Annotated in this window: 52 protein-coding genes (1 of these 52 running past the window's edge); 30 read left to right on the plus strand and 22 right to left on the minus strand. The window is 70.8% G+C overall.

What is annotated here, in order from left to right; all coding sequences use genetic code 11:
- Positions 1-131: 131 nt before the first annotated feature.
- The 7 genes from ACIRRY_RS43955 to ACIRRY_RS43985 form a co-directional block, all read right to left on the minus strand.
- Positions 132-1,718 carry an alpha/beta hydrolase gene (locus ACIRRY_RS43955; RefSeq protein ID WP_403984602.1) on the minus strand — a complete coding sequence of 529 codons (1,587 nt, stop codon included), beginning with the start codon at positions 1,716-1,718 and terminating at the stop codon, positions 132-134.
- Positions 1,719-1,875: 157 nt separating this feature from the next.
- Complete coding sequence (locus tag ACIRRY_RS43960) at positions 1,876-2,667, minus strand: TIGR04222 domain-containing membrane protein (protein ID WP_403984604.1); 792 nt, start codon at positions 2,665-2,667, stop codon at positions 1,876-1,878.
- A 139-nt stretch (positions 2,668-2,806) separates the two neighbouring features.
- On the minus strand, positions 2,807-3,583 hold the full coding sequence (locus tag ACIRRY_RS43965; RefSeq protein ID WP_403984606.1) for a DUF4142 domain-containing protein: 777 nt from the start codon (positions 3,581-3,583) through the stop codon (positions 2,807-2,809).
- Positions 3,584-3,720: 137 nt separating this feature from the next.
- Positions 3,721-5,151 (minus strand): DUF692 domain-containing protein, encoded by a 1,431-nt coding sequence (locus ACIRRY_RS43970; RefSeq protein ID WP_403984608.1) that lies wholly within the window; start codon positions 5,149-5,151, stop codon positions 3,721-3,723.
- Positions 5,152-5,318: 167 nt separating this feature from the next.
- The gene (locus ACIRRY_RS43975; protein WP_403984610.1) at positions 5,319-6,107 is read right to left on the minus strand and encodes a DUF4142 domain-containing protein; all 789 of its coding nucleotides are present in this window, start codon (positions 6,105-6,107) and stop codon (positions 5,319-5,321) included.
- A 133-nt stretch (positions 6,108-6,240) separates the two neighbouring features.
- Positions 6,241-6,852: a TIGR03086 family metal-binding protein gene (locus tag ACIRRY_RS43980; protein ID WP_403984612.1), complete on the minus strand. Its 612-nt coding sequence runs from the start codon at positions 6,850-6,852 to the stop codon at positions 6,241-6,243.
- A gap of 103 nt (positions 6,853-6,955) precedes the next feature.
- Positions 6,956-7,639: a TetR/AcrR family transcriptional regulator gene (locus tag ACIRRY_RS43985; RefSeq protein ID WP_403984614.1), complete on the minus strand. Its 684-nt coding sequence runs from the start codon at positions 7,637-7,639 to the stop codon at positions 6,956-6,958.
- Between the two features lie 54 nt (positions 7,640-7,693).
- Here ACIRRY_RS43985 and ACIRRY_RS43990 point away from each other — a divergent pair, with 54 nt between their 5' ends.
- The 10 genes from ACIRRY_RS43990 to ACIRRY_RS44035 all read left to right on the plus strand — a co-directional run bounded on the left by ACIRRY_RS43990 (position 7,694) and on the right by ACIRRY_RS44035 (position 16,990).
- Positions 7,694-8,140, plus strand: a complete 447-nt coding sequence (locus tag ACIRRY_RS43990) for a hypothetical protein (protein WP_403984616.1) — start codon at positions 7,694-7,696, stop codon at positions 8,138-8,140.
- A 150-nt stretch (positions 8,141-8,290) separates the two neighbouring features.
- Positions 8,291-9,115, plus strand: coding sequence for an ABC transporter ATP-binding protein (locus ACIRRY_RS43995; RefSeq protein ID WP_403984618.1), 825 nt, complete (start codon positions 8,291-8,293; stop codon positions 9,113-9,115).
- A complete protein-coding gene (locus ACIRRY_RS44000; RefSeq protein WP_403984620.1) occupies positions 9,116-9,988 on the plus strand; it encodes an ABC transporter permease in 873 nt (290 codons plus the stop codon).
- Positions 9,989-10,099: 111 nt separating this feature from the next.
- Entirely contained in the window at positions 10,100-11,209 is a 1,110-nt protein-coding gene (locus ACIRRY_RS44005) for an ABC transporter substrate-binding protein (RefSeq protein ID WP_403984622.1), read from the plus strand.
- A gap of 60 nt (positions 11,210-11,269) precedes the next feature.
- On the plus strand, positions 11,270-12,331 hold the full coding sequence (locus tag ACIRRY_RS44010) for an LLM class flavin-dependent oxidoreductase (protein WP_403984624.1): 1,062 nt from the start codon (positions 11,270-11,272) through the stop codon (positions 12,329-12,331).
- Positions 12,331-12,990, plus strand: a complete 660-nt coding sequence (locus tag ACIRRY_RS44015) for a cysteine hydrolase family protein (RefSeq protein ID WP_403984626.1) — start codon at positions 12,331-12,333, stop codon at positions 12,988-12,990. Before ACIRRY_RS44010 ends, ACIRRY_RS44015 begins: the two co-directional genes overlap by 1 nt.
- A complete protein-coding gene (locus tag ACIRRY_RS44020) occupies positions 12,987-14,321 on the plus strand; it encodes an NtaA/DmoA family FMN-dependent monooxygenase (protein ID WP_403984628.1) in 1,335 nt (444 codons plus the stop codon). Before ACIRRY_RS44015 ends, ACIRRY_RS44020 begins: the two co-directional genes overlap by 4 nt.
- 1 nt (position 14,322) lies before the next feature.
- Positions 14,323-15,732, plus strand: coding sequence for an MFS transporter (locus tag ACIRRY_RS44025; RefSeq protein WP_403984630.1), 1,410 nt, complete (start codon positions 14,323-14,325; stop codon positions 15,730-15,732).
- Positions 15,729-16,247, plus strand: coding sequence for a flavin reductase family protein (locus ACIRRY_RS44030; RefSeq protein WP_403984632.1), 519 nt, complete (start codon positions 15,729-15,731; stop codon positions 16,245-16,247). Before ACIRRY_RS44025 ends, ACIRRY_RS44030 begins: the two co-directional genes overlap by 4 nt.
- Before the next feature lie 104 nt (positions 16,248-16,351).
- On the plus strand, positions 16,352-16,990 hold the full coding sequence (locus ACIRRY_RS44035; protein WP_403984634.1) for a methyltransferase family protein: 639 nt from the start codon (positions 16,352-16,354) through the stop codon (positions 16,988-16,990).
- Positions 16,991-17,165: 175 nt separating this feature from the next.
- On the opposite strand, the gene ACIRRY_RS44040 is transcribed toward ACIRRY_RS44035, so the two are convergent.
- The 9 genes from ACIRRY_RS44040 to zapE form a co-directional block, all read right to left on the minus strand.
- Positions 17,166-17,882, minus strand: coding sequence for a peptidyl-tRNA hydrolase (locus ACIRRY_RS44040; protein WP_403984636.1), 717 nt, complete (start codon positions 17,880-17,882; stop codon positions 17,166-17,168).
- A gap of 187 nt (positions 17,883-18,069) precedes the next feature.
- Entirely contained in the window at positions 18,070-18,213 is a 144-nt protein-coding gene (locus ACIRRY_RS44045; protein WP_403984638.1) for a hypothetical protein, read from the minus strand.
- Positions 18,214-18,242: 29 nt separating this feature from the next.
- Positions 18,243-19,085, minus strand: a complete 843-nt coding sequence (locus ACIRRY_RS44050) for a polysaccharide deacetylase family protein (protein ID WP_403984640.1) — start codon at positions 19,083-19,085, stop codon at positions 18,243-18,245.
- Between the two features lie 60 nt (positions 19,086-19,145).
- Entirely contained in the window at positions 19,146-20,051 is a 906-nt protein-coding gene (locus ACIRRY_RS44055; RefSeq protein ID WP_403984642.1) for a PPK2 family polyphosphate kinase, read from the minus strand.
- A 242-nt stretch (positions 20,052-20,293) separates the two neighbouring features.
- Positions 20,294-21,100: a slipin family protein gene (locus tag ACIRRY_RS44060; protein WP_403984644.1), complete on the minus strand. Its 807-nt coding sequence runs from the start codon at positions 21,098-21,100 to the stop codon at positions 20,294-20,296.
- Positions 21,101-21,200: 100 nt separating this feature from the next.
- Positions 21,201-22,676 (minus strand): SulP family inorganic anion transporter, encoded by a 1,476-nt coding sequence (locus tag ACIRRY_RS44065; RefSeq protein WP_403984646.1) that lies wholly within the window; start codon positions 22,674-22,676, stop codon positions 21,201-21,203.
- An 8-nt stretch (positions 22,677-22,684) separates the two neighbouring features.
- Positions 22,685-23,263 (minus strand): carbonic anhydrase, encoded by a 579-nt coding sequence (locus tag ACIRRY_RS44070; RefSeq protein WP_403984648.1) that lies wholly within the window; start codon positions 23,261-23,263, stop codon positions 22,685-22,687.
- 86 nt (positions 23,264-23,349) lie between these two features.
- Positions 23,350-23,748, minus strand: a complete 399-nt coding sequence (locus ACIRRY_RS44075) for a hypothetical protein (RefSeq protein WP_403984650.1) — start codon at positions 23,746-23,748, stop codon at positions 23,350-23,352.
- 154 nt (positions 23,749-23,902) lie between these two features.
- Complete coding sequence (zapE, locus tag ACIRRY_RS44080) at positions 23,903-25,006, minus strand: cell division protein ZapE (RefSeq protein WP_403984652.1); 1,104 nt, start codon at positions 25,004-25,006, stop codon at positions 23,903-23,905.
- A gap of 37 nt (positions 25,007-25,043) precedes the next feature.
- Between zapE and ACIRRY_RS44085 the strand changes: the two genes are divergently transcribed.
- From ACIRRY_RS44085 to ACIRRY_RS44110, 6 genes are all read left to right on the plus strand, one after another.
- Positions 25,044-25,838, plus strand: coding sequence for a pyrimidine reductase family protein (locus ACIRRY_RS44085; RefSeq protein WP_403984654.1), 795 nt, complete (start codon positions 25,044-25,046; stop codon positions 25,836-25,838).
- A gap of 154 nt (positions 25,839-25,992) precedes the next feature.
- A complete protein-coding gene (locus tag ACIRRY_RS44090) occupies positions 25,993-26,466 on the plus strand; it encodes an indole-3-glycerol phosphate synthase (RefSeq protein ID WP_403984656.1) in 474 nt (157 codons plus the stop codon).
- Between the two features lie 123 nt (positions 26,467-26,589).
- Positions 26,590-27,978: a UDP-N-acetylmuramate--L-alanine ligase gene (murC, locus tag ACIRRY_RS44095; protein ID WP_403984658.1), complete on the plus strand. Its 1,389-nt coding sequence runs from the start codon at positions 26,590-26,592 to the stop codon at positions 27,976-27,978.
- 13 nt (positions 27,979-27,991) lie between these two features.
- Positions 27,992-28,399 carry a peptide-methionine (R)-S-oxide reductase MsrB gene (msrB, locus tag ACIRRY_RS44100; RefSeq protein WP_403984660.1) on the plus strand — a complete coding sequence of 136 codons (408 nt, stop codon included), beginning with the start codon at positions 27,992-27,994 and terminating at the stop codon, positions 28,397-28,399.
- A gap of 571 nt (positions 28,400-28,970) precedes the next feature.
- Positions 28,971-29,387 carry a hypothetical protein gene (locus tag ACIRRY_RS44105; protein ID WP_403984662.1) on the plus strand — a complete coding sequence of 139 codons (417 nt, stop codon included), beginning with the start codon at positions 28,971-28,973 and terminating at the stop codon, positions 29,385-29,387.
- Positions 29,388-29,405: 18 nt separating this feature from the next.
- Positions 29,406-29,621 (plus strand): hypothetical protein, encoded by a 216-nt coding sequence (locus ACIRRY_RS44110; protein WP_403984664.1) that lies wholly within the window; start codon positions 29,406-29,408, stop codon positions 29,619-29,621.
- 28 nt (positions 29,622-29,649) lie between these two features.
- Here ACIRRY_RS44110 and ACIRRY_RS44115 read toward each other — a convergent pair whose 3' ends face one another.
- Positions 29,650-30,600: a thaumatin family protein gene (locus ACIRRY_RS44115; RefSeq protein WP_403984666.1), complete on the minus strand. Its 951-nt coding sequence runs from the start codon at positions 30,598-30,600 to the stop codon at positions 29,650-29,652.
- Positions 30,601-30,887: 287 nt separating this feature from the next.
- Here ACIRRY_RS44115 and ACIRRY_RS44120 point away from each other — a divergent pair, with 287 nt between their 5' ends.
- Complete coding sequence (locus tag ACIRRY_RS44120; RefSeq protein ID WP_403984668.1) at positions 30,888-32,753, plus strand: sigma-70 family RNA polymerase sigma factor; 1,866 nt, start codon at positions 30,888-30,890, stop codon at positions 32,751-32,753.
- Between the two features lie 22 nt (positions 32,754-32,775).
- Here the strand turns inward: ACIRRY_RS44120 and ACIRRY_RS44125 are convergent, their stop codons facing one another.
- Entirely contained in the window at positions 32,776-33,780 is a 1,005-nt protein-coding gene (locus tag ACIRRY_RS44125; protein WP_403984670.1) for a thaumatin family protein, read from the minus strand.
- A 300-nt stretch (positions 33,781-34,080) separates the two neighbouring features.
- Between ACIRRY_RS44125 and ACIRRY_RS44130 the strand changes: the two genes are divergently transcribed.
- A complete protein-coding gene (locus tag ACIRRY_RS44130) occupies positions 34,081-34,641 on the plus strand; it encodes a DUF3455 domain-containing protein (RefSeq protein ID WP_403984672.1) in 561 nt (186 codons plus the stop codon).
- 114 nt (positions 34,642-34,755) lie between these two features.
- Here the strand turns inward: ACIRRY_RS44130 and ACIRRY_RS44135 are convergent, their stop codons facing one another.
- On the minus strand, positions 34,756-36,837 hold the full coding sequence (locus ACIRRY_RS44135; protein ID WP_403984674.1) for an ATP-binding protein: 2,082 nt from the start codon (positions 36,835-36,837) through the stop codon (positions 34,756-34,758).
- A gap of 276 nt (positions 36,838-37,113) precedes the next feature.
- Between ACIRRY_RS44135 and ACIRRY_RS44140 the strand changes: the two genes are divergently transcribed.
- Positions 37,114-38,382, plus strand: coding sequence for an alpha/beta hydrolase (locus tag ACIRRY_RS44140; RefSeq protein ID WP_403984676.1), 1,269 nt, complete (start codon positions 37,114-37,116; stop codon positions 38,380-38,382).
- 13 nt (positions 38,383-38,395) lie between these two features.
- On the opposite strand, the gene ACIRRY_RS44145 is transcribed toward ACIRRY_RS44140, so the two are convergent.
- Positions 38,396-41,197: a LuxR C-terminal-related transcriptional regulator gene (locus ACIRRY_RS44145; protein ID WP_403984678.1), complete on the minus strand. Its 2,802-nt coding sequence runs from the start codon at positions 41,195-41,197 to the stop codon at positions 38,396-38,398.
- Positions 41,198-41,408: 211 nt separating this feature from the next.
- Here ACIRRY_RS44145 and ACIRRY_RS44150 point away from each other — a divergent pair, with 211 nt between their 5' ends.
- The 3 genes from ACIRRY_RS44150 to ACIRRY_RS44160 all read left to right on the plus strand — a co-directional run bounded on the left by ACIRRY_RS44150 (position 41,409) and on the right by ACIRRY_RS44160 (position 45,076).
- Positions 41,409-42,077 carry a LuxR C-terminal-related transcriptional regulator gene (locus ACIRRY_RS44150; protein ID WP_403984680.1) on the plus strand — a complete coding sequence of 223 codons (669 nt, stop codon included), beginning with the start codon at positions 41,409-41,411 and terminating at the stop codon, positions 42,075-42,077.
- Between the two features lie 177 nt (positions 42,078-42,254).
- Positions 42,255-42,938 (plus strand): DUF4255 domain-containing protein, encoded by a 684-nt coding sequence (locus ACIRRY_RS44155; protein WP_403984682.1) that lies wholly within the window; start codon positions 42,255-42,257, stop codon positions 42,936-42,938.
- 62 nt (positions 42,939-43,000) lie between these two features.
- Positions 43,001-45,076 (plus strand): ATP-binding protein, encoded by a 2,076-nt coding sequence (locus tag ACIRRY_RS44160; RefSeq protein WP_403984839.1) that lies wholly within the window; start codon positions 43,001-43,003, stop codon positions 45,074-45,076.
- Between the two features lie 14 nt (positions 45,077-45,090).
- Here ACIRRY_RS44160 and ACIRRY_RS44165 read toward each other — a convergent pair whose 3' ends face one another.
- Positions 45,091-46,518, minus strand: a complete 1,428-nt coding sequence (locus tag ACIRRY_RS44165; RefSeq protein ID WP_403984684.1) for a hydrolase — start codon at positions 46,516-46,518, stop codon at positions 45,091-45,093.
- 260 nt (positions 46,519-46,778) lie between these two features.
- Here ACIRRY_RS44165 and ACIRRY_RS44170 point away from each other — a divergent pair, with 260 nt between their 5' ends.
- The 4 genes from ACIRRY_RS44170 (at position 46,779) to ACIRRY_RS44185 (ending at position 49,511) form a co-directional block, all read left to right on the plus strand.
- Entirely contained in the window at positions 46,779-48,362 is a 1,584-nt protein-coding gene (locus ACIRRY_RS44170; RefSeq protein ID WP_403984686.1) for a phage tail sheath family protein, read from the plus strand.
- A gap of 65 nt (positions 48,363-48,427) precedes the next feature.
- Positions 48,428-48,871 carry a phage tail protein gene (locus ACIRRY_RS44175; protein WP_019063375.1) on the plus strand — a complete coding sequence of 148 codons (444 nt, stop codon included), beginning with the start codon at positions 48,428-48,430 and terminating at the stop codon, positions 48,869-48,871.
- The gene (locus tag ACIRRY_RS44180) at positions 48,871-49,356 is read left to right on the plus strand and encodes a hypothetical protein (RefSeq protein ID WP_403984688.1); all 486 of its coding nucleotides are present in this window, start codon (positions 48,871-48,873) and stop codon (positions 49,354-49,356) included. The genes ACIRRY_RS44175 and ACIRRY_RS44180 overlap by 1 nt, the downstream gene beginning before the upstream one ends.
- Positions 49,353-49,511: a DUF6760 family protein gene (locus tag ACIRRY_RS44185; RefSeq protein WP_200684736.1), complete on the plus strand. Its 159-nt coding sequence runs from the start codon at positions 49,353-49,355 to the stop codon at positions 49,509-49,511. Before ACIRRY_RS44180 ends, ACIRRY_RS44185 begins: the two co-directional genes overlap by 4 nt.
- Before the next feature lie 147 nt (positions 49,512-49,658).
- Here ACIRRY_RS44185 and ACIRRY_RS44190 read toward each other — a convergent pair whose 3' ends face one another.
- A complete protein-coding gene (locus ACIRRY_RS44190; protein WP_403984690.1) occupies positions 49,659-49,850 on the minus strand; it encodes a hypothetical protein in 192 nt (63 codons plus the stop codon).
- A 3,409-nt stretch (positions 49,851-53,259) separates the two neighbouring features.
- Here ACIRRY_RS44190 and ACIRRY_RS44195 point away from each other — a divergent pair.
- The 4 genes in view from ACIRRY_RS44195 to ACIRRY_RS44210 are tightly spaced (at most 37 nt apart) and all read left to right on the plus strand, a layout consistent with a single transcriptional unit that may run on beyond the window.
- The gene (locus ACIRRY_RS44195) at positions 53,260-53,682 is read left to right on the plus strand and encodes a phage tail protein (protein WP_329259741.1); all 423 of its coding nucleotides are present in this window, start codon (positions 53,260-53,262) and stop codon (positions 53,680-53,682) included.
- A gap of 20 nt (positions 53,683-53,702) precedes the next feature.
- The gene (locus ACIRRY_RS44200; protein WP_403984692.1) at positions 53,703-54,422 is read left to right on the plus strand and encodes a peptidase M23; all 720 of its coding nucleotides are present in this window, start codon (positions 53,703-53,705) and stop codon (positions 54,420-54,422) included.
- Positions 54,422-56,329 (plus strand): VgrG-related protein, encoded by a 1,908-nt coding sequence (locus tag ACIRRY_RS44205; protein ID WP_403984694.1) that lies wholly within the window; start codon positions 54,422-54,424, stop codon positions 56,327-56,329. Before ACIRRY_RS44200 ends, ACIRRY_RS44205 begins: the two co-directional genes overlap by 1 nt.
- A gap of 37 nt (positions 56,330-56,366) precedes the next feature.
- Positions 56,367-56,603, plus strand: the 5' portion of a protein-coding gene (locus ACIRRY_RS44210; RefSeq protein ID WP_200691096.1) for a GPW/gp25 family protein. It continues 207 nt past the right edge of the window; 237 of the gene's 444 nt are visible here — the first part of the coding sequence; its start codon is at positions 56,367-56,369; its stop codon lies off the right edge, out of view.

Raw genomic sequence — 56,603 nt, forward strand, 5'->3', positions numbered from 1 at the left:
ACTCATGTTGCTCTTGCTACTCACTACCTATGACTGCTTCCTCCGGGACCATCCGTCCCAGTATCAAGCTGTCCAGGTCAAAGGGGGAGCTTCACGGGGAACTGCGCGACCAGCCCCCACCGGCCCGCGGACTACTTACCGCCTGACCGCGCAGGACTCGGCTTCGGCTCCTGGTGCGGCGCGCAAGCCGCGCGCCGCTCAGGCAGACGCCCTTCCAACAAGTAGGCGTCCAAGTACCCGTTGACGCACTTGTTGGACCCCCCCGCGACCCCATGAGTCCCGGCGTCCCGCTCAGTCACCAACACCGAGTCCGACAACCGCCGTTGCAACTCAAGCGCCCCGTCATACGGCGTAGCCGCATCCCGCTCGGCCGCCATGATCAGCACCGGCGGAAGTTCGCCCGGTCCCGTGCGCACATCAAGCGGCTGCTGACGCGGCTCGGGCCAATACGCACACGGCAGATTCATCCACACGTTGTCCCACGTCTCGAACGGCGCCTCGCGCGCGAGCCGAGTGTTGTCCCGGTCCCAGTCGCTCCACTCGGTAGGCCAGGGCGCGTCGTTGCACTCGACGGCCGTGTACACCGCGTTGCCGTTCTCCGCCTCGACGGCCGCCCCCGGCGTCGGCCCCGCCTGCTGCACCAGCAGCTTGGGGTTGCCCTTCAGGTAGGCCGACAGCGCCGCAGCGGTGAGCGGCCAGTAGTCGTCGTAGTACCCGGCCGACAGGAACGCGCCCTGCAACTGCGCCGGTCCCACCTTGCCGCCCGCGGGCTTCTCCGCGAGCCGCGCCGAGGCCTTCTCGTAGCTGCGCAGCACCTTCTCCGCGGTGTCACCCAGCCCATACACGTCATCGTGCCTGGCGATCCACTCCCGGAAGTCCGCCCAGCGGCCCTCGAACGCGGCCGACTGGTCGAGGTTGTTGCGGTACCAGATCTGCTCGGGGTCCGGGTTCACCGCCGAGTCGAACACCATCCGCCGTACGTGCGAGGGGAACAGCGTCGCGTACAGCGCGCCGAAGTACGTCCCGTAGGACGCACCCATGAACGTCAACTTGTCCTCGCCGAGGGCGGCGCGCAGGACGTCCAGGTCGCGGGCGTTGTTGAGGGAGTTGTAGAAGCGGAGCTTGCTGCCGGAGCGCTTGGCGCAACCGCGCGCGTAGGCCTTGGCCTGGGCGACGCGCTCCTTCTTGTACGACTCCGAGGGGTAGGTCGGCGACGGCGAGGGCCCCTTGAAGAAGTGCTTGGGGTCGACGCAGGACAGCGGAGCCGCGTTGTCGACACCGCGCGGGGCGTAGCCGACGAGGTCGTAGGCCGAGGCGATGCGCTTCCACTCGGGGAGCATGCCGATCAGCGGGAAGTAGAGGCCGGAGGCGCCGGGGCCGCCCGGGTTGTAGACCAGGGAGCCCTGGCGGGGGACTCTGCGCTTGCTGTTGTGCGGGTCCTTGTGGGTGGCGCGGGCGCGGCCGACGGTCAGTTTGATCTGCTTGCCGTCGGGGTGCGCGTAGTCGAGCGGGACGGAGACCGTGCCGCACTCCATGGTGCCGGGCATGTCCTCCGCGTGGGGGCACTTCCCGAAGTCGATGCCCTTGGCCCGGGCGTGCGCGGCGGCCACCGCGGTGCCGGCCGACTCGACGGCGTCCGGGGCACCGGTGGCCGGGCCGGCGGCGAGGGTGGTCAGGAGCAAGGACCCGGCGGCCGAGTACAGGGCGGCGGCTCGCATGGTGGCGGTATCCCTTCGGAGCACGGCTGCAACAGAAGGGATGTTTCGTTCGCTTGTTGACGAAGGCAAGCACCATCGGGCGGTGTCGGCCCCAATGACCCCCGTGCGCCCCCTGGGAGCGCCTTCACGCTGAGGTCGGCGACACCACTCGGCGAGATCAGCGACGCCACTCGTCGAACTGGCCGCGGTACTGCTCGCGATGCGCGAAGGCCGCCCGCAGATCCGGCTCGCCGACCGCGCGGATGCCGCGTACGGCGACGGACGTCAGATACATGCGGTCGTCCCCGCCACCCGCGTGCCGGGCCAGGGTGCCGAGCAGCCGCTGACCGGCCGGGGAGGCCCAGCGCGAGTACGGGTGCACCTCGACCCGCGCGATGGCCAGACAGCTCAGCGTGAGGGCCAGCGGCAGCGCGAACCAGAGCGCGACCAGCCCGCGCGGCATCTCGGCCCCCGGCGTCAGCAGCGCGGACGCGCCCAGCACGACCACGACGAGCGCGGCGGCCCGCACCTGCCGTACCCCCGTGGCAACGGTCGTACTGCTTCCGTCCGGTACGGCCAGACCCGCGTCGACGAGCCGGTCCGCGACGTCGCGGACCGCGTCCGTGGCCGCCGCGGTGGCCCGCACCGGGCCGATCCTGGACTGTCCCTCGGGCCCGATCGCGCCGATCACCGACCGCTCGATGGCGTCCCGCCCGCGCGGGTCGACGACGGTCGCCCAGCCGGTGTGCGCGAGCAGCAGCCGGTGCTGCCGCGCCATGGAGACGAGCGTCAGATCGGCGACCCGCGCGGGACCGCCGGACAGGAACGCCGCCTCGTAGAGCGTCAGATCGTGTCCCGCGCCCGAGTCGTCCGCGTCGACGGTCGCCGCTCTGACGGCGGCCAGGCACAGCCGCGTGCACGCCGTGCCGGCGACGGCCCAGGCCAGGAGCAGAAGAAGGACCCAGAACATGCCAAGTTTCTATGCCAAAGGCCCAGCGCGACGCCATGCCTTGTTCACAATCCGGACGGAGCGTTGTCGGTATGTGACGTTCCGATTGTCCGGAAACGAACCACGTCCGGAACAGTTCCACGGCAGGTCCACGGCAGTTCTACGGCTGTGTCGGCCCCGCCGGTGGGCTGGAGGCGGCCGGCGGGAGGGCGTAGGTGGGGGAGACCGACGGGGCCAGTGGGACGACCTGACCGGGGTCGGCCACGGTGGAACTGCTGGGCACGGGCGTACTCGACGCCGCCATCTCCCGGGCCAGCGCGGAGAAGTCGACGTACCCGGTGGCCTCCAGGACCTTGATGTGGTCCAGGACGGTGGTGTTCGCGTCATCGGCGAGGGCGCGGACCAGGGAGTTCTGGGTGGTGGCACGGACCTGCGCGACCACCGTGAACACCTTGCCGTGCGCGAGGCGCAGGATGTTGGCGAACTCACGGTCGAAGTTCACGCCCTGCGCCGCGTCGAGCGTGGCCAGCCACTGCTGTTGCTGCGCGTTCGGCTGGTTCGGCAGCGGCAGCCCGAGCTTGGCGGCGACATCGCGCACCCGCTCGTCCAGGAACGTGTGCCCGTCGATGAGATGCTGCCCCGCCGTCCGTACGGCCGCGGTCGTGCCCTTCTCCTCGGCCTGCTGGCCGGCCGGCAGCTCCCACAGCCCGGCGAGCCGGACCCGGGTGACGAAGTCCCGGTCCAAGGCGGACAACGGCCCGTACTGCGTGGTCACCGTCTGGGCGCTGAGCACGTTGGCACTGCTCGGCGTCCCGGACCGGTCGGCGTAGGACCAGACCGGGAACACCAGCGCGGCCAGCGTCGCGGTCAGACCCATGATGATGACGCCGGTGCCACTGAAGATGCCTCGGCCCTTCACGGCGGGTCGCGGTCGCATGAGGTGCCTCCTGTCACGGCACCGCACGTGAGTGTGCTTCTCGTGCGCCTCTCGTGCGGAACCGCAATATTACTGTGGAGTCACTGTCACCTCCCAGGCACCCTGGTCAGCGCGGCCGCACCCCCGTGGCCACCCCCTCAACGGCGTTGCAGCACCCGCCGGGTGGCACGGACGAGCCGGACCGCGGGCCGCTCCGACCGCGGGGCCGGCCCCGAACGCTCCAGCCACCACTCCCGCAACTCCCGCCGCGCCCCCGCGTCCTCGGGCCCGCCCGAGAGCAGCAACTGCCCGACGAAGTCCAGCGCGTCACGCCGGTACCCGCCGCTCATCGCGTGCGAGTGCGCGTACGCGAGAAACGCCGCCCGATACGACTCCCCAAGAATCACCGGCAGTTCAGGAGCCACCTTCGCCACGACATCGCTCCGCTTCACCCCGAGCGCCCGCGCCTGCACCCCGAGCCGCACCCGGTCGAACCCGTCCGGGACGGGAGTCCCGGCGACGAGCGCGGAGAGCAGCGCGGCTTGGGCGAGGGCGAGGCGTTGGCGGGCAGGGTCGGAGGTCTGTGCTGGGGCTGGGGGAGCGGCGGTGGTCCGGGGCGGGTGTACGGCCTTTGACGGCTCTGGGGTGCGCAGAGGCTGTGCCTCCGGCACCCCCACAACCCGCATCGTCTGCGCCTCCGGCACCCCCACAACCCGCAGCGCCGTCGCCTCCCTCGCGGGCACCCCGCTCGCAGCCGACCGTGCCCACCCCTTGGCCAGCGCCCCGCGGATCGCCATCAACTCCCGTTCCAGTTCGGTCGGTTCGGGGAAGTTGTCGTCTCGTTCCAGGAGGACCCCGGGCGGGGAGACGCGGGACGCCAGGTCGGTGAGGATGGCGAGGACCGGGGCGGGGACGGGGTGGGCGTGGGTGTCGTGCCAGACGCCGGCGCGTTCGATGCCGCCCGCGACATGGACGTAGGCGATGGCCTCGACGGGCAGTTCGGCGAGGGCCTCGGCCGGGTCCTCGCCGCGGTTGACGTGGTTGGTGTGCAGGTTGGCGACGTCGATGAGGAGGCGTACGCCGGTGCGGTCGGCCAGGTCGTACAGGAACTGGCCCTCGGTCATCTCCTCGCCCGGCCACGCCAGCAGCGCCGCGATGTTCTCGACGGCGAGCGGGACGGGCAGCGCGTCCTGGGCGATGCGGATGTTCTCGCAGAGCACGTCGAGGGCGTCCCGGGTGCGCGGGACCGGCAACAGGTGGCCGGCTTCGAGGAGGGGGGACGCGGTCAGCGGGCCGCCCGCGCGGACGAACGCGATGTGCTCGGTGACCAGCGGTGAGCCCAGCGCCTCGGCCCGCTCGGCGAGCGCCGTCAGCCTGCCGGCGTCCGGCCGGTCGGCGCCGCCGAGGCCGAGGGAGACGCCGTGCGGGATCACGGTCACGCCGCGTTCGCGCAGCCGTAGCAGAGATTCGGGGAGGTGGCCGGGGCAGACGTTCTCGGCCACGGCCTCGACCCAGTCGATGCCCGGCATGCGCTCTATGGCGTCCGCGATCTCCGGCCGCCAGCCGATGCCCGTCCCCAGTCGCTCCATCGTCCGTCCCCGTCCGCCAGGCGAGCCATGAACCCCATGAACTCCACAAGTCCGCTGTTCGGTGTGACGGGGGTATCGCCCACGGGCAGGGCCCCGAACCTCGGCCGCGTCACTTTCAGAGCAACATTTGAGGTTCGGGGCCAGGACCCGTACGGCCGGGGTGGGCGCTACCCCAGCACGCCGTTCGAGTCGACCGGATCCGGTCGGCCGGTGTTGACCGTGCCCGGTGCGCCCGGGGACGGCCGTGAGGTGGTGCCGATGTTCGGGCTCGCCTCGGCGACCGGTGCCGAGGGCGCCACTTGGCCGGGCAGGGGCGCCGCGGGGCCGGTCGGGCTGGCGGTCGAGGCGTTCGCGACGCCGTTGGCGATGGCGTCGAAGTCGACCCGCCCGGTCTTCTCCAGCACGGTGATGTGGTCGAGCACGGTCTGGTTGGTGTCCGAGGCCAGCTGCCGCACGAGGGTGTTGCGCGTGCTGTTCCGTACGGCGCCGATGGCCGGGAAGATCTTGCCGTGCGCGGCCCGCAGCAGGTTGACGAACTTGTACTCGTACTCCGCGCCGGTCGCCGCGCTCATCTCCCGCAGCCAGCCCTGCTGTTGCTCGTTCGGCACGTTCGGCAGCGCGACATTGAGCTGGGCGGCGACGATCCGCACCCGCTTGTCGAGGTCGGTGTGGCCGACGATGAGATGGTCACCGGCTTCCTTGATCGCCTGGCTGGGCGCCCGCTCGATCGCCTGCTGCCCGGCCGGCAGCTCCCACAGCCCGGCCAGCCGCACCCGCACGATCAGATCCCGGTCGGAGGCCGTCAACGGCCCCCACTCGGTGTTCACGGTGCCCGCCGCCACGTTCGCCTGCCCGGTGCCCGCACGGTCGGCGTACGACCACACGGGAAAGGCGAGCGCGCCGGTGGTGGCGAGGATGGTCGCGATGAACACAGCCGTACCGTTGATACGACGCAAGGGAGCCTCCCGGGGGAACCAACTGGTCGTTGGAGAAGTTGACGCGTGGCCAGTGCCTGGAGGTACGCGCGGGCAGGTCGCCTTGTTCAAAGGGAGGGCAGCTTTGCTCAAAGGGCAGGTAAAGGAAGCGAGTTCAGCGGCTCTTCGTCGGCCAGTGCTCCGGGGTCCGGCCCAGCAGTCGTAGCGCCTCGTCGAGCGGACCGGCGTCCTGCGGTACGTCGAGCGGCGGGGCGAAGGTGAATCCCGGGCCGCGTCCGGCCGGGTCGGTGGGCACCAACTGGGCGACCACCAGCGCGATGTCGAGGACGTCGTCCGACAGGTCCAGCGCGATGCCGAGCGTGGCGGCGACGTCCCAGGCGTGGACGACGTAGTCGATGAAATGGAAGCCGATCGCCGTGCGGCCGGGGAAGCTCGTGCCCAGCTCCGGCAGGGTGAACTCCCGCTCGGTGGCGCCGGGTTCGGCGAACGCGGCGAGGACGGCCGTGGCCGCCGCGCGGTGCGTACGAGCAGGCTCGGCCATGTCCTCCGGCTCCCGCCAGTACGTCCTGTCCTGGCCCGCGCCGCGCGCCGCGGCAGCGAACCCGTGATGCTGCGCGGCCATGTGCGCCACGAGCCGCCGCAGGTTCCATCCCGCGCACGGGGTGTCCCGCTCCCAGTCCTCCTCCTGCGCCAACTCCACTACGCGCAGGGCCTCGTACACGGCGATCCGGTCCAGCTCGACGATGTCCGTTCGGGTGGCAGTCATGGGACTTGACCCTAAAACTGTGCGAACGGTCGTGCTACTGGTTTTCAGCCGAAGTCGGGATGGGGAAATGTGGTGCGCGCGGGGACGTGAAATGCCTTGTAGGTCAGGGGACTTGGGGAGACGTCGAAGGGTCCGTGGCCGCGCACCGCAGCCGTGCCGCTATGCCGACCCGGGCCCGGCGGTACGCGGTCTCCTCGTCGTGCAGTACGGAGATCGCGTTGGCCGTCTCCATCAACGCGACGATCTCGAAGGCGAGTTGGGGTATGTCGGTGTCTTCCCGCAGCTCACCCGCGTCCCGCGCCCCGGCGACCGTCCCCTCCACGAGAGCCGTCCAGTCCCGCTGCGCCCCGACCACCGCGTCGTGCACCGGACCGGACCGGGCGTCAAACTCGGCGATGACCTCGTAGAAGAAGCAGCCCCCCGGGAACACCCGCCCCCGCGAGTACTCCAGCCACAGCTCGCACAACTGCCACAACCGGCCTATGCCTACGGGGAGTTCGGCGGCCGGCCTGATGACCTTCTCGGTGTAGATGCGCGCGGCCTCGCGCACGGTGGCCAGTTGCAGCTCCTGCTTGGAGCCGAACAGCGCGAACACCCCGCTCTTGCTGAGTTGCAGCTCGGTCGCCAACCGGCCCACGGACAGCGCCTCCAAGCCCTCGACGGAGGCGATGTCGACGGTACGGCGCAGCACCAGCCGCCGGGTGCGGTTGCCCCGCTCGACCCGGCCGTCGAGCCGTGTCGTACCCGCGTCCTCGTCCGGTGTCCTGGTCGCTCCGCCTGCTCTCATGGTGGTCCACCCTAAGCAACACGGGGGAAACGGGCACTTCCTAGGATGCGGCGGATGCACCTGATCGTCCTGGACGCCCCCACCGAGTGGAGCCGCTTCGCCGAAGGCTCCGTCGAACGCCGCATGCTGCTCGCGCTCGGCGACCACCTCGGCACGCCCCTGCGCCCGAAGCCGCTCATGCTGCCCGACGGCAGCCGCGTCGAGGTCGAGGGCATCGACGCCGCCTGCCGCGTCCTCGTCCAACTCGTCGGCAACCAAGGTGCGTACAAGCCCGCCTACCGCAACAAGGTCATGGCCGACATGTTCAAACTGCTCTGGCTGCGCGCGTCCGTACCGACCGCCGAGCGGGCGATCCTGCTGGTCACCGAGCTGATCGTGCAGGCCCTGGGCGGCTGGGTGGCGCGGGCCGCGGCGGACCTCGGGATCGAGATCCACGTGTACGACGGCATCACGGTCGCCCCACTGCGCCCCTCGCCGCGGCCAGACGTAAAACGCCCGTAACAGTCAACTGCGCCGTCCCGAAACACAATCTTCCTACGGTCGGGGACACCTAAGCGGATTTCCGCGTGGCAGTCAGTCGCACTCGCTACGCACGCTCTCCGACTTCCAGGATCGGGCACTCGTGCCCGCGACATGGATGGGAGCGTGAAGGTGACTGGTACGCCAGCACTCCAACTGCGGTCGGTACGACGGGTCTACGGCTTCGGGGCCGCCGCGACCACGGCCCTCGACGACGTCCACCTGACCGTGCCGTCGGGCCGTTTCGTCAGTCTCATCGGCCCCAGCGGCTGCGGGAAGTCGACGCTGCTGCGACTCGTCGCCGGGCTCGAACAGCCGGACCTCGGCGAGGTGTCGGTCCACGGGGTGACCCCGGCCCAGGCGTGCGCGGCCAAGATGATCGGACTCGTGCCGCAGAGCCCCGCGCTGCTGCCCTGGCTGTCCGTCCTGCGCAACGTCACGCTGCCGCAGAAGATCAACCGGGGCGCCGGCAGACGCCGGGAACGCATCGCCGACTTCGCCGAACGCCAGACGACCGTTCCCGACATGGAGGAACTCCTCGTCAAGGCCGGTCTCGGCGACGCCCTGCACAAGCTTCCCGCCCAGCTGTCCGGCGGCATGCGCCAACGCGCCGCGATCGTGCGGGCGTTCGGCCTGCAACCCGACGTGCTCGTCATGGACGAACCCTTCTCGGCGCTCGACGAGTTCACCCGCGAAAGCCTCCAGGACCAACTCCTCGACCTGTGGGAGGAGTTGAGGACCACCGTCCTCTTCGTCACCCACTCCGTGTCCGAGGCCGTACGGCTCTCCGACACCGTCGTCGTCATGGCGCCGAACCCCGGCCGCATCGTCGAGAGCATCGACGTCGACCTGCCCCGGCCACGCGGTGAACGGCTCTTCGGGGAACGGCGGTTCCACGAGTACGAGGACCTGGTGAGAGAGCGGCTGCGCCGCGCCTGGCACAGCGAAGCCGCGTGAGTGGGGGGCGAGGACATGACCGTTGCCGATGAACGCGCCACCGCCCCGGCGGCCGAGACAGCGCCGCCGCCCGTCGAACCGTCCCGGTTCAGTCTGAAGCACCCCAGGTCCCGGATCGGCTGGGTCCGGCCGGCCGTGTGGTCGCCCCTCGTGGTGATGCTGGTGCTCCTCGCCGGGCTCTGGCACTGGGGGGCCGAACAACTTCCCTATCTGCTACCGCCGTTGTCCGATGTCGGCAGTTCGCTCTCCGGCAATTTCGGCTACTACGTCCACAACGCCCTTGTCACGCTCGGTGAGGCCACGGCCGGGCTGGGGATGGGGTTCGTCGGAGCGTTCGTCCTCGCGGTGCTGACGAGTGAACTTCCGTTGGTGCGGCGGGCGGTGATGCCCATCGCCGTCGTCCTCAACGTGACCCCGTTGGTGGCGGTGGCACCGGCCCTGGTGGTCGCCTTCGGGTTCGGGCCCATGCCCAAGCTGATCATCACCGGGCTGATCTGTTTCTTTCCGATTCTCATCAACACGGCTACGGGGTTGAGGTCTGTTCCTCAACAGGTGTTGCAGGTCTATCGGACGATGGACGCGAGTCGGGTCGAGCTGTTGTGGCATGTGCGGGTTCCGAATGCGCTGCCGTATCTCTTTGCCGCGTTGCGGATCGTGTTTCCGCTGTCGATCATCGGGGCGGTCGTTGCCGAGATGTCGGCGTCCGGGTCCACGGGGGGTCTTGGCACCGCCATCAGTGTGGCCTCCTCCATGAATCAACTCCCTGTCGTCTACGCCTCGATCCTCGTTCTTGCGGTGATGGGCGTGTTGTTGCTGCTCGCGGTGACTGTTGTTGAGCGGCGTGTGCTGCATTGGCACGACAGCACGGATTGAGCCTGGCAGGACGGTTGTTGTCTGCGGGCCCGGTGGGGGCTGGTCGCGCAGTTCCTCGCGCCCCTTTGGGGCGCTCAACTCATCGGCAATATCGCCAGTTTGGAGTCACCCATGTCCAGCTATCGCCTAACCAGATCTGCTCTCATCGCCACCGTGCTGACGCTCGGCCTCGCCGGATGTGGTTCCGGTTCGGACGACAGCACCTCCGCCGGGTCGGCCGGGTCCGCGATATCCGCGAAGCGGTGTGCGGAGAACAAGGCCGCCGGGAAGATCACGTATCTCTCCGGGTACCAGTTCCAGTCCTCCGTCTCGATCCTCGAATACATCGCCGCCGCCAAGCTGGGGTATTTCAAGGACCTTTGCCTCACCGTCGATCTCAAGCCCGGCAGTGGTGACACCGCGCAGAACACCAAGCTGCTCGCCGGTGGACAGGCGACCGTGTCCGCGATCTCCGAGCAGGATCTGATCCAGGCGCAGGCCAACGGCATCGACATCAAGGGCATTTCCTCGTACTCGAACGCCGGGCTCGACATCCTGATGACCAACAAGGACATCACCGACCTGACCCAGCTCGACGGCAAGGTCGTCGGGCACAAGGGGTATGTCCCCGCCGCCGTCGAGGCGATGCTGGTCAAGGCCGGTGTGAAGTGGGACTCGCTCAAGCTGGTGAAGGAGGGCTACGACCCCTCCGTACTGCCCCGTAAGCAGGGTGGCCTCGAAGCGCTCACCGGGTTCATCTCGAACGAGCCCAACCAGCTCAAGGCGGCCGGCAAGGACGTCACCGTGTGGAAGCCGGTCGACTACAGGATCCCGAGCTCGATCGGCGCGATGGCGGTCAACCCGGCGTTCGCCAAGGCACGTCCGCACGCCGTCGAGGACATTCTCCGAGCCGCGTTGCACGCCTACGAGTACTGCTCCTCCAGCGAGGCGCACATCACCGAATGCGTGGGCTACGCGGCCAAGTTGTCGGGCCCGACCTACGACAAGAAGCTCAACGCGACGATCTGGAAGACCGAGACGCAGGTCGTCAAGGAGAACCCGACGCCCGGACAGCCGCTCGGCGGGGTCGACCCCGACAACGTCACCCAACTCGTCGCCATGCTGCACCAGTTCAAGATCGTGCCGAGCAGTGTGACCGCCGCCAAGGCCGGGGCGTGGTTCGACACCTCGTTCGTCAAGGACATCTACAGCGGCGACAAGCTCGTCTGGCCCGCGCCGTAGCGCCCCACGGTCGGCAGACCGTCGAAACGCCCCTGAAAGAGCCGCAGAAAGGTCCCTGACGTGCCCGCGAAAGAGTACGGAATCTTCCTTCCCATCGGGAACGGCGGCTGGATGCTGTCCACCACCGCGCCGCATCCCGAGGCGTCCTACGCCTACAACAAGCGTGCCGCCCTGCACGCGGAGAACATCGGGCTCGACTTCGTGATGTCGATGGCCAAGTGGCGTGGTTTCGGCGGGAGTACGGACCACTGGGGCCGCTCGCTGGAGTCGATGACGATGATGTCGGCGCTTGCCGAGGCGACCAGCAGGGTCAAGATCTGGGCGACCCTGCACGCCAACATCCACAACCCCGCCGTCGCGGCGAAGATGCTCACGACCCTCCAGGACATCTCCGGGGGCCGGGCCGGGATGAACATCGTGAACGGTTCCTACGCGGGGGAGTTCGAACAATTCGGGGACTGGGACCCGGAGTTGAGCCACGAGGACCGCTACCGGATGACGGAGCTGTGGACGGAGGCGGTCACCCGGCTGTGGACCGAGGACTCGGTCACCCTGCGCACCCCGTACTTCGACCTCGCCGACTGCGAGTCCCGTCCGCATCCGGCGACCCGGCCGACGCTCATCAGCGCGGGCCGGTCCGAGGACGCGCGCCGCTTCCAGGCCCGGTACGCCGACGGTGCCTTCCTCGCCGCCGACAGCCTCGACGACATGCGGTCGCTCTCCGCCGACGTGCACGCCCGGGCCAGGGCCAACGGCCGTGTCTGCAAGACCTATTCGATGCTCACCGTCGTCCAGGACGACACCGACGAGCTGGCCGTCAAGAAGGTGAAGGAGTGGGGCGTGGGCGTCGACCGTGAGGCGCTCGCCCATATGCGGCACACCTGGGGCGTGCCCGCGGACCAGGCCCGCGCGTGGGCCGACGGCGCCGACGGGGAGGCGGCCTTCCAGACGCCGTACGTCGCCGGCAGCGCCCGTACGGTCACCGAGCACATCGAGTACATCGTGCGGGAGGCCGACCTCGACGGACTCATGCTGATCTTCCCGGAGTACGACGAGGACATGGTGCTGTTCGGCGAGACCGTGCTGCCCGCGCTGCGCGCCCGCGACGAGGTGGCGGCCTGATGTCCGACCTGCGGGACCGACAACTCGCCCAGCTCGGCGGGCCGTTCAGCAGCCCCGCGCTCGTCGTGGTCGACGTACAACGGGACTTCGCCGATCCGGACCGGCTCGGGGCGTACGGCCTGACGGATGAGGCGCTGGCGACGCTGGACCGGACGGTCACCCGGATCTCCGAGCTCGTCGACGCCGCGCGTTCCGCCGAAGTGCCGGTCGTCTGGGTCGAGTTGGGCAGCGACCCGGCACGGCCCTGGCGGTCGAGCAACTGGCTGCGCGAGGGCGACTACGACGCGCCCATGAGCCCGGACGAGCCGTGCCGGATCGGGACGCCCGGCGCCGAGTGGTACCAAGTGCGGCCGGGGGACGGTGAGTTGCGGGTGGTCAAGCGCGGGTACAGCGGCTTCCTCGGCACCGATCTCGACGCGCGGCTGCGCGCCGCCGGGCACGACTGGCTCACCGTCGTCGGCCTGACGAGCGAGTGCTGTGTGTACGCCACCGCCCAGGACGCCCTCCAACTCGACTGGCCCGTCGTCGTACCGCAGGACACGACGGCCGCCTACGACCCTCACGTCAACGCCGCCGCCCTGTTCCAACTGGGCCTGAACGTGGCCGTGCTGAGCGACGCCGACGAGGTCGTCGAACTGTGGAAGAAGGCCGCGCGATGACCGGAATGCACATCGGTTACGACCTCTCCTTCACCCACACGGAGGGCGCCTGGGCGCGACAGGGCTCCTGGATCGGGCGGGACTTCCCCGACGTCCGGATGTTCATGGAACTGGCGCAGACCGCCGAACGCGCGGGCGTCGGGCTGCTGTTCTTCGGCGACGGCAGCGGCATCCCCAGCACCTGGCGGGGCAGCATCGCTCCGGCCGTGGAGTGGGGCATCCAGTGGCCGCGCCACGACATGTCACCGGTCATCGCCGCCATGTCGACGGTGACGGAGAAGGTCGGCTTCGGGCTGACGTACTCCTCCACGTTCATGCATCCCTTCTATGTCGCCCGGCTGTTGAACTCGCTCGACCATGTGACCGGCGGCCGTATCGCCTTCAACGTGGTCGCCTCCACGCGCGGCGCGGACGCGGCGAACTACGGGTTCACCGAACTGATGGACCACGACCTGCGCTACGAGCGGATGGAGGAATTCGTCGACGTCTGCCGGGCGTTGTGGGACTCCGTGGCGCCGGACGCGATCGTCCGCGACCGCGGCACGGGCCGGTTCGCCGACCCCGCGAAGGTGCACCCCATCGACCACGAGGGACGCTTCTTCACCGTCAAGGGCCCGCTCGCGTCCGTCCCGGGCCCGCAGTACCACCCGCTCATCGTCCAGGCCGGCAACTCCCCCCGGGGCATTGCGGCTTCGGCCCGCTTCGCCGACCTGGTCTTCGGCTTCGGCGGCAACCTCGCCGGCCAGCAGCGCCATCGCAAGCTGCTCGACGAGGCGTTGCTCGCGGAGGGGCGGGATCCGGAACACGTCGGAATCCTCTGGGCCACCCAGGTGATCGTCGGCCGCACGAAGGCCGAGGCGCTGGCGCGCTGCGACGCGGTGCACGAGTTCTGGAACGAGGAGGCCGTCGCCACCTATCTCTCGCACAACGCCGGCTACGACTTCTCGACGCTTCCCGGGTCCTTCCGACTGGGCGAACTGCGCGACGAGTTGGCGGCGGCCAACGCGAGTCCCGCGGGGATCGTCGGCTCGCTCGTCACCGAGTTCGGCGCGGACCACACCATGAGCCGTAGCGAGTTCTTCGCGCACGGACGGGGGCGGGCGACGGGCCTGGACCACAGTGTCGTCGGCGATCCGGCCGCCGTGGCCGACGCGTTGGAGGAGAACTTCGCGGCCACCGGATCGCGCGGCGGCTTCATGTTCTCCAGCCCGCTGGCCATGCCCTCCGGCTTCGCCGGGATCAGCGAACTGCTGCTGCCCGAACTGCGCCGCCGCGGCGCCCTCGCACCGGCGTACCCCGGCTCGACTCTGCGCGACAACTTGGCAGTTTGAGATGAGGGCAGAGAGCACGCGGCGTGACTGGTTCGCTCTCGGGAGCCTGTGCACCGGGTTCTTCATGCTGCTCCTGGACAGCACGATCACCTCGGTCGCGCTCCCGTCCCTGATCACCGGACTGCACGCCGACGAGACCGCCGCGATGTGGGTCAACAGCGGCTATCTCATCGCGTACGCGGTGCCGTTGGTCGTCGCGGGACGGCTCGGCGACCGCTACGGCCATCGACGCGTCCACCTGGTCGGGCTGGCGGCGTTCACGCTCGGGTCGCTGCTGTGCGCAACCGCCCCCACCGTCACGGCACTTGTCGCCTGGCGGGTGGTGCAGGGCATCGGTGCCGCGCTGATGACACCGCAGTGCCTGACCCTCATCAAGGCGCTGTTCCGGCCGCCGCGCCTCGCCGTCGCGCTCGGCGTCTGGGGTGCGGTCGGCGGTGCGGCGGTGGCCGTCGGGCCGTTGCTGGGCGGGTTCCTCGTCGCGGTCGGGGGCTGGCCCGCGGTGTTCTGGGTCAACGTTCCGGTCGGTGTCGCCGCGATGGTCGCCGTGGTCGTGTTCGTACCGGTCCTGCCGCGCCAGGAGGCACGCATCCCGGTGTGGGCGATCTGCGCGAACGCGAGCGGTGTCGGTGCGCTGGTGATCGGCATCCAGGGCACGGACGCGGCACGGGCCGAAGTGCTGGGCGTGCCGCGGTGGTTGCTCGTCGTCGGCGGCGTGGTGGTGGTCGCGGGTGTGGTGTGGTTCCAGCGCAGGGACGGCCAACGGGCCCTGGTGCCGGTCGGGTTGTTGCGCAGCCGGGGGTTCGTCGTCGCGGCCTGGGCCGGGGCCGCCGCGGCCTTCTGCTCCGGGTCGGCGATGATCCCGCTGATGCTGTACCTCCAGCGGGAGCGCGGGCTCGACGCCGGCGCGGCGGCGCTCACCCTCGTACCGATGGGCGTGGTCTGCCTGTTGGGGGCGCCGGTGTCGGCCCGGCTCAACAACGGGATCGGGACCCGCGCGGTCGCCGTCATCGGCTCCGGCGCCCTCGTCCTGTCCATCGGGACGTCGGCGGTGCTCGTCGCGGCGGACGCCCCGATCGCCGCCCTGACCGCCGCCTTCGCGGTGTACGGGGTCGCCAACTCCTTTGTCTGGTCGCCCCTTTCGATCGCGGCGGTGACCTCGGTCGGCCCGGACGAGGTCGGGGCGGCGTCCGGAATTTTCAACGCCATGAAGCAACTCGGAGCGGTGCTGGGCAGCGCGGTGTGCGCGGTGCTGCTGGCCGGGCACGGTTACGCCGTCACGCTCGGCGGGCTCGCGACGGTCGGACTGCTCTGCCTCCTCGCGTGCGCACTCCTGCGAACAGAGCCTCCCGGCAAGGGACTTCCGCCGGGGCACAGCCAGACGGGGCACCTACAGGCGGGGGTTGCGCGATGACGGCAATGGAAGGCCTGGAGAACCTGGACGGCATCACCTCGGATCCGGGGGAGATGACGAGTGCGTTCTCCGGGTTCCCGTCGGGGGTCGCGGCCCTCTCCGCACGTGTCCACGGCGACCCGACCGTCATGGTCGTCTCGTCGTTCGCGGTCGGCGTCTCGCACAACCCGCCCATGGTCTCCTTCGCCGCCCAACACACCTCGACGACCTGGCCCGTACTGTCCCGCGCGCGGGCCATCGGCATCTCCGTCCTGGGCGAGGGCCACAGCGACAAGGCCCGCCAACTCTCCTCCCGCAGCAAGGCGGGCCGGTTCACCGACCTGCGCACGGTGGAGGCGGAATCCGGCGCGATCTTCCTCGACGGCGCCCCGGTGTGGCTGGAGTGCACCGTCGAGCACAGCTACCCGGCCGGCGACCACGACATCATCGTGCTGCGCGTGCTCGCGATGCGGTCCGACGACGAGCGGAGTCCGCTGGTGTGGCATCGGCGGGCGTTGAAGATGCTGGGTGGTTGAGGGCGCGCGTATCCCGCCGGTTCCGGTCTCCACCCGAGGGTGGAGTTGCTGAATCAGCCCGTGGGTGGTGGTGGTCGACGCAGGTCAGGGCGCAGCCTTGTGCCATGGGACCACTACATTCCGCACTCGCCGCTCTCACGGGCTTCTGTGTCGCGATCTTCATCGTGGCCTGGATCGCGGGCGCCGTCTACTTCGGCGTGAAGAGCGGGGCCGGGCTGCGCGGCTGGGCACGCGGCCTGCGCCGCACGCTGCCCCGGCGGGCCGTGCTGATCGTGGGCGCCTACGCGTTCTCCCTGCTCATCGGACTCACCCCGGACTCCTTCTGGCACCACCTCCAGTACTGGCAGCCCGAACTCGCCCTCGTCGGCGCCCTGCTCGCCGTCGCCTCCACGGCTCTGCTGCTGTGGGCCCGCTGGGTCCTGGGCGTCATGTGGGCCAGCATCCCGCTGGTCCACGAACACCACGAACTGCGCACCGAGGGCCCGTACCGAATAGTGCGGCACCCCATCTACACCGGGCTCCTGGGCCTGGTCCTCGGCGGGATGCCGGCCTGCGGCTTCGGCATCTGGATCGTGTTCCTGGCCGCCGCCGTCCCCTGGCTGCTGCGCCGGGTCCGCATCGAGGACGGCATGATGGCCGACCGGTTCGGCGCGTCCTACGAGGAGTATCGGGCCCGCGTCCCGGCGCTGATCCCGTGGACCCGACCTGCTGCGGTTACACCGGGGGCTGTCGGGAGTCGGTAGGGGAGAAGGGGGTGAGGTGCTCCGCGCCGAGTTGCCTCACGCTGCCGTCTGCCGTCTGCCGTCTGCCGTCTGCCGTCTGCCGTCTGCCGCCCGTCGGCCGACGCGTGACCTCAGCGACCGGCGACCTCAGCTGACCGTTCCCGGCGCTGAGCGCTCAGCGCCCGGCCCCTCGCCCCTAGGCGTGCAGCTCGCCGACGCGGTGGTGCCCCTCCACCGCGACCGTAAGTCCGGGGGCGATCTCCGTGAAGCCCGCGTCGCGGACCAACGGCCGCTCGGTGCTGGTGAGTTCGGCCCACAGGTCGGGAGTGGCGGTGCGCACGGAGAGGGGGAAGCCCGCCTGCCGCCAGGCGGTCCGCTCGGCGTCGGACAGCTCCCACCAGGCCAGTTGGGCGCCGTGGCCGGTCTGGGCCATGGTCTTGCCGGCGGACATGTCGAGGTCGGGGTTCAGCCAGAGCACCGGTGCCGTCGGGTCCGCGTCGGCCGGCGGTTCGGGGTCGTCGAGGTCGGTGCCGGAGACCTGGAGCCGGGCAAGATCCTTGGGCCAGCCGTCGAGCGGGACGGGCGGGAAGACCCGTACCTCCGCGGACTTACCGGTCACCGTGATACCCGGCAGCGCCTCGGCCCGCCGCCACTCGGCCCCACGCGCCCGCCGGACCACCTTCCGGATGCGCGCGTCCTGCCAGTCCCGCATGACCTGCGCCCACTCCCCGTCCCCGACGGCCCGCTCGTCACTCAGGATCGTCAACACGGCCCGCGCAGCGGTCTCCAACGCGTCCGTCCGACCCGGCGGGTCATCCCGCTCGATCCGCACCACCAAGGGCAACACGAACTGCGGAGCCTCATCGCGCGAGGTGGGCTCATTGAGAAAGGGGTCAGCACTGTCACCGGTCACACACGCCAGTCTGCCAGGCAGATCACCGTCCCTTAAAAACACCGCCCACAGGACCCCCTAGGGGCGCGGGGCTGTGACATTGTGCGGCTCCGCCGCGTGGGCGCGACCAGTCACAGCGCACCCGCACCCGCCAAACGACCCACCCCCCCCACGGCGGTCGGTGACCTGCGCCCTCACCTTCCGCCGCTCACCCTGAACAGGCGGTGCGCTGCGCCTCCTGCCACTCGCAGACGGGGCACAGCGTGATCCCCTTGTACGACTCCGGGTACTCCGTCGGTTCCCGGCACAGCACACACTCCGCGTACACCGTCGCCGGTTCTTCGTCGCTCATGGGACCAGCGTAGGAGGAGTGCGCGAGCTTCAGTGGTGTCGGTCCGTGGCGCCGATCAGCTCGGAGACCTTCACGAACCGGTACCCCTGCTCGCGCAGCTCGGGCACGATCATGCGGACGGCCTTCTCGGTCGCTGGGGCGGCGCTGCGGGTGCAGTGCATGACGACGACCGAGCCGGGCTTCACACCCTCCAGCACCTGCCGGGCCACGGCGTCCGAGTCCGTCGCGAACGCGTCGCCGCTCACCACGTCCCACTGCACCGCCGTGACACCGACCGCGCTCAGCGTCTTCAGCGCCTGCCGGTCGTAACACCCGCCCGGGAAGCGGAAGTACGGCATCGCGTTCGGCACACCCGCCTTCTTGAACGCGGTGTACGCCCGCTCCACATCCGCCTTCATCCGGTCCGGGGACACGGTCGGCAGGCCGTAGCAGTCGCCGGTGAAGGCGTAGTGGCTGTAGGAGTGGTTGGCGATCTCGAACTGCGGGTCCCGGCCGATGGCGCGGGCCTCGGCCGGGTACTCGTCGGCCCATCGACCCGTCATGAACACGGTCGCCGGCACCTTCAACGCCCGGAGCGTGGCGATCAGTCGGGGATTGTCGAAGTGCTCGCCCGCCGCCGCGCGCGGCCCCTGATCGGCGGTCATGTCGGCGTCGAAGGTCAGCGCGACGGTCTTGCCGTCCACCCGCGGGCCGTTCTTGAAGACGGGGGTCAGACCGGCGGGGCCGGGCGCGAGCGTGGGCGGCCGCGAGGAGACGGCGGTGGGCGCGGTGGGCGCCGGACGGCTGGCGTGGGGCGCCGAGGGGGCCCCGCAGGCGGTGAGCGCGGCGCCGAGCGCACAGGCGGCGGCGACTCGTCGTACTCGAATGGTCACCGTAGGAAGATATGGTGTGAAAAGGGTTAATCGGTTATCGACACGGGGTGTGCGGCGCGGTCAGTCCGAGGCCAGCAGCCGCTCCCGGGATGCCTCCACATCGAAGTCCGCCTTCGGGTACCGCGGATCCAGTGCCGTCAGGTGTTCCAGGAGCAGGCGGCTGATGGCCCAGTTGCGGTACCACTTGCGGTCGGCCGGGACGAGGTACCAGGGGGCCTGTGGCGTGGAGCAGCGGGCGAGGGCGATCTCGTACGCCTGCTGGTACGCGGGCCACAGGGCGCGTTCCTCGATGTCGCCGGGGTTGAACTTCCAGTGCTTGTCCGGGTTGTCGAGGCGTTCGAGCAGGCGGCGGCGCTGCTGGTCGTAGGAGATGTGGAGGAAGCACTTGACGACGGTCACGCCTTCGTCGGTCAGGGACTTCTCGAAGCGGTCGATCTGGCCGTAGCGGTCGTTGATCTCGCGGTGCGGGGCGAGTTCGCGGACGCGGCCGATGAGGACGTCCTCGTAGTGGGAGCGGTCGAAGATGCCGATCTCGCCGGGGTGGGGGAGGGCGCGTCGGATGCGCCAGAGGAAGTCGTGCTTCCGTTCCTCCGGTGTGGGTGCCTTGAAGGCGCTGATCCGGCAGCCGGAGGGGTTGAACAGGCCGATGACGTGCTTGACCGTGCCGCCCTTGCCGCTGGTGTCCATGCCCTGGAGGACCAGGAGCAGACGGCGCCCGTCGCCGGCGGTGCTCGCCGCCCACAGGCGTTCCTGGAGGTCGGCGAGGTCTTCGCCCATCCGGGCGGTGTCCTTGAGACCGGCGGACTTGTCGGCGGGGCCGCCGGGGGTGGCCGTGGCGTCGTAGGAGGAGAGGTCGACCGGGTGGCCGGCGGGGACGCGCAGCAGCTCGGTGAGGGCGGTCGGCTTGCTTTTCTCCCGGCCGTCGTTCTTCTTCCGGTCCTCGCTCTTCGCGCCCTTCTTGGCCACGGGGCACCCCTTCCGGTCGGCTCCTTCGATCCTGCGGCGCGGGGGCGGGGCCCGCCAGTCAGCGACGGTGACGAGCGGTTCGCCGGCCCGCCCGCGAACATCGGTGGCGGTGTCACTTGCTCGTACACCCGTACCCGTACCTGTGACCTCTATCCGCCGCGAGTTGCCGGGCGCAGGCGCGTGCGCGGACGAACCGTCCCGTTCTCCCCACATCCGCCGGCGGTATCCAGGAAGGCGGCCTGTCACTCCTCGACGGCCGGTGGCGGCGGTGCGGCCGGAGGCGGTTGTTGTGGCTGCGCGCGCTCCAGGAAGCGCAGCAGCTCGACGGGGAAGGGGAGGACCAGGGTCGAGTTCTTCTCGGCCGCGACCGCCACCACCGTTTGCAGGAGGCGGAGTTGGAGTGCGGCGGGCTGTTCCGACATCTGCTCGGCGGCTTCGGCGAGTTTCTTGGAGGCCTGCAACTCGGCGTCGGCGTTGATGATCCGGGCCCGGCGTTCGCGGTCGGCCTCGGCCTGGCGGGCCATCGAGCGTTTCATCGTCTCGGGCAGGGAGACGTCCTTGATCTCGACGCGGTCGATCTGCACGCCCCAGCCGATGGAGGGGCTGTCGATCATCAACTCCAGGCCCTGGTTGAGCTTTTCGCGGTTGGAGAGCAGATCGTCGAGGTCGCTCTTGCCGATGATCGACCGCAGCGAGGTCTGCGCCATCTGCGAGACGGCGAACCGGTAGTCCTCGACCTTGACGATCGCTTCGGCCGCGTCGACGACCTTGAAGTAGACGACCGCGTCGACCCGCACGGTCACGTTGTCGCGGGTGATGCCCTCCTGCGCGGGCACCGGCATCGTCACGATCTGCATATTGACCTTGCGGAGCTTGTCCACGAACGGGACGACCGTGGTGAAGCCGGGCCCGCGCACCTCGCCGGCCACCCGCCCGAGCCGGAAGACGACCCCGCGCTCGTACTGTTTGACGACCCTGGCCGCCGCGGCGACGTAGACCACGCACGCGGAACCCGCCGCCACGCCCGCCACCAGTAGTTCCTGGAGCATCCTGACCCCCTCGTCGAGAGGTCGTTCTGTCTGCTCCTGCAAGGGTATGCCCGGTTCCTGCTCCGGGGCCACGATCACCCCGGAGCAGGCACCGGCGCCGCTACTTCACCACCATGACCTCGACCGGCGTGACCTTCACCGGCTCGGTGCCGGCCGCGCTGTGCCGCTCGGCCCAGTTCTCCAGGGCCGTGCGGCAGGCGTGGTCCAGGTGGTGCAGGCCGGAGAGGTGGAGTTCGACCGGCCGGTCCTGGGGGAGCGCCTCCAGGCTGTCGAGGATCTTCGGCAGCCGGAGGAAGGTCGCGTTGCCCGACAGATACGCCTGCACGGGACCGGCGCCCTTGTCGACGATCTCCATCTTGATGTGCGAGGCCTCCCAGGCCGTCTTCGCGACGGCCAGCGCGAGGCCGATGAGGACGCCCTCGAACATGCTGACCGCGACGATCGACAGCGCCGTGACGACCAGGATCAGCGCCTCGCCGCGGTGCTCGCGCCACAGCGACACGATCTCCCGGACGGGGATCAGCTTGGCTCCGGCGTGCACCAGGATGCCCGCCAGGGCCGGGATCGGGATGTACGCGAGGACGTTCGGCAGCAGCGCCGCGAACAGCAGCAGCCAGACGCCGTGCATCACCCGGGACGCCTTCGTCCGCGCGCCCGCCTGCACGTTCGCCGCGCTGCGCACGATCACCGCGGTCATCGGGAGCGCGCCGAGCAGCCCGCACAGCGCGTTGCCCGCGCCCTGCGCGACCAGCTCCTTGTCGTACTCGGTGCGCGGCCCGGAGTGCAGCCGGTCCACCGCCGCCGCGCTGAACAACGACTCCGCGGACGCGATCAGCGTGAACGCGACGACCGTGCCCAGCAGCCCGAGCCCCGCCAGCTCACCGAACGCGCTCAGTGGCGGCGGCTGCAACGACCCGAGCAGCCCCTGCACCTCTACGGTCGCCACCGGCAGCCCGAAGACGAGCGCGGCGAGCGTCGCCAGTCCTACGGCGGCCAGCGGACCCGGCACCGTACGCACCTTGGCCGGCAGCCGCTTCCACAGCACCAGTACGGCGATGGTGGCGGCGCCCAGCGCGAGCGAGGCCAGTGCCTTCGTGCTCCCGACGGCGTCGACGAGCGCGCCGGGCAGTTCGACTATCTTGTCGAGCCCCGAGGCGGGGGCCTTCGCCCCGGCCACCGAGTACAACTGCCCGGCGATCAGCACCAGTCCGATACCGGCCAGCATGCCCTCGACGACCGAGACCGAGATGGCCCGGAAGTAGCGCCCCAACTTCAGGACGCCCATGAGGATTTGGAGCACGCCGGTGGTGAGCACGATGACTCCGAGGGCGGGCAGCCCGTACTCCCGCACCGCCTCGAAGACCAGCACGGTCAGACCGGCGGCGGGTCCGGACACCTGGAGGCTGCTGCCCCGCATGAGTCCGGTGACGATTCCGCCCACGATGCCGGTGACCAGGCCGAGTTCGGCCGGCACACCGGAGGCGACGGCCACGCCCACGCACAGCGGGAGCGCGACCAGGAACACGACGAGGGAGGCGGCGAAGTCCTGCCGCAGATAAGGGAACTTGGTCGACATCGGCGCGCTCACAGGGCCTTGAAGGCGTCGACGGCCGGGTCGTGCACCTGGACGGCGCCGGTGTGGACCTCGTAGAACCAGGCGTGCAGAGACAGTTGACGATCCTTCAGCTTCTTCTCGATGTACGGGTACGAGCGCAGCCGTAGCAACTGCGTCAGGACGTGGCTCTGTACGCCCTCGGACACGGCCGGGTCCTCGACCGAGCCCTGCGGCCTCGGGGTGGCGTGCGTGAGCCAGTCGCGCACGGCCGGTACGGCGGTCAGGTCGTCGCCGCGCACCAGGGCGCCGACCGCGCCGCAGTGCGAGTGGCCGCAGACCACGATGTCGGAGACGCCGAGGACCTCGACGGCGTACTCGATGGTGCACGCCTCGCTGGTGGGGTGTTGGGAGGCGTACGGCGGGACGATGTTGCCGGCGGTGCGCAGCTCGAAGAGTTGGCCCGGGCGGGCGCCCGTGATCAGGGCCGGGACGACCCTGGAGTCGGAGCAGGTGATGAACAGCACCTGCGGGGACTGGCCTTCGGCGAGCTGGGCGAACTCCTCAGGGCGTTGTCCGAACGTACGGGCGTTGTCGATGAGGGGCTGCATGAAGTGTGGACTCCTCCTGGCGCGCCCGAAGGCGCGTCGGCCTTGCATGACAGTGTGCGTGGGGGAACTGACTGCCTGCCCGACTCTCAGCAGCGGAAGACCTGAAGTGCCGCCGGGGAGTGGGCTGTCGAGGATCTCGATGTGCGGTGGTGCGCCGTGCCGGACGCCACCGGAGTGCGTACGGCCGCCGGGTCCTCGGTCAGGAGCGGGCGCGCGGGCGTCTCGGGCCCGCAGTCGGCGGTGCGGTAGCGGTCGCGCAGGCGGAGCGGGACGGTGGGGGTCCCGGAGGCACCGCAGTCGCGGAACGTGATCGTCTCGGCGCGCAGGGCCTTGCCGCTGAGCTGGAGACCGGGCTGGGTCTTGGCCTCCGCATGACGCGCTGTGTGCGCGGGTGCGAAGGATTCGACGGGTGTGAAGAACGGGAGCGCGAGCAGGACGGCGGTGAGGAGCGTCACGACGGTCCGAGCCGTCCTACCTCGGAACATGCGCCCCCCTTCGGCCGGTTCGTGTTCCTAGTGCAGACAAAGGTCAGGTCAACGGCTGGTCAAGTGACACGGTAACCCGGTGAAGTTGTTTGCAGGGTTAACGGAGCGTTTCCGATGGAAGAGAGCGTGAAAAGCGTGCCTGGGCTGGCGTGAACTAGGCGGTTTCGACGAGGCCCTTGGCGTCCCGGGCCAGCGCGGTGAGGCGGGAGATCGCGCGGAAGTACTTCTTGCGGTAGCCGCCGTTCAGCATCTCCTCGCTGAACAGCTGGTCGAAGGGCAACCCCGAGGCCAGGACGGGCACTTCACGGTCGTAGAGCCGGTCCGCGAGGACGACGAGCCGGAGCGCGGTCGACTGGTCGGGTATCGGCTGGACGTCGGTGAGGCAGACGGCCTCGAGGTCGTCGGTCAGGGCGCCGTAGCGGCTGGGGTGGACCTTGGCGAGGTGGGCGAGGAGGTGCGGGAAGTCGTCGAGGGAGGCGCCGGCCGTGGCGTACGCCGCCTTCGTGACCTGCTCGTCGGTGAACGGCTTCGGGGCCTCGGGCAGGCCGCGGTGGCGGTAGTCGTCGCCGTCGATGCGCAGTGAGCGGAAGTGCGCGGACAGGCCCTGGATCTCGCGCAGGAAGTCGACGGACGCGAACCGGCCCTCACCGAGCTTGCCCGGCAGGGTGTTCGAGGTGGCGGCGAGCGCCACGCCCGCGTCGACGAGCTTGCCGAGCAGGGTCGACACGAGGACGGTGTCGCCCGGGTCGTCCAGCTCGAACTCGTCGATGCACAGCAGCCGGTGTCCCGACAGCGTCCGTACCGTCTGCTGGAAACCGAGCGCGCCGACCAGGTTCGTCAGCTCGACGAAGGTGCCGAAGGCCTTGAGCGCGGGCTCGGCCGGGGTCGCGTGCCACAGGGAGGCCAGCAGATGGGTCTTGCCGACGCCGTAGCCGCCGTCGAGGTACACGCCGCGGGGGCCCGCCGGGGTCTTGGGTGCCTTGCCCTTGCCGAAGCCGAGGAAGCCGCGCTTCGGGCCGGCCGCGTGCGCGCCGCCGAGTCCGGTGGCGAAGCTCTCCAGGACGCCGACCGCCTCGGTCTGGCTGGGCTGGTTCGGGTCCGGGATGTACGTGGCGAAGCGCACGGAGTCGAAGCGCGGCGGCGGCACCATCTCGGCGACCAGCCGGTCCGCGGGGACGTACGGCTCACGGGCGCACAGGGACAGCGGGGCCGCGTCTGCTATCGGGCTGATCCCGGAGGCGGCTGAGGAGGATGACACGGTTACTCAGTCTAGGGGTCGTGCCAGACTGCACGACATGCGACGCCTGTTCCCTGTGACCGACGAAACAGCAGCCCAGGCCTCGGACGGGGCCCCCGATGCGCGTGGGGCGGACCGGGAGTGGGGGCTTTCGGAACTGGCGGAGGCGTATGCCTACCCCGTCGGGGACGGCCCCTGGCTGCGCGCCAACATGGTGTCCACGCTCGACGGGGCCGGTCAGCACGAGGGGCGTTCGCAGCCCATCTCCGGTGACGCCGACATGCGGATCTTCGGCACGTTGCGGGCGCTGGCGGACGTCGTGGTCGTCGGCGCGGAAACGGTACGCCAGGAGGGTTATCGCCCCGCACGCGCGCGTGCGGAGTTCGCGGCGGCGCGGACGGCGGCGGGGCAGGGGCCCGCCCCGGTGATCGCGGTCGTCACCGCGAGCCTCGACCTGGACTTCTCACTTCCGCTTTTCGTCTCGCCCCTGGTGCCGACGCTGATCCTGACGGGCGCCGCGGCGGCCCCGGAGCGGGTCGCGGCGGCCCGGAAGGCGGGCGCCCGGGTGGTCGTCGCCGGTGACGGCGCCGGGGTGGATCCCGCACGGGCCGTAGTGGCGCTCGCCGAACTGGGGCACACCCGGCTGCTGGCCGAGGGTGGGCCGCGGCTGCTGGGGCAGTTCGTGGCCTCCGGAGTGCTCGACGAACTGTGTCTGACCCTCTCGCCGATGCTCGTGGCGGGGGACGCGCAGCGGATCGCGGGCGGGCCGTCGGTTAAGGTTCCCTCGCGCTTCGAACTGGTGTCCCTGCTGGAAGAGGCCGGGTTCCTGTTCGGTCGCTACCGTCGGTCCTGAAGACGGGCGGAATGATCCGTTCCGTTTGTCTTTCGACGGGCACACTAAAACCGGCAGTACCCGTGCGATCACGGGGCAGGATGGTTTCCGCAGGGCCTCGACGGCCCACGGAGGAGAGAGGGCCCGCGGGTCCTCGAAGGAGAAGGGGCGCCTGGTGTTCACAAGCGTACTGATGATCGAGAAGGCCCTTACGTCCGCCGACGTGGAGTTCGTCACCACCTTGCACGGTGACGAGGCCGTCTCCTTCCACGTATTGCTCCAGCCCCGCGGCGACCAGGCGGACCGCCTGCTGCGGGCCATCGACGACGTCGCCCTCGGCGAACTCGACGAGGCGGCGCACGAGCGGGAGACCCCCGAGGGCAAGGACGCGGCGGCACTCGGCGCGCAGGCCCTCTCGGTGTCCCTGGACGCCCTGCACGCGGCGGGCAGCGCGGCCGAGGGCCGGCTCATCGAGGACCACCCGCTGGACGCGCTGAAGACCCTGGTCGACGAGATCGGCGCGGACGAGGTGATCGTGCTGACCGACCCCCACTACGTGGAGGAGTTCTTCCACCGGGACTGGGCCTCGCGGGCCCGTCACAAGGTCGGCGTACCGGTGCTGAAGCTGTTCTCGCACAGCAAGGAGTAGCGGCGAGGGACGGCGGTCGGCGCAGCGGTCGGCGGGTGTCCGTGATTGTCGGTGGCACGGAATAGGCTGGCCGTCGAACATCCGCCGTATCAGTACGGAACCAGCACGCACAGGGAGACACACATGGCACCCGGCCTTCCCACCGCCATGGACCGACCGCACTTCATCGGCATCGGCGGGGCCGGGATGTCGGGGATCGCCAAGATCCTCGCGCAGCGCGGGGCGAAGGTCGCGGGCAGTGACGCCAAGGACTCCGCGACCGCCGACGCCCTGCGCGCCCTGGGTGCCACGGTGCACATCGGGCACGCGGCGGAGCACCTCGCCGACGACGCCACCTGTGTGGTCGTGTCGTCGGCGATCCGCCAGGACAACCCCGAGCTGGCCCGCGCGGCCGAGCTGGGCATCCCGGTCGTCCACCGTTCGGACGCCCTGGCCCGCCTGATGGACGGCCTGCGCCCGATCGCCGTGGCCGGTACGCACGGCAAGACGACCACGACCTCGATGCTCGCGGTGTCCCTGACCGAGCTGGGCCTGACCCCGTCGTACGCGATCGGCGGCGACCTGGACGCCCCGGGTTCGAACGCGCTGCACGGCGAGGGCGAGATCTTCGTCGCCGAGGCGGACGAGTCGGACCGCAGCTTCCACAAGTACGCCCCCGAGGTCGCGATCGTCCTCAACGTGGAGCTCGACCACCACGCCAACTACGCGTCCATGGAAGAGATCTACGAGTCCTTCCAGACCTTCGCCGACCGGATCGTCCCCGGTGGCACCCTGGTGATCTCGGCCGACCACGAGGGCGCGCGCGAGCTGACCCGGCGCGTGGCCGACTCCGTGAAGGCGGTCACGTACGGGGAGGCGGAGGACGCCGACGTACGGATCCTCTCCGTGGTCGCGCAGGGCCTGAAGAGCGAGGTGACCGTCCTGCTGGGCGGCGAGGAACTCACCTTCACCGTCTCGGTCCCCGGCCGGCACTACGCGAGCAACGCGGTCGCGGCCCTCGCCGCCGGCGTCGCCCTCGGCATCCCCGCCGGGGAACTCGCGCCCGCCCTGGCCGCGTACACCGGCGTGAAGCGGCGCCTCCAGCTCAAGGGCGAGGTGGCCGGCGTCCAGGTGATCGACTCCTACGCCCACCACCCCACGGAGATGACCGCCGACCTGGAGGCGATGCGCGCGGCGGCCTCCTCCGCGCGGCTGCTGGTCGTCTTCCAGCCCCACCTCTTCTCCCGCACCCAGGAACTCGGCAAGGAGATGGGCCAGTCCCTGGCCCTCGCGGACGCGTCCCTGGTCCTGGACATCTACCCGGCCCGCGAGGACCCGATCCCGGGCGTCACCAGCGACCTGATCATCGAGGCCGCGCGCGTGGCGGGCGCCGACGTGACCCCGGTCCACGACAAGGCGGACGTCCCCGAGGCCGTCGCGGGAATGGCGAAGCCCGGTGATCTGGTTCTCACCATGGGAGCGGGCGATGTGACAGACCTCGGCCCGCGGATCCTGGACCGTCTCGCGAAGTAAGGGGCTGAGCTGCATGTCGTACGACGTCGAAAAGCCGGACGAGGAATGGCGCGCGGAGCTGAACCCGGCCGAGTACGCCGTACTGCGGAAGGCCGGCACGGAGCCCGCCTTCGTCGGTGAGTACACCGACACCAAGACGAAGGGCGTCTACTCCTGTCGCGCCTGTGGCGCCGAACTCTTCACCTCCACCGAGAAGTTCGAGTCCCACTGCGGCTGGCCGAGCTTCTACGACCCGAAGGACACCGACGCGGTCGAACTGATCCAGGACCGCTCGCACGGGATGGTGCGCACCGAGGTGCGGTGCGCCCGGTGCGGGTCGCATCTCGGGCACGTCTTCGAGGGCGAGGGATATGCGACGCCCACGGACCAGCGGTACTGCATCAACAGCATTTCGCTGCGGCTGACGCCGGACGAGGGCTGAGCGCTCCGGACACCACAGTGCCGATCGGCTCTGCCGGTCTCCGCCCACCGTCACGACGGTGGGCGGACACCGGCATGGGCGTCAGTTCTTCTTCGGCGCGGTCCGCCGGAGGACCGTGGTTCTTGTGCCGGCCCCCGGCACGCCATGGAAACGGCCCGCGCCGCTCCCGCACTCCTTTGCTCGCCCGTACGGTCGTGATCGGCGACGACCGTCCCTTCGTGCTGACCGAAGGTTCATGAAATGGCATCGAATCCGACGTGCCAAAAGTGTCGCCCGCGGCCCACCCGCACATCCCCCTGGCACCGTCACTGGGCCGTATGGCAGTCGCCGCACGGCCGACGGAGGGACGTGTTCGGGGGTGAGGGATGGGCGACGCCGACAGATCAGCGGTACGGCATCAACTCGATCTCGTTGCGGCCGATGCCCGACGAGGCCTGATGGCGCCCCGCGGCGGGGCGAACACGAGGTCGGAGGCCCGAAACGGTCACCGCCGTTGAACCTTTGCCGGGGGCTGTCTCGTGTTGCACACATGACCCCGCTCCAGACCCGCCCGCTCCCCTCCAGGAGCACCGTGCGCCGTGCCGTTGTCGCGTCCCTTCTCGCCCTGACCGGTGTGGCGAGCCTCTCCGCCTGCGGCAAGACGATCTCCATCGGCGACAGTTCGGCCCCCGCCGCCTCGTCCCCCGTGTCGTCGGCCGCCCCGGCAACGCCCTCCGCCTCCCCCTCGGCCGCGACATCCGGTCAGGGCGGGGGCAACTCGGAGCTCCAGGTGGTCGATTCCACGGCGAAGGACGCCGGCCTCACCGGCACCGGCGGGACCGTGGTCGGGGCGGTGGTCCAGGAAGCCCCGCCGAAGTGGGTGCAGTTGTCGGCGGTGACCTCGACGTCGCTCTCCTCACTGCACCTGATCAACATCAACCAGGCGGCGCTGTACCGCTTCGACAAGGACACCGCGTCCCCGTCCGTGTCGAACTGCAACGGCGACTGAGCGGTGAGGTGGCCGCCCGTGACCATCGAGGAGGGCGGCAACGTCTACCTGGCGGGCGTGAACCCGAAGGCGGTCGGGGCCATCCGCCGCACGGACGGCCAGGTCCAGATCACCGTCGGCGGCCGGCCCGTCTACCGCTTCTCCGGCGACGGCAAGCCGGGAGACCTCAACGGCCCGGGCGTCGGCGGCACTTGGTTCGCGGTGGGCCCGACCGGCGAGAAGGCGACGAGCTGAACCCGTCGGCCGAGCCCACGAGTTGCCCCTATGATCCGGTCGTCCCGAAAGTGACCTTGTAGTAGCAGGCCCCCTTGCACGGCATCGTCGCCCCGTCGTCGAAGGCGTACGAATAGGCATAGGGGGCCGCCCGCTTGAAGACCTCGGTGTAGTCGACCGGCCACTTCGCCGGGACGCAGTTCTCGCGGCCCGCCCAGGCACCGCGACAGCAGTACGTGTCACCGCCGAAGGCCGCGCAGGGCGGCTTGCAGCCGACGACCTGGCCGCCCGAGGTGGCTTGCATCGCGGTGGGGCAGTTCACGTCCGAGGTGCAGACACCCTTGTAGCAGCCGCCGGCGCTGACCGGGTCGAGGGTCGTGGTGTGCGAGATGTTGATCCACATCGGCAGGTTCGAACCGTCGACCATGCTCACGTCGTAGAAGTCCATGCCCGCGTACGCGTCGAACGTGAACTCACCCAGTGTGGTGGGCGGGTTGGCCCCCTCGCACACGCTCGTGCAGTCGCCCGTCGCACAGTGCCCCGCGGCCGTGGAGGTGCATCCCGTACGGCCCCAGATACGGCCGCCCCAGTTGTTCGCCACGGACACCGACAGGCTCTGGCCCGGGGCGAGTTGTCGGCCCGCCGGGTAGATCGACGTGTTGGTGACGATCGCCCAGACCGTCTTCGGGGTGCGGTTGACGACCGTGATCAGACGCTTGTCTGCGGGGGCGGTGGAGGCGTGAGGCGTCGTTTCGACCGCCTTGGCGGTGGGCGTGCTCGTGCTCTTCTTCGGGCCGGTGGCCTTGGGAGAGGGGGAGGCCGAGGCGCTGTGACTCGGGGAAGGCGACGGCGACGGCGAGAGCGAAGAACTGGGGGACACGGCAGGGCGTGCGGCCGAGTCCTGGTGGGCCGTCGTCCGAGTGCCGCCCGTTCCGGCCGACGGCGTCCACACGCTGTAGGCGATCAGCACGGTGGCGGCCGTCGCGAAGGCGGCCGCCACCACGTACCACCGGCGTCGGCCGTCCCGCCGTGGGCTCGCACTGTGTCTTCTGCGTCCTCGTGCCATCGTCCTCGGGCCTTCCTGATGCTCTTCGGATGCGGTGCAGGTGCGGTCCAGATGAGGTCCTGCCTATCGGTGACCTTTCCGACGACGTCCCGACAACATAAATTCGGACCCGACCGGCTGATTTCTTTTGCTGTCCTGTTTTCTGTAGTCCTTGCGCGCGTCGGCGGTCTCCGAAGCAGAGAGATGCCACGGCCGGACCACACGCGGAGGAACGAACCCAGATGCCCAAGAAGCCCAGGAGCGGACCCGATGCGGGCGTGGTGACGGCCGCGTGCGCGGGGGACCGGCAGGCCCTGGATCACCTGCTGACGCAGTGCCTGCCGCTGGTCTACAACATCGTCGGCCGGGCCCTGAACGGTCACGCCGACGTCGATGACGTCGTACAGGAGACGCTGTTGCGCATGGTGCGGGGGCTGCCGAAGCTGCGGGATCCCTCCGCGTTCCGGTCCTGGCTGGTGGCCATCACGATCCGGCAGGTACGGGACCGTGAGCAGATACGGGCCGCCGACCGCGACCGCAGGGCGCATCTGGAGGACGCCGAGGCGATCACCGACCCCGCGCTCGACTTCGCCGGACTGACCATCCTGCGGCTGGGGCTGACCGAACAGCGCCGCGAGGTCGTCGAGGCCACCCGCTGGCTCGACCCGGACGATCAGGAACTGCTGTCCCTGTGGTGGCTGGAGGAGACCGGCGAACTCGAACGCGCCGATCTCGCCGGTGCGTTGGGGCTCTCCGACCGGCACGCCTCCGTCCGCGTGCAGCGCATGAAGAAGCAGATGGAGGTCTCGCGGGTCGTGGTGCGGGCGCTGGTCGCCACCCCGCGCTGCGTGGAGCTGGACGAGACGGCCGAGACCTGGGACGGCACGCCAAGTGCCTTGTGGCGCAAGCGGTTTGCCCGGCACATCCGCGGTTGCGGGGTGTGCCAGGGACTGGACGAGGGTCTCCTCCCGATGGACCGGCTGCTCAGCGGACTGCCGCTGGTGGCGGTACCGGCCCACTTCGATGTCTCCCACCTGCTGGACGCCGTCACAACCGCCTCTCCCTCAGGGCACGGTGGCGGCCATCGGAGAGCCGGGCGCCGGTCCGCCCGTATCGGCGGCAAGCAGGTCGTGGGCGCTTCGGCGGCGGTCGCCGTCGCCGTGGTGGCCGCACTGGTCGCGCCCCGCCTGACGGGCAGTTCCTCCCCTACGACGGCCGTGGCATCGCCGTCTCCCACTCCGGTCGTCAGTGTCACGCCGAGCCCCACGCCCTCGGCGACTCCCAGCAAGTCCCCGACCCCTTCACCGAAGGCCAAGCCGAGCCCCTCGCCCTCGAAGCACACCCCCGCGGCCGTCCCCGCGCACATCGTCTCCGGCGCCAAGAAGGGCGTCGGGGTGTGGTCGTTCGGCGGGGTGAGCCAGGCCCTCGCCGCGAGCGGGGCGAGCTGGTACTACACCTGGAACACCCAGCACTCGGGCGTCACGACACCCTCGTCGGGCTCCTTCGTGCCCATGATCTGGGGCGCGAAGTCCGTCACCGACTCCTCGCTCGCGCAGGCGCGGTCGGACGGCCCGTATCTGCTGGGGTTCAACGAACCGGACATGGCGCAGCAGTCGAACATGACGGTCGACCAGGCGCTGGAGCTGTGGCCCCGGCTCATGTCGGCGGGCAAGATCCTGGGCAGCCCCGCGGTCGCCTACGGCGGTGACACGGCAGGCGGTTGGCTGGACCGCTTCATGTCCGGGGCCAAGGCGAAGGGCTACCGCGTCGACTTCATCACCCTGCACTGGTACGGCGGCGACTTCCGCACCCCGCAGGCCGTGCAGCAGCTGAAGTCGTACCTCGCCGCCGTGTACGCCCGGTACCACAAGCCGATCTGGCTCACCGAGTACGCGCTGATCGACTTCTCCCAGGGCACCCGTTTCCCCACCGCGCAACAGCAGGCCGACTTCGTCACCGCGTCCACCAAGGCGCTCGACGGACTGTCCTACGTACAGCGCTACGCGTGGTTCGGGCTGGGCGCGGACCCGGCGAAGCCGAGCAGCGGGCTCTTCACGAACGGTACGACGACGACCGCGGCGGGCCGGGCCTTCCAGTCCGCGGACTGATCCGGCCCGCCCGCGCGCACGATCAGCTGCTCACTCCCCAGGTGATGCGGTAGCCGCACTCTCCCGAGCAGGTGAGCACGCTGGTCGCGTCGTCGTCGACGTAGGAGTAGGCGAAGGGCTCGGCCTTCTTGAACACGGCGGCCGAGTCGACGGGCCAGGACGAGGGGACGCACTGGGGGCGCGCCGCGTAGGCGCCCGTGCAGCAGGTCTTGTCCGTCTTGAAGACCAGACAGGCGCTCAGACACGCGACGACCCGGCCGCCCCTGACGCGCCGCAACACGGTGGGGCAGGTCGCGTTGGCGTCCCGGGTGCAGCCTGCGGCGGAGCACCCGTTCGCGTCGATCCTGTCGCTGGACGAGCCGCCGTAACTGTTGATCCACATCGGCAGGTTGTTGCCCTCGACCAGGCTGACGTCGTAGAAGTCCATGCCGTTCCAGGCGTTCAGGTTGAACTCGGCCAGCGTGGAAGGGAATTCACCCCAGGTCGACCCGCACTGGAAACGCCCGCAGTCCCCGGTCGTGCAGTGGCCGTCGCCCGCGGCGTCGAAGGAACAACCGGTGCGCGCCCACACCCGGACGTCCCAGTGGTCGGGGACGGCGAAGCTCAGGCCGGCCCCGGGCTTCAGCACCCAACCCGTCGCCTCCACCGGGTGTTCGGGGTCCGCCGCGATCGCGGGCCAGATCGTCCGGTCGAGCCGGTTGACCAGCGTGACGGTCCGCTTGCCGGCGGCCGCGGTCCTCGGCTGCCCGGCAGCGCGGGACGGCGAGGCACTGACGCGGGGCGACTTCCGTACGGCGGGAGTGGCCGAGGGCGAGGGCGTGGTCCGCGGTGATGGCGACGTCGTCGGCGAAGGGCGGGGGAGCGAGGGGGAGTTGGCGGTCGCCGTCCCGTGCGCGGCCGACGGGTCCGCGACGGTACGGCCTCCTGACCCGGGCCCTGTCCCCGCGCGGGCCAGCAGTACGCCGGTCACCACCGCGAGGCAGGTGAGGACCGCCGCGGCGATCAGGGCGGCCTGTCTACGAGGCATCTCTGCACACTCCTGTCCGTTCCCACGTCTCCGCCGCGCGGCGACGCGGGCGGCGGAGCTTCCGTAGAGGAGACCGGCGCCAGTCGGGCCGGACAACGGAAACCGGATCGGCAATACCTGCCACAGGTGAGCAGTGCTGGCCACAAGTCGATCAGAAGTTGGCAACCCGGCCGTGATTGTCCCGCCGTACATTGCGTCAGCGGGGCCGAAGATCATCTGATTCGGCCCGGAAGTCCGGATACCCGCGACCTTGTCGCAGGCATCGCGACCATGTTCAGAAATTGCTCTGGAGACCCACCGATGAAGATCGCCAAACGTCTCGTCCTCGCCACCGCGGCCCTCACCGCCGTCGCCGCCGCCACGCTCGCCACCGCGACCGTCGGCCAGGCCGCCACCCCGAAGCCGCCCGTCCGCCTCGGTGTCACCGTGCCCGACGCGCTGAAGGTCCCGGACGGCAACAAGCTCACCGGCGTCTTCTCCGCCGCCGGCGTCCAGACCTACACCTGCACCAACAGCGCTTGGACGCTGCTGGAGCCCGCCGCCACCCTGTGGGCCAAGAACGACCGCACGCACCGCTCGGTCGCCCTCCACTCCCGCGGCCCGGTGTGGGTGTCCACGGTGGACGGCAGCGCCGTCAACGGCTCGGCGATCGCCAACTCGCCCAAGACGGGCACCATCCCGGAGCTGCTGCTGAAGGCCACCGCCACCCGTGGCACCGGGGTCTTCGCCGGCGTCTCCTACGTCCAGCGGCTGGCCACGAGCGGCGGCGTCGCCCCCACCACGGCCTGCACCGGCACCAGCACGGACCAGGTCAGCGTCCAGTACACCGCGACGTACGCGTTCTACAAGCCCGCCAAGTAGCAACGCGGCGGTAGGTGACGCGAAGGCAGTCGGCCCCCGGACGATCCGAGAGCCACTCGGGCAGCACCGGGAGTCAACTGCCTTGTACGGCACGGCGTTTGACGGCCGTGCCCCTCAACTCCCCTGCGCCGGTTCCTGCTCGGCCCGGATCCGGCCGTGCACCTCCCAGTCCCACACCGTCTCGCGCACCTCGTCCAGGGCGCGGGCCAGATGCCTGCGGTAGGTGCTGAACGCCATGTTGAGCTTCCGCGCCACCGCGTCCTGCGTCGAGGTCGAGTAGTACGTCAGCGTCAGCACGTCGTGCAGATGCCGGGTGCGGGGATGGACGTTCAGCCGCTTTACGGCCTTGCCGATCAGCTCGCGCAACGCGGTCACCGGATCGCCCTCGCTGAGCTCCTCCACCAGCCGACTGCGCAACAGCGGGTTGTCGGCGAGCCCACCGGGGTCGAGCCAGCCGCGCAGCGCCTCCCGGACGGCGGCGTCCGACTCCTCCCGACTCAGCGGTGTGCCACGGGACTTGGGCTTCCGGGCCGCCACCGCCGGCGCCCCGCCGAGCAGCCGCGCGTCGATCCCCTCGGCCCACTCCGTCACCCGCGCCGCCCGCCAGTCGTGACAGAACAGGCCGTACCCGCGATCGGCGTGGACGGCCCGGCGGGGCGGCTGGAACATGCCCATGTACGTCATCAGCGGCGCCCAGAACTTCGGTTCGGCGCTGACGAAACACGACCAGGCGCAGTGCTTGGCGCGCAACAGCTCGAAGACGATCCGCGTCCGCACCAGATCCCACGACCGCGAGGGACGGTGATGGTTCTCCTCGTGCACCATGAACCGCGCCACACCGAGGTGTTCGCCCTGGCGCGGCGGAGTCATCGCGGAGACCAGCTCCCACGCCTCCGTCACCACCGGGTCGGCCGCCCGCGTCTCGTCGTCCAGCACGTCGATCCTCAACCAGGCCATGAACCCGCGCAGTCGACCCGTCTCGCAGCACCGGTGGACATGGAACGCCTCGGGCTGGCGCCGCAACCAGTAGGCGACCGTACGGGCGTTGTGCTCGCCCTCGACCTTGCGGGTCAGCTCGATCAGCGCCGGAGCGTCCTCCGGCCGCATCGGCTGCTCGTGGACGGCGACCTCGTCCCGGCCGCCCTGGAACTCCCGCAGCCACTGCGCCCTGGAGACGATGTGGTTGAACTCCCGGGCGGCCCGCAGGGCTTCCTTCTCCGGCGCGTCGCGCACCCGCTCCACCAGATACCGGCGGACCGTGCGGTGCATGGCCTTGTACCGCTCCGGATCGCGCCAGCGGAAGTCGCTGTCGAGGGCGTCACGGACGACGTCGTACGGGCACACCCCGAAGGGGCTCGACTTCGTGAACGACAACTGCCGCAGCCAGGCGAAGAGTTCGGTGGCGTCCTCGTCCGGGAGCGCCACGCGCAGCAACTCCTCGGTGGTGTCGGCGACATGGCCGCACACCTCCAGCGCCCGCCGGTGCGCGGGCGAGGGCGGTCTGCCGACCACATGGGTCAGCAGCCGGTCGACGACCGTACGCAGCGGGGCCCAGAAGACCTCGTCCGTCGCGGTGTTGTCGGGGGTCGCGGCCTCCGCGACCAGGCGCAGGGCGAGCGGATGACCCGCGGCGAACCGGAGGAGAGAGGCGTGCGGCGCGGGGTCGGCGCCCTGCGAGGTGAGCAGCGCCGCCGCGTCCTGTGGCCCCAACTCCCGCAGCGGCACGACCTGGAGCACCTCGCTCCACGCGAGGTCCGCCTTCCAGAGGGGATCGGGTGCGTGCCGTCCGGCGACGACGACCAGGGCACCGGCAGGTAACCGCGGCAGGAAGCGGTCGCGTATCCACTCCTCCATGTCCCGGTAGCGCTCGAAGTCGTCGACCAGCAGGACAGCGTTGTCCTGGGCGAAGACCTCGGCGGTCGCCGCCTCGAAGGCCGCAGGTGAGAGCTCGACCGTACGGGCGTCGACACCGACGACCGGCCGGCCCGCGGCACGCGCCTCCGCGCCGAAACGCTGGAGCAGCGCGCTCTTGCCCATGCCGCCGGGACCGTGCAGCACGATGACCATCGGAGCACCGGGTTCACCGGCCAACGCCCTCCGGAAGAGGGCGAGTTCGTCCCGCCTGCCGACGAAGTACTGCAACCGGGCGGAGGCCAGCCGGTCGGCCAGCAGGCCGGCGGAACCGTCCTTCGCCATGCCGTTCCCTTCCCCGGAGTCGACCGCTTCGAGCCGCAGCGAAACCTACCCGTTCGGGCCGGGCCGCGGAGCACCGCCGGAGCTTACGCAGGTCTTACGGCCCACGGGACCGATCACCGGCCGGGCGCCTCAAACCTGGGAGGGGGCCGTCCGTGGAAACACCCGCCGACCCGCTTCTTTGTCCTATTCGTGCTCGTTGAGGAACGCGGAAGGGTCCATAACCCTCCTTCTGTGTGAAGAAAACAGCACAGGCAAGGAAACCGGGGACTGAGTGGCATGGGTTTGACCAGCGAGACTACCGTTTATGTGATGGCGGCCCTGGCTGTCGTCTGCGTGGCGCTGCTGGTCTGGGTGTGGCCGCGGCTCGCCAGTCCGGGCGTGCGGCATGTGCTCGGGCGGCTGACGGCCATCGGGGTGACTCAGGTCACCATCATCGCGGCGCTGGCGTGCTGGCTGAACTCGGGATACCAGTTCTTCGGGTCGTGGGGCGAGCTGTTCGGCGACGTCGACACCGCCCCCGTCGGCGTGACCCAGGCCGCCGACCACAACGGCGCCGGCACGGTCGGCGGTGTCTCCGTGAAGGGGGCGCTGGTGCAGCCCGCCTCGGACGAGCAGCTGAACCGCGTCAGCGGACTGCCGACGGGGCCCGCCGCGGTGAACGGCCGGGTGGAGTCCGTGAAGGTCATCGGCCGCCGTACGGGAGTGGTCGACCCGGCGTTCGTCTACCTGCCGCCGCAGTACTTCCAGAAGGCGTACGCCCGCCAGCGCTTCCCCGTGGTCGTCGCGCTCAGCGGCTACCCGGGCAGCATCTTCAACCTCGCGCAGTACCTGCGGGTGTCGCAGACCGCCGGGAAGCTGCAGAAGAGCGGGCAGATGCAGCCGACCATCATGGTGATGATCCGGCCGACCATCGCCCCGCCGCGCGACACCGAGTGCGTGAACGTGCCGGGCGGACCGCAGACCGAGACCTTCCTCGCCAAGGACCTTCCCCAGGCCCTCAAGTCCGTCTACCGGATCGGCCACGACGCCAGCGCCTGGGGCGTCATGGGCTACTCCTCCGGCGGCACCTGCGCCCTCCAGCTCACGATGCGCAACCCGCACGTGTACACGACGGCCGCCGCGCTCTCGCCCGACTACCGGATCAAGGACGACCCCACCACCGGCAACCTCTTCGGCAGCGGTCTCGGCCGGGTGAACCGGGTCAACGGACACGACCTGATGTGGCGGCTGAAGCACCTGCCCGTGCCCCAGGTCTCCGTCCTGGTCGCCGACAGCAAGCACGGCGAACGCGGCTACCCGCAGACCCTCGCCTTCATCAAGGCCGTCAGGGCCCCCATGCGCGTCGCGTCGATCCTGCCCGAGTCGGGCAGTCACAACTTCCCCACCTGGGTACGGGAGATGCCCGCGTCCCTGAAGTGGATGAACCAGCAACTCACCTTCCCCCAGGACGTCGTGCCCCGGCACCTCCCCAAGAAGGGCAAGGCCGACAGCACCGTCCGCGCCGAGGGCACCGAGCCGAAGTCGACCGCGGGCCCGCGCAAGTAGCCGACAGCGGTGGTCACTTGCCGTTCGGACGGCCCAGCGTCCTGGGCAGCTCACCCCGCCGCCGGATGCCCAACTTCCGGTAGGAACTGGTGAGATGGGTCTCCACCGTACGGCGGGCCAGATGCAGCAGATCGGCGATCTCGGTGTTGGTCCGTCCGTCCGCGGCCAGTTCCGCGATCCGCCGCTCACTGGTCGTCAGCGACCGGGAACCGGTCCGGGCGGGCGCCGCGCGCCGGGCTCCGCTCTCGCCCAACGCCTCCTCCGCCAGGGCCCATTGACGCGTCGCGCCCAGCCGCTCGGCGCGCTCCGCCGCCTCGCGCAGTGTGGCGCGGGCCCGCCCCCGGTCCCCGGCCGCGGTCAGCCCGCGGCCCTGCGCGATCAGCGCCGACACCAACTCGGCCCCCGTCCCCACCGGCCCGTCCCGCAGCAGCCCCACGGCCTCCTCCGCCAGCTCCAGACCGCGCCGACCGCCCGTCGCGGCGGCCAAAACGCGCAGTGAACGGCCCATCGTGCGGGGCGTGTTCCACACCCGGGCCAGCCGCAGCTCCTCCTCCGCCAGGGCGATGGCCTCCCGGGGCCGGGCGAGCGCGAGCCGGCACTCGGCGGCGGCCGTACGCCACGGTGTGACGACCGGGCTGACCACCTCGCGCGCCGACTGCCGCCGCCCGCACTCCAGGAAGTCGTGCAGCGCCCCCGCCGTGTCGCCCGTGGCCGCGCGCAGCACACCCCGCGCGTACAGGAAACGGTTCAACTCCCAGGAATCCGGCGCGGATCGGAGATCGAAGCCGTCCACCAGCCGCAGCGCCCGCGCCTCCTCACCGGTCGCCACCAGCGCCAGCAGCACATGGGCCTGCCGGTTGGAGGGCGTGCTGCGCGCCCGGTCCCGCGCACCCGGCTCGGCCAGCAGTCGCGCGTGCTCGCCGCGCGCGGTCAGGATGTCGGCCCGTACGTTGGCCAGCGCCTCGTGCATCGGGTGCAGCAGATCGGGACGCTGCCCCACCAGCCCGCGCTCCACCAGCCGCTCCGCCTCCGGGAGTTCGTCGGCCCACTGGGCGACGGCGGCGGCCGTGCCGAGCAGGAACGGCTCGGTCAGCGGATCGGCGGGCTGCGCGAGCAGTGCCCGCAGCCGCCGCATCGCCTCCGCGGCCGAGATCAGCCCGGCCGTGGCAGCGTGGCGCACGAGCAGCGCCCGGCCGGCCGTACCGACCAGCTCCGGCGAGTGCTCGGCGGCGTCGGACAGCCACCGGTACACCTCCGTACGGACCGTCTGGTCCTGCTCGGACAGCAGCACCGAGGCGGTCTGGAGCGTGCGGATCAACTGTGGACGGTCCGTCAACTCGTCCTCCACCGTGCGCAGTACGTCCACGGCGGCCCCCGTCCGGCCCCGGCCGGCCAGCGCCGTGCCGAGCGCCACCGCCGCGCGCACCGTGTCCTGCGGCGCCCCCGGCAGCCGCAACGCCTCGCTCAGGCGCGGGATACCGGCCGAGGACGCCTGTGCCTTGTACTCCAGGGAGCCCAGTTCGGTCAGCAGCCGCTGGCGGTGCCCGTCCGGCAGCGGTTCCTCCAGGGTCCGGCGCAGGAAGGCGGCGGCGTCGGAGGTGCGCCCGTCGCGCAGTGCGAGCGCGGCCGCCTCCTGGAGCGCGGCCGAGGTCCAGGGCGCGCCCACCGGGTCGGACAGCAGCAACTGCCGTGCCACCGTGTCCGGCGAGACACCGTGGCGCTGCATCGTCTCGGCCGCCGCCGCGTGCGCGGCCCTGCGTCGGGTCGCGGGGACGCCGGCGAGCACCGCGTCCCGCAGGAGTGGATGCGCGTAGCGCGGACGCCCGTCGGGGTCGGGGCGCAACACGCCCAGGCCGCTCATCGCGGTGAGCCAACCGGTCACCCGCGCCGGGTCGGCACCCGCCAACTCGGCGACCACAGCGGCCAGTTCGTCGAGCGGGCGGCGGGCGTCGGGCTCACGCGGGAGGTCTCCGTCCCACCCCTCGTCCAGCGCGGCCAGCACCCGGGCGACCTCGCCGGTGACCGGGCCCGCGCTGTCCAGCCACCAGGAGACGGCGGCCGGATACGCGCCCGGGTACAGCGCGGCGGACGTCTTCGGCACGATTGGATGCCGGCCGGCGCGGAGGTCGTCGAGCAGGGCCCGCAGCAGCAGAGGATTGCCGCCGCCGGCCCGCACACAGTCGTCGACCCAGGACGCGGGGGCGTCGGCGTGCGCCGAACTCACCAGCGTGGCGGCCGAGTCGGGGGTCAGGGGGGCCAGTGTGAGGGTGCGGACCAGCGCGGGCGACAGGGTGTGGGTCAGGCCCGGAACCGGTGGATCGACGTCGTACTGGCTGCGTTCCGTGACGACCAGCAGGATCCGTAATCGGTCGACGTGCCGGGCGGACTCCACCAGCCAGCGGTGCGAGGCCGGGTCGGCCAGATGGACGTCGTCCACCGCGATCAGCAGCGGTGCCCGGTCGGCGTAGGAGCGCAGTACCCGCCCGAACAGCTCGGCGCTCGCCCGCTCGTCCCCGGCGAACGCCATGTCCCCGAACTCCGTTACCGGGGACATCAGTTGCAGGACGGCGGAGTACGGAACCGCCTGGTCACGCGGTGAACAGCGGGCCCGCAGCACCCGCGTGCCGTGCGCCAGGGCGTCGGCGACGGCGGCCTCCAGCACGGTCGTACGGCCCGTTCCGGTGGCCCCGCGCAGCAGAACAAGACGGCCCGCACCGGCCCGGGCCCACGCGGCCTCCGCCGCCAACAGCCGCGCCGCGTCCCGGTGTTCGGGCGGTGTCGTGGACTCTCCGGCGTCAGACGTCGCCTCCGGCATCGCGGTCCTCCTCGTGTCCGTCGTACCCGTGGTGCAGACGCTTTCTCCGCCCGTGCCGTTCACTCGCTGTGGTGTTCCGTACGTCCGATCTCGTGGTGCTGCTCGTGGTGCTCCACGATTGCGCGCGCCCCACCCGCCCCCCGAGGCTGAGGAGTACACGGCCGCCACCAGCTCAACTGGGGTGGCACGTAGGTGGATTCGAGGGAGAATCTTGCTCAGCTCATCGCGGCCCGCACATCCCGGTACGGCCGACTCCGGCGACCGGATACCCGTGGCGGTGCACGCCCCGGACCCGATCTCCCGTGAGGGAGCGCTCAGCCAACTCCGCAGATACCCGGAGATCGACCTCCGCGAGGAGAACGACACCGGTCCCGGCAGGGTGGCCCTCTTCATCGCCGACACACTCGACGAGACCGCGCTCACCCGGCTGCGCCGGCTCGTGCGCAGCGAGGGCGGGCGGGCCGTGCTCGTCGTCGGGGCGCTGCGCGAGGCGGAGTTGCTCGATGTGATCGAGTGCGGGGTCGGCGCCATCGTGTGGCGCGGGGAGGCGACCGCGCAGCGCCTGGTGCAGGCCGTGGTCGCCGCGGCCCGGGGTGACGGCGATCTGCCGGCCGATCTGATCGGCCGCCTCGTCGAACAGGTGGGGACGCTGCACCGCAGCGCGGCGGGCCGGTCCGGAGCCCACCCCTCGGGGCTCTCGCCGCGTGAGGTGGACGTCCTGCGGCTGGTCGCCGAGGGCCTGGACACCGGAGAGATAGCCAGCAAGCTCTCCTATTCCGAACGCACCGTCAAAAACGTCATGCACGGCCTGACCACACGCCTTCACCTGCGCAATCGGGCGCATGCCGTGGCGCATGCCCTTCGGGAAGGCTACATCTGACCGAACGGGCACTCGAAGCCGGACACGCGGGCAACCTGCCGTGCCCTTCTCCCGTCCCCAAGGTGCTTGCCGGGAAGGCCGGTTGGGACGGCACGATCGGAGTACGGCCGACAGGGACGTACCGGGCGCCGACGCGTACGGCGGGGCACGACAGCACGGCAGGGCGGGAGCACGGCGGTGATCCACGAGGTGGACGAGGTCCTGGGGGACCTGATCGGCGGCGGCGCACTGGCCGGTTCGGGTATCGAGGTCTCCTTCGACGCCCCGACCCGCGACTGGGCCGCCCGCCGCAACACCCCCACGATCAATACCTACTTGTACGACATCCGGGAGGACGTGCACCGGCGCCAGCGCGGGCATGTCGCCGTGCGCGACGAGCGGGACGTGGTCGTCAAACGCCGCCAGCCGCCACGCTGGTTCCGGCTGTCGTACCTGGTGACGGCGTGGACGAAACGGCCGCAGGACGAACACCGGCTGCTGTCCGCCGTGTTGTCGACCCTGATCCCGCGCGAACTGCTCTCGCCCGCCGAACTGCCGGGATCGCTGGGCCGGTTGGGCCTGTCGGTGCCGATCTCGGTGGCCGGTATCCAGACCGAGTCACGGTCCCTCGCGGAGATCTGGTCCGCCCTCGGCGGTGAACTCAAGCCGTCCCTCGACCTCGTGGTCACCGCGCCCTTCCCGGCCTACCCCGAGTACGACGCCGGCCCGCCCGTCACCGAGGGCGCGGCGGTCCGCGTCCACCGCCTCGACGGCACCGATCCGGCGCCGGAGGAACGCGCCCACCGCCCGCGCCAGGTGGCGGCGGTACGGGAGGCCCGCGAGGTGTCCCGGCGCGACAGGACGCCGGGGACGCCGACTTGACGATCACGGACGGCGCCGGAGGCGTCGACATGAGCGGGACGGGCGACGCCGGAGATGTCGACATGAGCGGGACGGCCGACACCGGAGATGTCGACGTGAGAGGGACGGGCGACGCCGGAGACGTCGAGACGAACGTGCCGTACGACGCAGTGGCCTTCGCCGCTGGGTCGGAGACCGACGCCCTTCTCGCCCGGCTCGGTCACCTCCGTGAGCGGGTCGCCCTCCTCGTCGACCGGCGCTCCGCCACCGACCCCACGGCCGGCGACCCGCTGCGCGGCCTGTACCTCCAGGAGGAGGCGGTACGGCATCTGCTGCTGCGCTCGCCCGAACCACCCTCTCCCACCCCGGAGTTGGCGCACGGCTCCGCCGACCGCCTCGCCGCCCTGGACCTGACCGAACTCGACACCGCCCTCCTCCTCGTCGCCCTCGCCCCCGACCTGGACCGCGCCTTCGAGCCCCTCTACGGCTACCTCAACGACGACGTCGGCCGCCGCAGGGCCACCGTGGGACTCGCCCTCGACCTGTGCGGCATCCCCGCGCACGAGGCGGCGGGCCGGGCCAGGTTCCGCCCCACGGCCCCGCTGTCAGCCCTCGGACTGCTCACCGTGGAGGAGCCCGAACGCCCCTTCCTCAGCCGCTCGTTGCGCGTCCCGGACCGGGTCGTGGCCCATCTCCTCGGCGACGACACCCCGGACGCGACCCTCACCGGGCACCTCCACCCACTGCCCGCGCCGAGCCTGTCGTACGACGGACAGGAGGCGGGCGGGGACGAGGAGTTCACCGGCTTCGTAGACCGGCTGGGCGTGCTGCTCGCCGAAGGTCCGCCCCTCGCCGTGTATCTGAGGGAGCGTCACGAAGGCGACGGGCTGGTGTGCGTGTCGGCGGCGCTGCACGCGGCGGGTGTGGCCGCCGTCCGCTTCTCCGGCCCCGAGGAACGGGTGCCGGAGCTGCTGCGCGAGGCCCGGCTGGGCGGCCGTACGGTCGTCGTGGGCGGACTGCCCGACCAACCCGGTCCGCTGGTAAGGGCGTTGACCGACGCCGGCGATGTCTCCGTGCTGATCGCCGGTGCGCGGCCGTACGACCCGCAGTGGTGCGAGAGCGATCCGCTGATCCTGGAGGCGCCCCGACAGCGGGCCGCGACGGTGCGGGCCTGGACGGACGCCGTGGGCGAGGGCAGCGGCTTCGACGTGCGGGCCACCGTCGCGCCGTACCACCTCGGCGCCGACCGCATCGCGCGCGCCGCCCGGGCGGCCCGGGGGCTCGCCGCGTTCGACGGCACCCCGCTGACCGCGGCCCATCTGCGGCTCGCGGCACGGCAGCAGTCGGCGTCGGGGCTCGAACAGCACGCCCGGCGGATCCGGCCCGCCGTCGACTGGCGGGACCTGGTCCTGCCCGACCGCTCGCTGACCCAGCTCCACGAACTCGCCCTGCGCGCCCGGCACCGCGACCGGGTCCTCGGCGACTGGCGGCTGAGCGCGGGCGGCGGCCGGGGACGTGGCGTGCTCGGTCTGTTCGCGGGGGAGTCCGGGACCGGCAAGACGCTGTCGGCGGAGGTCGTCGCGGCCGAACTCGGCCTGGATCTCTACGTCGTTCAGCTGTCGTCGATCGTGGACAAGTACGTCGGCGAGACCGAGAAGAACCTCGAACGCATCTTCACGGAGGCCGACCGCACCGACGCCGTGCTCCTCTTCGACGAGGCCGACGCGGTCTTCGGCAAGCGGTCCGAGGTCAAGGACTCGCACGACCGGTACGCCAACATGGAGAGCGCCTATCTGCTCCAACGGCTGGAGTCCTTCGACGGGATCGCGCTGCTCACCACCAACCTGCGCGCCAACATCGACGAGGCGTTCACCCGCCGGCTCGACCTGGTCGTCGACTTCCCGTTCCCCGACCCGGCGCAGCGGCTCGCGCTGTGGCGGCACGGTCTGACCCATGTGCCGAGCGCACCCGACCTCGAACTCGCCCCGCTGGCCGAGGAGTTCGAGCTGGCGGGCGGTTCCATCCGCAGCGCCGTCGTCACCGCCGCCTACCTCGCCGCCGGACGCGGGGACAGGGTCGGTGCGGCGGACCTCCTGGAGGGGGCCCGCCGTGAGTACCGCAAGGCGGGACGGCTGGTGCCCGGCGAGGGCACCTGGTAGCCGCCGCCCGACGGTCAGTTGGGCACCGTCATCCTGACCGCCACCAGCCAGTGCGCGTTGTCGAGGGTGCCGGCGAAACCGTACTCGGGCCGCGGCTTGGCGCAGCCCTGACCGCCCCAGTCCCAGCCGGAGTTGCGGACGATCCAGCAGAGCTGACCACTGCCGATGTTGTTCGCGAAGCCGGTCATGTACGCGGCGCCCGGCTTCGCGGCACCGATGTAGTTGTCCTTGCCGTCGGGGATGATGGCCGTCCAGCCCGAGGGCTGGTACTTGCCGTAGCCGTTGGTCGACGCCGGGTCGTGGATGAAGGCGTTCGCGGCCGAACCCGCGGTCCCGGAGACCGCGATGTTCACGGACAGGATCTGCTCGTCGTCGGTGGAGGTGGCGGCCGTGGCGCCGTCGCACTCCGGGGCCTGCCAGCCCTTGCCGCCGATGTAGATCCGGTAGCAGACATGGCGTCCGGAGTCCTGCGCGGCCAGCTTGTTCACCGCGGTCGCGGCCGTCGCCGGCTTCGGCTTGGCGGACGGCTTGGAGTCTCCCCCGCCGCCCGACCCGCCACCCGCCTCGGCGGCGGTCGACGTCACGGCCACCGGAGGCGCGCTCGTCGCGACGGGCGACGGCGGGGGAGGAGCGGCGCTCAGGGTGGGGCTGGGCGCGAGCGTGCTCACGCCCGCGTCCTTGAGCTGCTCGGTCGCGGCGGTCCGCACCTGCGGCTTGTACGCGATCCACAGCATGAGGAAGGTGAGCGCGAGCGCGAGGACGGCCCCAAGGAACGTGGCCAGCCAGCGCGGCAGGAACCCGCGCTGAAGATAAGTCCCTTCCACCGGAAGGGGGTTGGCGCCGGACCGCAGCACGTTGAGGGTGTACGGCCGCTGCTCCTTCGGCCCGAACCAGATGATCTTCCGCGGCTTCAGCGAGGCCTTGACGAACGCGGCGCGGCCCGGCTCGATCTGCACATTGCCCGGATGGATGTCGTACGACAGCTGGTCGCCGTTGTCGCTGCCGCTGATCGACGCCGTCAGCTTGGTGTTGCCGAGGTTGTCCACGGCCAGTCGGGGCCGGCCCCTGAACCGTCCCTTGACCGTCGGCGGCACCAACTCCGCCCGCACCTCCGTGAACGGAGTGATCGTCAGATTGCCCTCGGGGACGGTGACCGCCTCCGGGTGCTCGGTCGGCGTGATCCGCACCGCGTACGGGTTCGGGCCCGCCGTGGCGTCCGGCGTGCGCGGCGGCGTGAACGTCAGATCGACCGTCCCGGTCGTGCCCGGATAGAGCCGCAGCGTCTGCGGCTCCACAGCGGTCCAGGGCGCGATGCCCCCGACCGGCTCGAAGCGGTACTCGTCCACGACGTCGCCGGTGTTGCGCAGCCGCAGCCGCACACGGGTACTGCCACCGGGATCGACGGTCGCGGACGCGGGCTCCAGGGAGGTCCACAGACTCATATGCCGACGCTACGACGGATGGTGAGGGCGCGTCAGGAGCCGCCGGGGCAAGAGCGGTTGCCCAAAAGGGCCGCCCGCCAAACCCGTCACAGGCTGTGCCTCGCCGCAGTCCCCACAGCCTGCCTGTCCCCGCTGCGGAGCGGACTGCCCCTGAGGGCAAGGATGTTGCCCCGAGACAGGCACTCGAGGACGTTTCGGCGGCCGGGGTACGCGCGTGAGGCTTAAGAGCGTCTTATCTCGTACCCCGAGGAGAGCAGAGCATGCCGTCCTACCTGTCACCCGGCGTCTACGTCGAGGAGGTGGCCAGCGGCTCGCGCCCGATCGAGGGAGTGGGCACATCGGTGGCGGCCTTCGTGGGCCTGGCCCCGACCGGTCCACTGAACGAGCCGACCCTGGTGACCAACTGGACGCAGTACGTTGCTGCCTTCGGTGAGTTCACCGACGGGTACTACCTCGCCCACTCGGTCTACGGCTTCTTCAACAACGGCGGTTCGGCGGCCTACGTCGTCCGGGTCGGCGGCACCGCCCAGGGCACCGGCACCGAGACCAAGTCCCCCTCCGCCGTGACCGGTTCGGCCGCGCAGGCCGCGCTGCCGCCCGGCGAGCCGGCCCAGCTCGGCACCTTCGCCGTGACGGCGCTGGCACCCGGCGAGCTGAGCGTCGAGGTGGCCGACGCCGAGGGCGAGGGCCCGGCGGAACGCTTCCGGCTGGTCGTCAAGGACGCCGGCCGCGAGGTCGAGAGCTTCGACGTGACGGCCAAGAAGGGCGGCCGCAACTACGTCGTCACCCAGGTCAAGGAGCGCTCCAAGCTCATCGCCGTGGCCGAGGCCGCGCCCGCCGCGCAACTGGCCCGCCCGGATAACCAGTCGGTCGCGCTCAGGGCGCCCGCCGCCGCACCGGCCGTACCCGGCAAGGCAAGTGACACCTCGTCTCATCCCGGCCCGGCCACCTACCTCGGCGACTCCGCCGACCGCACCGGCTTCGGCGGTCTGGAGGCCGTGGACGAGATCTCCATGGTCGCGGTGCCCGACCTGATGGCCGCCTACCAGCGCGGCGCGATCGACCTGGAGGCCGTCAAGGCGGTCCAGCTCGGCCTGATCGCGCACTGCGAGCTGATGGGCGACCGGGTCGCTGTCATCGACCCGCCGCCGAGTCTGAACGCCCAACAGGTCCGCGTCTGGCGGCAGGAGACGGCCGGCTACGACTCCAAGTACGCGGCCCTGTACTACCCGTGGATCAAGACCTTCGACCCGTCCAGCGGACAGTCCCGGCTGATCCCGCCGAGCGGCCACATCGCCGGCGTCTGGGCCCGCAACGACTCCGAGCGCGGGGTGCACAAGGCGCCCGCCAACGAGGTCGTACGCGGCGCGGTCGACCTGGAGACGCAGATCACCCGCGGCGAGCAGGACCTGCTCAACCCCATCGGCGTCAACTGCATCCGCGCGTTCCCGGGCCGGGGCATCCGCGTCTGGGGCGCCCGCACGATGTCCTCCGACCCGGCCTGGCGCTACCTCAACATCCGCCGGTACTTCAACTACCTGGAGGAGTCGATCCTGATCGGCACCCAGTGGGTGGTGTTCGAGCCGAACGACCACGCCCTGTGGGCCCGGATCCGGCGCAACATCTCGGCCTTCCTGGTCAACGAGTGGCGCAGCGGCGCCCTGTTCGGCCAGCGGCCGGAGGAGGCGTACTACGTCAAGTGCGACGAGGAGACCAACCCGCCGGAGTCGGTCGACGTCGGCCGGGTCGTCTGCGAGATCGGCATCGCACCGGTCAAGCCGGCCGAGTTCGTGATCTTCCGGCTGGCGCAGTTCTCCAGCGGCAGCGGGGAGTTGGAGGAGTAGGCGAGCCCGGCGCGCCCACCGCCGCTCCACCCAGTTCTCAACTCCCTTAGAAAGACAGCCAATTCATGAGTCTCCAGCCGGGTGACGCCCTCACCTCACACAATTTCGGCCTCCAGATCGACGGCGTGATGGTCGAGTACCTCGCGGAGGTCAGCGGCCTCAGCATCGAGCAGGACGTCATCACGTACCAGCAGAACACCCCCAACGGGCAGAACGTGGTGAAGAACCTGCCGGGCGTGAAGAAGAACGGCACCTGCACGGTCATCCGCGGCATGACCCAGTCGGCCTCGTTCACCCAGTGGATCAACGAGTCGATCTCCGGCCAGATGACCACCGCGCGCAAGAACGCGTCGATCATCATGATGGACTTCCAGAACAACCCGGTGAAGCGCTACCACCTGCGCAACGCCTGGTGCAGCAAGATCGACGCGAGCACGGTGAAGGCGGGCGAGGCCGCGGCCCTCACCGAGTCCGTGACCATCGTGTTCGAAGAACTGGTCATCGAATAATGCGGCGTTCGGGGGCGGCGGCCGCCGCGACGGCGGTGCCGGGTGCGGAGCCGACGGCCGAGGCGGGCGCGGGACCGATACCGGCACCGGCCGCCGTTCCCTCCGTACGGCAGACGCTGCGGACCGAGTTCCCCTTCCAACTGCCGCGCGGTTACGTCGACGAGTCCGGCACGGTCCACCAGGACGGTGTGATGCGACTGGCTACCGCACGCGACGAGTTGGTGCCGCTGCGGGACGTCCGGGTGCAGGAGAACCCGGCGTATCTGTCGGTGGTGCTGCTCGGCCGGGTGATCACCAGGCTGGGCACCGTCGCCATGGTCCACGACGGGATCGTGGAGAACATGTTCGCCTCCGACCTCGCCTTCCTCCAGGACTTCTACCGCCAGATCAACGCGGAGGGCCACACCCGCGCGGCAGTTCAGTGCCCGCACTGCGCGGAACCCTTCGAGGTGGAGCTCGGCGGGAGCCGCCTGGGGGAATCGTGACGTACGCGACCGACCGGCTGCACGAGGAGATCGCGTACGTCGCCTACCACTTCCACTGGAGCCTGGAGGACATCCTGGACCTCGAACACCACGACCGCCGCCGCTACACGGGCGAGATCGCGTCCCTGGTGACGCGGTCCGGGGCGGAGGGCTGACGTGGGGTTCTTGGACCGGTTGCGGGGACGGGGCGATGGGGCTGGGGCTGGGGCTGGGGCCGGTGGTGCGGGCTCCGACCCCGACGCTCCTACGGGTCCTACGGGGCCTGTCGTGAGGGTGGCCGCCTGGCCGGGGCTGGCGCCGATTCAGCGGGCCTCCGCCGCAGGGGGTGCCGGGGTGGCCGATGCCGGGTTCGGCGCGCGCTTGCCCACATGGCAGAACCCGTCGTTCACGGGGACGGGTTTCCGCGCGGTGCTGGACGCGGAGCGGAGTGCCCGGATCGCGGGTTCCCCGCCGATGGGCGCGGCCCGGGCGGTACCGAGCCTGGGACTGCCCACGGGTCAACTGCCGTTGGCGGGGCGTTCGGTGGCGGCACCGGTGGATCGGGGTCCGGCGGTGCCGTTGCGGACGACCGCGAGACGCGAGGCGTTCGGGCCGGTTGCGCAGCGGACGGTGCCCCTTGCGCGGGGCGGTTCCTCTGGGGTGCGAGCGGAGGCGGTGAGGGCGGAGGCGGTGCGGCCGGGTGGGTCGAGTCCCGGGGTCGACTCGGTGCGTCCGGCTTCCGGTGTGCGGGTGACTCCGGTGTCGTCGGTGCCTGTTCGGTCGGGCTCGTTGACACGGGTCGGGGCGGCTGCGGCTGCGGTTTCCGTGCAGCGGAATCTGGTTGCACGGCGGAACTCGGCTGCTGTCGGGGGTGGTTCGGGGAGCGGCTTGAGTGACGGCAGGGGCGGGGAGTCCACGTCCGGGTCAACTGACGCCGACCGAGGTGGTGTTGCTCCGGGCGGTGAGTCGCCTGTCCCGCTCGTCGCTCCTGCGGTTGATGATGTTTCGGTACGACGGGTGCGGGCCGAGTCGGGTGACGGGGCGACCGCTGGGGGCAACCTGGCTGGGGCGGTTCGGGCTGTTCCGGTGGCTCCGGGTGGTACGACAGCCGTCGGCCCCGGTGCGGCCAAGCCCGCCGTGCAACGCCGACCGGCGGCCAACTCGGTTGCGCCGCAGGCTCCTTCGGCTCGGGCCGCGACACCGCAGAGGCCTGCGGCGAACGGCGGTGACGAACCCGTCGGCCCGGGCACACATGGCGGCGTGACTCCCGTCGCCGGAAACGGGAACCGTACGGAGAGTGTGAGCCGGTCGTTCCCCGCACCGGACACGACGGTCGCTCCGCGCGCTTCGATGCCCGTACAACGTGCGGTGACCCCTTCCGTCTCACGCGACGGCGACACCGCCCCGCCTCGTCCCAACACCCCGGCACCGGCAGCCCCTGCGGTGCCGAACAGCGAACCAACCTCCGGTCCTACGCCCCCTCCCGCCCCTCGGATCCAACGCAGCGCCGCGCCCCGCGTTCCCCTCGGCGCCCCGCTGATGCCGAGTTCGGCCACGCACTCCGTACCGGGGCAGACGCTCAACGCCCCCTTCTCGCAAGGGGATTCGCCCCTACCCCCGTCGGCGGCCACTCCCACCCGGCGCCGCTCACCCCTCGGCGCCCCCGTCACCAGCACCCCCGCAGACGCCAAGCCCCTCATCGGCTCGCCCATACCGCCGGCTGGCACCGGGCACCGTACGGAGCCGGGTCCGAGGCCGACGATCCAACGAAGTGCGACTCCGGGCACGCCTTTACCGGACGGCACCGCCACGTACCCAACCACCGCACACCCACTCGGAGTTCAGCCAACTACCGCGCAGCGGCAGACCGTTGCCCCGGAAACACCGGGCCCGGCCATCCAACGCAGCGTCCCCCCGGGCACCGCGCACCGCCCGACCGCAGCCCCGGCCAACTGGACGGCCTCGCCGCCCCCGGACCCGGAACCGACGATCCAGCGAAGTGCGGCCCCCGGCACGCCTGTTGCACCGGCTCCGCAGACTCCGTCGGCCACCACACGCCCGCCTGCCACGCGCCCAACCACCATGGATCGACTGACCGGGGTTCCGGCCAACTCGACGGCCCCGCCGATGCCGGGTCCCGGCCCGACGATCCAGCGAAGCGCGGCTCCGAGCATGCCTGTGCCACCTCTGGGCACTCCCTCGGCCATCGGTCCCTCGTCCGCCGTCGACCCGCCCGCGACGGTCCGCCCGGCCGGAGCCCCGGCCAACCGGACAGCTCCACCGACGCCGGGCCTGGGACCGGCGATCCAGCGAAGTGTCACCCCGAGCGCTCCTGTACCGCCCCTGCACACCTCTTCGGCCATCGGTCCCTCGTCCGCCGTCGGCCCGCCCGTGACGGTCCGCCCGGCCGGAGCCCCGGCCAACCGGACAGCCCCGCCGACACCGGGCCCAGGCCCGACGATCCAGCGAGGTGTCACCCCGAGCACGCCTGCGCCGCCGCTGGGCACTCCCTCGGCCATCGGTCCCTCGCCCGCCGTTGGCCCGACAGCGATGGACCTCCCGACCGGAGTCCCGGCCAACCGGACAGCCTCACCCACCCCGACCCCGACCCCGACCCCGACCCCGACCCCGGGCCTGGGCCTGGGCCTGGGCCTGGGCCCGACGATCCAGCGAAGCGCCACCCCGAGCGCACCGGTACCGCCCCCGCACACTGCTTCCCGAACGCGCTCAACTACCGCAGTACAGCCGGCAGTCGCCCCGATGGAGAGCCCGGCTCCGCTCCCGTCCTCGGCCGAGCGCCCGTCCCCGACACGGCATCGGTCCTCGGCCGCGACTTCGCTCCCAGACGTGATGTCGCCTTCGGCCGTGAACACGTCCCCGGCCGGGTCCCGGCCTTCGGCCACGAGCGCGTCCCCGGCCGGGTCCCGGCCTTCGGCCACGAGCGCGTCCCCGGCCGGGTCCCGGCCTTCGGCCGCGAGCGCGTCCTCAGCCGGACCCTCGCCCTCCTCCACACACCCAGCCACGGCTCAGCCCCACGCCACGACGCTGACTCCACCCAGCTCGACCGCCCCCCGCCTCACAGCTCCCCGCGCGGCCTCTCCCGCCACACCCCCGCTCCCCGCACCCTTTTCCACCTCGCAGGCACCCACCACACCGGCACCCCCCACCGCTCCGCTCCGCACCCCACCCCCGGCGCAGCCCCCCGCGTCCCCGTCCCCCTTCACCCCCGTACAACGTCACCGCCGTGCAGCCCCCGACAGGCGGCCCACCACTCCCCTCGGGCACACCGCACCACCCGTAGTACCCGGCGCTTCCCCAGCCCCCAGCCCCCTCGGAGCCCGGGTCACCCCCGTACTGCCCAGGACCCCCGCACTCCCCGGCGCCCCCACAACCCCGAGCACCCCCGCCATACCCGTAGTACCCCTGAGCCTCTCCACCCCCGCGCCCCGCACCTCCCTCCCGATCTCCGCCCACCTCCCCGTCCAACGCAACCCCTCCTCCCCCCTGAACCGACCCCGCCCCACCCTCGGCAAGACCGGCATCACCCCCGCACCAGCCACCATCGCCGCACCCGCACTCACCATCACCTCACCCCCCTCCCAGTCACCCCCACCTCTCGACCCCCCACCCCCGTACTCCCCGCCCTCCTCCACAGCCACCACCGCTCCACCTCCACCCCCTGCCTACGAAGCCGTCCCCGCCGGCCAGTTCGACCCCCGAGAACTCACCGACTTCCAGCTCGACGAACTCGTGCACAGGATCATCGGCCGGATCACCCGTCTGATCCGCACGGAACTCCGCCTGGACCGCGAACGGATCGGCAAGCTCCGCGACCCCCGCCACTGACCCGCAACGCAACGCACCGCACGTCACCGCACGGCAGCGCAGCGCCCCGCCCCGCAACGACAGAAAGGCCCACCCCCGATGTCCCGCCTCGACCCGGGCTCCACCATCTGGTTCACCCTCAGCATCGACGGCGAGAGCCTCGGCTACTTCAACGGGTGCGAAGGGCTGTCGTCGCAGGTGGAGATCGAGCACCGGCAGGAGGGCGGCAACAACGGCTTCGTCTGGCAACTCCCCACCCGTGTCACCTTCTCCACCATCCGGCTGACCCGCCCGCTCACCCCGGACACCGCGAAGGTCGCCAAGTGGATCTCCTCCGTGCAGACCGGCATCAAGCGGCCCACCGGACAGATCGCGGCGCTGCGCGCGGACGGTTCGGAGGTCGCGCACTGGGGGCTGATCGACGTGCTGCCGGTGAGCTGGCAGGGCCCGTCCCTCGACCCGGCCGGACCGGCCGTCGCCACCGAGGTGCTGGAGATCGCGCACCACGGATTCACGGACTGAGCGGGGGCGGGAGACACACCATGGCCACCAGCAGAGGCGCGGGCAAGAGTCTCGTCCGTGCCAGTCTCGCCATTCACGAGCCGCCCGTCGGAGGCAGCACCACCCCGGGCGGGCTCATCAAGACGTTCGCCTTCGACTTCAACCCGGCACAGTTGTCGCTGACCCGCCGCGCCCAGTGGAAGACGACCCCGGCACAGATCGAACGGGACGGCTCCGTACCGGAGTTCATGGGTTCGCAGCCGCGTGAGATGGGCGTGGAGATCTTCCTCGACTCCTCCGACGAACCGACCAGCAACTCCGTGCTGAAGAAGGTCGAGTCGCTTCTCGCGTGCTGCGACGTGACCACCAAGTCCATTGCGGCGAAGCAGCCTTCACCGCCATGGGTGGTGTTCCAGTGGGGGTCGTTCTCCACCGCCCGCTTCACCGCCTACGTCTCCACCGTCGAGGCCGCGTACTCGCTCTTCGGGACGACCGGCGTGCCCATCCGCGCCACCTGCCGGCTGCAACTGCACGAGATACCGAGCAAGACCAAGGGCCAGAACCCGACTTCGGGCGCGCTCACCGCGCGGCGCGTGCACCGGGTCGTGGCGGGGGACTCCCTGCAGTCGCTGGCCTGGCGGGAGTACGGCGACTCCGCCGCGTGGCGGGCGATCGCCGAGGCCAACGGGATCGACGACCCGACCCGGCTCGCGAACGGTGTCGAACTCGTGCTGCCCGCCGCGGAGGAGGTGCGTTCCTGATGGTGAAGTCCGCGTACTCCAACGTCGTCGAGGTGAAGCTCGGCGGGGCCAAGATCCCTTCCGAGTACGCCCGTTACCTCGTCGACAGCCACGTCGACCAGGGTGTCGGCGTGCCCGCCGCGTTCCGGCTGACCTTCCGGGACCCGTACCGCCAGATCCTCGGAAAGCTGGGGGTCACCTTCGGCACGAAGGTGGTCATCGCCCCGGTGGCCGACGGACAGGGTGCCTCCGATCCGCTGCTGACCGGTGAGGTCACGGGACTTGAGGCGGACTACGACGGCACCGGCACCTTCACCGTCGTCCGCGGCTACGACTTCGGGCACCGGCTGCTGCGGCAGCGCCGGGTCGCCGCCTACCGCAACCAGAGCGCGTCCGACATCGCCCGCAAACTGGCCGCCCAGGACGGCGTGCCGATCGGCCGGATCACCTCGACGCGCACGGTCTACGAGTTCATCTCCCAGTCCAACGTGACCGATTGGGACTTTCTCGCCCGGCTCGCCGACGAGAACGAGATGGTCATGTCGGTCGACGCGGACGGCAAGTTCCAGTTCGTGGCGCCCAAGCCGTCGTCCGGTGCGCCGTCGCCCGAGACCGACGGCGACAAGAGCCCGTTCGTGCTCCAGGCCGGGCACGACATCCTGCGGCTGCGGGCCGCCGTGACCGCCGCCGACCAGGTCGCCACCGTCGAGGCGCGCGGCTGGGACGTCACCACGAAGAAGAAGCTCACCGCCACCTCGCCCGGGGCCTCGAATCCGTCCATCGGTATCGGGACCACTCCGGGCGCCGCGGCCGGCAAGTTCAAGACGGCCAAGCTGGTCGAGACCGGCACGCCCTACGACAAGCAGACCGAGGTGAAGTTCGCCGCCGACGCGCTCGCCGACGACGTGACGTCCTCCTTCGCCGAGCTGGAGGTCGTCGCGCGCGGAAATCCCAAACTGCGCCCGGGAGTTCCGGTCGCGCTCGCGGACGTGGGCAGTCCCTTCGAGGGCAAGTACACGGCCACCTCCGTACGGCACGTCTTCGGCGACGGCAAGCACTACGAGACCTGGGTGACCGTCAGTGGACGGCAGTGGCGTTCGCTGTTCGGGCTCGCCTCGGGCGGCTCGGAGACCGCGCCCCGGCTGCCCGGCGTCGCCAACGCACTTGTCACCGACGTCAACGACCCGCTCAAGCAGGGGCGGGTGCGCCTGCAGTTCCCGTGGCTGGACGACACCTACGTCAGCGACTGGACGCGGACCGTGCAGTGGGGCGGGCTCGGTGGTGGCGGTGTCTTCCCGATGGACGTGAACGACGAAGTGCTGGTCGCCTTCGACCGAGGGGCACTTGACCATCCGTTCGTGATCGGTGGGCTCTACAACGGCAAGGACAAGCCGACCGTCGTGAGTGACGTTCCGTTGCACGACGCCGTACGGAAGAAGGCGAGCCGGCACACCGTCTCCGACCGGGACGGCAACCGGATGGACCTGCTCAGTCAGAAGACCGGCGGACGCAAGCAGGGTGTCCGACTGGCCTCCGGGGACAAGCAGTTGACCATCACCCTGGACCGCACGCAGACCGAGATCGTCGTCGACAGCAAGGGCACGGTCACCATCAAGGGCAGCCGGTCCGTGTCGGTCGAGGCCGGTACCGATCTCACCCTCAGCGCCCGGCGCAGTCTCACCATCAAGAGCGGCGGCCTCCTGAACATCGAGGGACGCGGGCTGGTCAACATCAAGTCGACCACCGGAGCGATCACGTTGGACGCGATGGGCGCCCTGAACATGAAGGCACTCGGCAACGCGATGCTCACCGCGGGCGCGAGTGTGCAGATCAACTCCATCGCCAACGTGGGCATTCGGGCCGTCACCGTGCCGATCATGGGCGTGGTCACGCTCAACGGCCTGGTCCCGATGGTGATTCCGGCATGAGCGGTCCAACGGGCAAGGAACGGGCGGGTGCTGGCTGATGGCCGAACAATTCGTGGGCTCCGGCTGGTCGTTCCCGCTGCGCATCGGGCCGACCGGCGGCATCGCGCTGGTCAGCGGGGAGCGCGAGGTCGAGGAGGCGATCCGGCTCGTGCTGTCCACGGCGCCGGGCGAGCGCCCGATGCGGCCCGACTTCGGCTGCGCCATCCACGACCTCGTGTTCGCGCCGGTCAACGAGCAGACCGCGGGCCGTATCCAGCACGAGGTGCATGTCAGC

It is taken from the genome of Streptomyces sp. NPDC101776, assembly GCF_044766845.1.
Lineage (GTDB): Bacteria > Actinomycetota > Actinomycetes > Streptomycetales > Streptomycetaceae > Streptomyces.

What these genes read in the sequence shown, in the direction of transcription:
- ACIRRY_RS44025 (WP_403984630.1), top strand. Translation starts at nt 14,323, where the DNA reads ATGAGGGCAGAGAGCACGCGGCGTGACTGGTTCGCTCTCGGGAGCCTG.
- ACIRRY_RS44065 (WP_403984646.1), bottom strand. Translation starts at nt 22,676, where the DNA reads ATGTCGACCAAGTTCCCTTATCTGCGGCAGGACTTCGCCGCCTCCCTC.
- ACIRRY_RS44130 (WP_403984672.1), top strand. Translation starts at nt 34,081, where the DNA reads ATGAAGATCGCCAAACGTCTCGTCCTCGCCACCGCGGCCCTCACCGCC.
- ACIRRY_RS44075 (WP_403984650.1), bottom strand. Translation starts at nt 23,748, where the DNA reads ATGTTCCGAGGTAGGACGGCTCGGACCGTCGTGACGCTCCTCACCGCC.
- ACIRRY_RS43985 (WP_403984614.1), bottom strand. Translation starts at nt 7,639, where the DNA reads ATGAGAGCAGGCGGAGCGACCAGGACACCGGACGAGGACGCGGGTACG.
- ACIRRY_RS44140 (WP_403984676.1), top strand. Translation starts at nt 37,114, where the DNA reads ATGGGTTTGACCAGCGAGACTACCGTTTATGTGATGGCGGCCCTGGCT.
- ACIRRY_RS43965 (WP_403984606.1), bottom strand. Translation starts at nt 3,583, where the DNA reads ATGCGACCGCGACCCGCCGTGAAGGGCCGAGGCATCTTCAGTGGCACC.
- ACIRRY_RS44205 (WP_403984694.1), top strand. Translation starts at nt 54,422, where the DNA reads ATGGTGAAGTCCGCGTACTCCAACGTCGTCGAGGTGAAGCTCGGCGGG.
- ACIRRY_RS44005 (WP_403984622.1), top strand. Translation starts at nt 10,100, where the DNA reads ATGTCCAGCTATCGCCTAACCAGATCTGCTCTCATCGCCACCGTGCTG.
- ACIRRY_RS44070 (WP_403984648.1), bottom strand. Translation starts at nt 23,263, where the DNA reads ATGCAGCCCCTCATCGACAACGCCCGTACGTTCGGACAACGCCCTGAG.
- ACIRRY_RS44030 (WP_403984632.1), top strand. Translation starts at nt 15,729, where the DNA reads ATGACGGCAATGGAAGGCCTGGAGAACCTGGACGGCATCACCTCGGAT.
- ACIRRY_RS44060 (WP_403984644.1), bottom strand. Translation starts at nt 21,100, where the DNA reads ATGCTCCAGGAACTACTGGTGGCGGGCGTGGCGGCGGGTTCCGCGTGC.
- msrB (WP_403984660.1), top strand. Translation starts at nt 27,992, where the DNA reads ATGTCGTACGACGTCGAAAAGCCGGACGAGGAATGGCGCGCGGAGCTG.
- ACIRRY_RS44165 (WP_403984684.1), bottom strand. Translation starts at nt 46,518, where the DNA reads ATGAGTCTGTGGACCTCCCTGGAGCCCGCGTCCGCGACCGTCGATCCC.
- ACIRRY_RS44085 (WP_403984654.1), top strand. Translation starts at nt 25,044, where the DNA reads ATGCGACGCCTGTTCCCTGTGACCGACGAAACAGCAGCCCAGGCCTCG.
- ACIRRY_RS44045 (WP_403984638.1), bottom strand. Translation starts at nt 18,213, where the DNA reads ATGAGCGACGAAGAACCGGCGACGGTGTACGCGGAGTGTGTGCTGTGC.
- ACIRRY_RS44015 (WP_403984626.1), top strand. Translation starts at nt 12,331, where the DNA reads ATGTCCGACCTGCGGGACCGACAACTCGCCCAGCTCGGCGGGCCGTTC.
- ACIRRY_RS44035 (WP_403984634.1), top strand. Translation starts at nt 16,352, where the DNA reads ATGGGACCACTACATTCCGCACTCGCCGCTCTCACGGGCTTCTGTGTC.
- ACIRRY_RS43990 (WP_403984616.1), top strand. Translation starts at nt 7,694, where the DNA reads ATGCACCTGATCGTCCTGGACGCCCCCACCGAGTGGAGCCGCTTCGCC.
- ACIRRY_RS44120 (WP_403984668.1), top strand. Translation starts at nt 30,888, where the DNA reads ATGCCCAAGAAGCCCAGGAGCGGACCCGATGCGGGCGTGGTGACGGCC.
- ACIRRY_RS44200 (WP_403984692.1), top strand. Translation starts at nt 53,703, where the DNA reads ATGGCCACCAGCAGAGGCGCGGGCAAGAGTCTCGTCCGTGCCAGTCTC.
- ACIRRY_RS44160 (WP_403984839.1), top strand. Translation starts at nt 43,001, where the DNA reads ATGAGCGGGACGGCCGACACCGGAGATGTCGACGTGAGAGGGACGGGC.
- ACIRRY_RS44195 (WP_329259741.1), top strand. Translation starts at nt 53,260, where the DNA reads ATGTCCCGCCTCGACCCGGGCTCCACCATCTGGTTCACCCTCAGCATC.
- ACIRRY_RS43955 (WP_403984602.1), bottom strand. Translation starts at nt 1,718, where the DNA reads ATGCGAGCCGCCGCCCTGTACTCGGCCGCCGGGTCCTTGCTCCTGACC.
- ACIRRY_RS44145 (WP_403984678.1), bottom strand. Translation starts at nt 41,197, where the DNA reads ATGCCGGAGGCGACGTCTGACGCCGGAGAGTCCACGACACCGCCCGAA.
- ACIRRY_RS44020 (WP_403984628.1), top strand. Translation starts at nt 12,987, where the DNA reads ATGACCGGAATGCACATCGGTTACGACCTCTCCTTCACCCACACGGAG.
- ACIRRY_RS44135 (WP_403984674.1), bottom strand. Translation starts at nt 36,837, where the DNA reads ATGGCGAAGGACGGTTCCGCCGGCCTGCTGGCCGACCGGCTGGCCTCC.
- ACIRRY_RS44175 (WP_019063375.1), top strand. Translation starts at nt 48,428, where the DNA reads ATGAGTCTCCAGCCGGGTGACGCCCTCACCTCACACAATTTCGGCCTC.
- ACIRRY_RS43960 (WP_403984604.1), bottom strand. Translation starts at nt 2,667, where the DNA reads ATGTTCTGGGTCCTTCTTCTGCTCCTGGCCTGGGCCGTCGCCGGCACG.
- ACIRRY_RS43980 (WP_403984612.1), bottom strand. Translation starts at nt 6,852, where the DNA reads ATGACTGCCACCCGAACGGACATCGTCGAGCTGGACCGGATCGCCGTG.
- ACIRRY_RS43970 (WP_403984608.1), bottom strand. Translation starts at nt 5,151, where the DNA reads ATGGAGCGACTGGGGACGGGCATCGGCTGGCGGCCGGAGATCGCGGAC.
- murC (WP_403984658.1), top strand. Translation starts at nt 26,590, where the DNA reads ATGGCACCCGGCCTTCCCACCGCCATGGACCGACCGCACTTCATCGGC.
- ACIRRY_RS44180 (WP_403984688.1), top strand. Translation starts at nt 48,871, where the DNA reads ATGCGGCGTTCGGGGGCGGCGGCCGCCGCGACGGCGGTGCCGGGTGCG.
- ACIRRY_RS44170 (WP_403984686.1), top strand. Translation starts at nt 46,779, where the DNA reads ATGCCGTCCTACCTGTCACCCGGCGTCTACGTCGAGGAGGTGGCCAGC.
- ACIRRY_RS44125 (WP_403984670.1), bottom strand. Translation starts at nt 33,780, where the DNA reads ATGCCTCGTAGACAGGCCGCCCTGATCGCCGCGGCGGTCCTCACCTGC.